Below are 45,619 nucleotides of genomic sequence, written 5' to 3' on the forward strand. Positions count from 1 at the left end.
CGAGCAGCGCCGCGAGCAGCAGCACCGGCACGCCGGTCAGCAGGAGCAGATCGCGCCATGCGCGCCGTACCCGGCCCGGCGGGGTTCCCGGCAGCCACGGAGCGTCCTCCCGCGGTGCGAGCGCGTCCAGCAGCAGCCAGCAGGCGCCCAACAGGTCTCCCGCGTCATGCGGTTTGTCATGCTGCTCCAGCAGAACCGTGAAGCCCAGGTCGGTCAGCCGCTGGCGCAGGTTGGGCGCCGGCATCATGTTCAGGTGCTGCGGCTGGAGCCACGGCAGCCACCAACGCCCCAGCAGGCGGGCGTAGCGGCACCGTGGATCGGGGACCTCGACGAGCAGCAGTCCCCCGGGGCGCAGCGCCTGGCGGGCGGCGAGCAGTTCCTTTTGCGGGTCGGCGGTGTGTTCCAGGTAGTGGAACATGCTCACCACGTCGTACCGCCCGGCGAGTTCGGGCGCCAGTTCCGGGAACGAGCCGCGGAAGCCGTGGGTCACCCGGCCCAGCCGCTCGGCGAGTTGGACGCCCTCGGTGAGGTCCAGTCCGTCGAACGACGCCTCGGGAAAGATCGCGTGCGCGGTCTCGCAGAAGTGTCCGTGCCCCGTGCCGACATCCAGCCAGGAGTGCGGCACGGCGGCGAACGGCACCACGGTCCGAGCGCGGTTGCGGTAGGTGGCGGTGCGCATCCCGAAGGCTGCGCCGAGCCGCTGCTCACCCAGGCCGTCGTAGAAGTCGCGGTAGTAGAAGTCCAGACCGGCGGTGGTGAGTCGGGGATTCTGGAAGACATGCCCGCAGCCGCGGCACTCGTTCAAGGTGAACGATCCTGGTTTGTGCTGCAGCAGGTCGGTGGTGCGCAGCCGGACCCGCAGCGAAGTGGATCCGCACCACGGACAGTCCGCGCGGCGCGGTTCGAAGAACCGGCCGGTGCCGTCGGCCAGTTCGCTCTGGTAGGAGGAGCGCAGGGTGGCGATCCGCTGGGCCCGGGCCGTCGCCTTCCGCGCAGGTCGTCCTGATTCCGTCGAGGTCATGGCATCCTTCCGTCCGTGCGCCGCGGGCTTGGTGGGAGCTGTTCCAGATATGTGGCCGCGCTGAGGGCGCCGCCCGCGGTCCGGAACGAAGCGGCGATGTGCCGCGCTGCGGCGCGGTGTGCGGGATCGTCCAGTACCGCGTCCAGCGCCTGGCCGATGCGGGCCGCGGTGATCCGGCCGAAGCGCACCCGTACGCCCGCGCCGGCCGCCACCACCTGGCCCGCCACCACCGGCTGGTCGTCGCGGATCGGGGCGACCACCACAGGCACGCCGTGCCACAGCGCCTCGCAGACGGTGTTGTGGCCCGCGTGGCACACCACAGCGGAAGCGCGCGCCAGCAGTTCCAACTGCGGTACCACGGGGAGCACCAGGACATCCCGGTCGGGCACGAGGTTCGGTAGCAGGCCACCCGGGTCGGCGATCACCGCCTGCAGTCTGTCGGAGCGCGCCAGCATCGCCTCCCGGCAGGCCAGCAGAAAGGGTGCGCCGGTATCGGCGTTGGCCGTCCCGAGGGTGACGAGCACGGTCGCGCGATCGCGGTCCAGCCACTCCCACGGAAAGGACGGGGCCGTGGGGCGCATCGCGATCGAAGGGCCGACGAAGCGGATCGGTCCCGGCGCTCTGGCCGCCGGACCGGCCAGTTCGGCGGTGGTGAAGGCAAGGATGAGGTGCGGGGAGAAACGCGGGTCCGCCGTCCCTTCCGGATCGCCGACGCGCTCCCGCAAGCCGCTGAGCAGGCCGGAAACCCAGGCGTCCACCAGTGGCATGCCGTCCAGCGCGCCGGTGAACTCCGCCGAGGTCGTCGCGGAGGTGGCCCACCGCAGGCCCAGGCGCTCGGCGACCAACGCGCCCGCGATCGCCTGCTGGTCCACCACGAGCACATCGGGGCGGAAGCGCTCCACCGCGGTGACCACGTCCGGAGCCATCGCCTCGGCCAGCGGGACCAGGAAGTCCTCCCACAGGAACTTCAGCGCCGCCGGTCCCCGCAACTGCGGCGACCGCCGTGGCTCGCCGTCGGTCCACGTCCTCGGGACACCGACGCACGCGAAAACCTCGGCCCGCGCACCGGCGAGCCGTGCGATCAGCTCCGGCTGCCCTGCCCAGGCCGTCGCGTGCCCACGGGCGGTCAGCTCCGCCGCGACGCCCACGAGTGGGTTCACATGCCCGATCAGCGGTGGAACCACGAAGAGGAACCGGGTCACCGCACGCTCCCCTCGGGCTCCGACCTGCCGTCGCGGATCCGCGTCGGGAGCCGTTCGGCGGCCACGCCGCGCGGCTCGCTTCCGTGCTGCCGCAGCCAGGACAAGGTGAGTCGGCGCACCGCCTCCGTTGCCCCGATCAGAACGGAGTGCTCCTGCCCGGAGACGAAGGTGCTCCGGCAGTCGGGCAGCAGCCCCTCCAGCCAGGCCGCCTGGGAGACCATGTCCGACTCCTTGCCGTAGACCGCCAGTACCGGGCAGCGGATCGCACGCAACTCGGCCTCGGTCGGGATCCGGCTGGCCGGGAGGTCCCGGGCCAGCGAGGTGGCGGCCAGTAGCCTGCCGGCCGAGCGGGCCAGCCGAGCGGTGTGCTCGCTGTACCGCGTCGCGATCCAGGCCAGTGCCTCCTCGCGGACCAACTGGGTTTTGGCGCGCCGTAGATTGGCGTCCATCTTGACGGACCAGGCCGAGGTGGCGGGCTCGGACTCGATGACGAGCAGGCCCGCGACCTGGTCGGGGCGCCGGGTCGCCAGGCCGAACGCGGCCGTGCCACCGAAGGAGTTGCCCAGCAGATGGACCGGGCCGGTCAACTCCAGCCGGTCCAGCAGGCATTCCAGATCGTCGACGAACCGCTCCAGTTGGTAGCCGGTCGGCGGCTGCCCGGTGCGACCGTGGCCGCGCTGGTCGTACAGCAGCACCTCCATCCCGGCGGCTACGAGCGTGGGTGCCAGGGTGAAGTAGTAGCTGGCGAGGCTGTCGGTGAGCAGCCCGTGCAGCAGGACGACGGTGGCGGCGGGTGGGCCCGCGTCCTGCGGGGCGAGCCGCTGCACATGGAAGCGCAGTCCGTTGAGCTTGAGGTAGGCCACGTCAGCTCCGCTCCGCGGTCCGCAGCCGGGTCACGACGTAGCCGACGAGCTGACCCACCGTCAGACAAATGATCTCGTCGAGCTCCATGTCCGCGATGAACTCGGCGAAGTTGACCTGTTCGCCCCAGCGCGCCTGGAGCTGCTCGGCCAGGGTCACCAGGTCGATGCTCTCCAGTTCGAGGTCGTCGGTGAATCGGCTCTGCATGGTGATCTCCGCGGGGGTGAGGTCGTACCCGTCGAGCAGCGCGGCCAGCATGCCGGTGATCTCGCCGAGGACCTCCTGCTCGGTGGGCAGGTGCGGTTCCATGGCCTGTTCGCTGGTGGTCACTTGGCTGCGGTCCCTTCGGGGTTCTCGGACTCGTCGGTTGTCCAGGCCACGACGTAGTCGCGTCCCGGCCCACCGGGCGGGCCGCCCACCTCGGCGCAGCGCACCCGGTGGGTGCGCGGGCCACCGGGCCCGGCGACCGTGACCAGCAGGGTGGACGGGGCGGCGGCGACCACCGCGAACTGGCGTGGCCGGCCGCGCAGTCCGGTGCCCTCGGCCTTGGCCACCGCCTCCTTAGCGGCCCAGAACCGGGTGAACCACAGCTCGTCGGTCCCGCCGTCCGCCGCTTGCCGAGCTGCCAACAACTCCCGTTCCGCCGGGCCGAACGCGACCCGCAGGGTCTGTGTCGGACGCTCGGCGACCTCCTCGACGTCGATGCCGATGCCCGGGCCACCGGACCGGGCGGGCCAGACGATGGCCACCGCCGCCCCACCCCGGTGCGCAAGCGAGACGTCGAGCCCCGGGAGCGTTCGGCCGTGCGCCCCGGACACCCGGGGGCGGCCGGTCGGATCGTTGAGCACCTCGATCTCGGCCGGGAACACCGGGCCTTCGCCCTGCTCCCAAAGCCAGCGCCGCACGGCGTCCTTCACCGCGATCCGGCCCAGCAGCCACGCCCTGCGGCCGCGCGGTGGCAGCCGCTCGTACCGGGCCCGCTCGGCGGAGCCCAGGTGCCTGCGCATGACCAGGTCGCGGGAGGCGAGATCCCGCCAGCGCTCGTACAGCAGCACCCAGCCGCCGGGCCGCGGCGTGGAGAGGGTGTTGAGCTCGATGCGGCGTTCGACGGGCCGGGTGTCCGCATAGCTGTCGAAGCGTCGGTCCTGCCAGCCGAGCACCTCGGCCCAGACGGCGTCGCCGCAGCGCAACTGCGCGTCGGCGCCCAGCACGGTGTCGGTGAGCTCGGTGACCCGGATGTGGCAGTGCAGTTCGGTGCCGGGCCGGGGCGACGGCCCGAAGAAGCGCAGCTGCCGCATGCCGACGGGGAACACGATGGTCCGCTCGGTGCGGGTGGCCGCGATCCAGTAGCCGAGCAACTGGCCGATGTTGTCCAGCAGGGCACCGGGGGCGGCAGGCGCGCGGATCACGCCGCGCACATGCGCGTCCCCGACAGCGGTCAGCTCGGTCAGCCCCTGGAACGCCGGGCCGTGGAACAGCCACCGCTCGGCGTACAGCCTGGCTGCTGTCAACTCCGGTGGGTGCTCCACCTCTTGGTCCACCGGCCAGGGGGTGGGCGGCGCCGGATACCGGTCCGCGAGCTCGACGGTGCCGTGCGCGGAATCGCCGAAGGCGGCGGCGAGGCGGTCGCATCGAGCGGCCCGCAAGGTGATCTCCACGTCCACCGGTGTGGCGGCCGGGACCCACTGGCCGAAGCGCAGGTCGCACACGCCGACGGCGACCCGCGCGGGCACGGCCCGCTCCGCGGCGTCCATCAGATGCCGCACGATCGTGGTGGCGGGAACGACGGGCCAGCGGTCCGCCAGGTCGGGCCAGCCGGGGCGCTGCCGGAAGAAGCAGTGGTCGAGGAGGTACGGCATGGCCTCGGTCGAGATGTGCAGACGAGTGGTGTGCGTTGTTGACGCATCGTCAGCTCTACGGCTTGGAGGCCGCACGGGCGGACTGGGCGTGCTGTCGGACGGCGGCGCCGGTGGGTCCGGGCGTGCGGCGCCCACACCGGTGCGGGCGCTGGCGGTGATCAGCTCGATGACCGCCCGTTCGGTGTCACGCAGCAGCGCGTCGAGTTCGGCGACCGGTGGGAAGCGGTCGGACAGCGCGGACAGGTCCCGGGTGCGACCGTCGGCCGCGGCGGCCGGTGACGCCTGTGGTTCAGGCGCGGCCGTACCCGGGGCGTGCGCCGTCCGCGGCCGGGCCGCGAGTTCCGCGCGGAGGGTGGCGAGGACGGTCGTGTCCAGGGAGATGAGCGCTCCGCCGAGGTCCAGCGGCACCGCCGGATGGGACCGCCCCGGCGGCACCGGGGCCGCGGCCGATGCCCCGCCACGCGCGGGCAGCAGGGCGGCATGGTCCGGCTCGGCGCCCTCCGCCCACATCGCCGCGGCGACCCGGCGGAGCTGGGGCAGCCCGTCGCGATGCGGGGAGTTGGCCGCGACCACCAGGTGCTCCCGGTCCTGCAGCGTGTCGCCCACCAGCGAACCCAGTTGCCCGGCGCCCATCTGGACGAACGCCCGGAAGCCCGCCGCGTACAAGGCCTCGACCAGCGGTCGGAACCGCACCGTCTCCAGCAGATGGCGGAGGAACAGCGTGCGCACCTCGGCCTCGTCCGACGGAAACGGCGCGGCCGTTGTCGCGGACCACACCGGCACGCTCGGCTCGTGCACCTCGAAGCGGTCGGCGACCTGCCGGATCGGTGCCAGGTACGGGGCCAGCATCGGGGTGTGGAAGCCGGATCGGAACGGCAGCAGGCGGCCCAGCACGCCGCGCGCGCGGAACCAGCCGACCAGGTCCGCGACGGGCTCCTCGGGACCGCAGACGATCGACTGCTGCGGCGCGTTGTCATGCGACAGCACGACGTCCGACATGCCGTCGACCACCGCCAGCGCATCGAGCACCCGCTCGGCGCCGGCGCCGAGCGCCGCGAAGGCGAGCCCGGGAACCCGCAGCGCGTCGGGGTCGAAGGACTCCAGGAAGGAGTCCACCGCGACGCCGCGGTACAGCCCGCCGACGCCCATGGCGGTCCACTCACCGACGCTGTGCCCGGCCACGGCGTCCGGCGCGACGCCGATCCGGCGAAGCGCCGCGTCAAGCAGCCGACCGACGACCACGACGGCGGCGCCGTGCCGCCCGACGTCGCCCACCGGTGCGGCCGACCCCGACGGGTCGTCGACCGGACCGGGCCGCGGCAGGCCGAAGTGCGTGGCGACATCGTCCACCCGGGGAGCGAACTCGCCCTCCAGCCCGGGGAAGAGGAACGCGACCCGCCCGCGCCCCGGACCGGCCGAGGCGGCGTTCAACAGTGGCCGCGGCGCGAACCACACGCCGCCCCGCCCGCGCAGGGCCCGCCCCCTGGACACCGCACGGCGAGCCAACTCCAGCCGCTTCGCCGTCGGATCGACGACCGCCACCCGGCAGCGCGGCGCGGGACCGCCTTGGTCCGGCAGGCCCGCGGCCAATACCGCGGAGTCATCGGCCCCCAGCAGAGCGGCCAGTTGGTCCGGCCCGTCGGCGCTCAGCCGCAGCACCCGCTCGGGTTCGGCGACCACCGCGGCGGCCCGGCCGGAGCCCACCGGCGCAGTCGCCGCGGGCAGTACGGGGGAGGGGCCGCCGCCCGAAGCCTGCTCCAACACCACATGGGCGTTGATCCCGCCGAAGCCGAAGGCGTTCACCCCGGCGCGACGCGGCTCCCAGCCACCGCCGGTCTCCCAGGGCTCCGCCGCGCCGACGGTGCGGAACCGGGTACGGCCCAGCGCCGGGTGCGGGTCGTCGCAGTGCAGCGTCGGCAGCAGCACCCCGTGGTGCACGGCCAGCGCCGCCTTGACCAGCGCGGCGACACCGGCGGCCGGCATGGCGTGGCCGATCATCGACTTCACCGAGCCGAGCACCGCCCGCTCGCCCCGGGCTGTCGCCGGGCCGAACACCTCGGCCAGCGTGGCCAGTTCGGCGGCGTCCCCGGCCGGGGTAGCGGTGCCGTGGGCCTCCAGCAGGCCGAGGGCGCCGGGCGCCGTCGGGTCGAGACCCGCCATCCGCCACGCCGCTCGCACCGCCCGGCTCTGGCCGCCTGGATCCGGACTTGCCAGCCCGGCCGCCCGGCCGTCGCCGGCCACACCGGTGCCGCGGATCACCGCGTAGATCCGGTCGTCGTCGCGCTCGGCGTCGGCGAGCCTCTTGAGTACGACCACGCCGGTGCCCTCACCGATCAGGATGCCGTCGGCGCCCCGATGGAACGGGCGGATCCGCTGGCTCGGGGAGAGCGCCCGCAACTGCGTGAAGACGCTCCACAGCGTGACGTCGTGGCAGTGGTGTACCCCGCCCGCCAGCACCGCGTCGCAGCGGCCCGTCATCAGCTCACCGACCGCATGGTCCACCGCGACCAGTGAGGAGGCGCAGGCGGCATCCACCGTGAACGCCGGGCCGCGCAGGTCGAGCCGGTTGGCCAGCCGTGAGGCGGCCAGGTTGGGCACCATCCCGATCGCCGACTCCGGACGGTCAGGGCCCAGCCGGTCGATGAAAGCCCGGCGCACCCGATCTAATTGACGTAGCGTCAGCTCCGGGAGCAGCTCGCCGAGGGTGCGCACCACCTGATGGGCATTGCGCACCCGCTGGTCGAGCCGGACCAGACCGGACGTCGCGTAGCCGCCCCGGCCCAGCACCACCCCGACGCGGTCACGATCCGGTAGCCGGTCGGGGCCGCCCGCGTCGGCTATGGCGGCGGAGGCGACCTGGAGTGCGATCAGCTGGTCCGGCTCGGTCCCGGCCACCGAGCTGGGCATGAGGCCGAACCGGGTCGGCTGCACCTCGGCCAACTCGTCCACGAAACCGCCGCGTCGGCAGTAGAACCGGTCCGGCACCGGGGGTCCGGACGCCGCGTCCGGGTCGTAGTACTCGGCGTCCCAGCGTCCTTCGGGGACGTCCGTGATCGCGTCGACCCCGCCGACCAGGTTCCGCCAGTACGTCGCCAGGTCCGGGGCGCCCGGTAGCAGCACCGCCATGCCCACCAGGGCCACCGCCGGCGGCTGACTTGTCGTCGCATTCGCGGTCATCGGTGTCGTCACCGGCCTGACGCCGTGTAGACCACCGACCGGGTCGACGGCTCGCCCCAGGCCAGTTCCCGCAGCAGCGCCAGCGAGCCCGCGCCTGGGTCGATCAGCTTGACGCCCCGCTGGAGGTAGTCCAGGGCCAACTCCGCCGAAACCATTCCGCCATGCGGGCCGGACGGCGCCCACGGCCCCCAGTGCACGGTCAGCACCCGGCGCCCCGTGCGTTCCGCCCAGCGGGCGCCGAGTTCCTCCAACGCGTCGTTGGCCGCCGCGTAGTCGGCCTGGCCACGGTTGCCCAGAGCGGCGGCGATGCTGCCGAAGAGCACCGTGAACTTTGGCTGAGTGGGCAACCCGGCCAGTACGTCCAGCAGCGCCCGGGCGCCGTCCGCCTTGACGCCGTAGACCCGCCGGAAGGACTCCGGATCCTTCTGCGCGAACATCTTGTCCTCGATCACGCCCGCCGCGAAGACGACGCCGTCCAGCCGTCCGTATTCGGCGTGGACCTCCTTGACCGCCTGCCGCAGCGCCGCCGCGTCGGTCACGTCCACCACGTGGTGGCGGGCCCGCGAACCCAGCGCGGACAACTCGTCGAGTGTCGCCGCGACTTCACGCCCGGCCAGCAGCCTGGACGCGGTCCGGTCGATGTCCGGCAGCGGCACGCCCTGCCGGGCGAGTGCGGACCGCAGCGCCGGACGGTCGTGGGCGGCCGCCGTCACCGGGTCCTCGGGGCCGTCCGGTGGCGCGGTGCGGCCCAGCAGTTCCAGGCGGCAGCGGGCGGCTGCCGCGAGCGCCGCCGCGAACCGCGCGGTGATGCCGCGCGCCCCGCCGACCAGCAGCACCACGGCGTCCCGGTCGAGTCCCAGCGCGGTGGCCTCCGCCGTACCGTCGTCGGCGGGCCCCGCCCCCGTGCTGCCCAGGATCCCGAGGCCGGATTCCACCAGCGCCAAACCCTGCCGCCCGGCCGGGCCGTACCGCACCACCGGCGCGTCGTCGTCCGCCAGCAGCTCGCCGACCAGCGTGTCCACCGCGTCCGCGGCGGCCGCGACCTCGACCAGCCGGACCGAGACTTCCGGATACTCGCGGGCCAGGGTGCGAAACAGGCCGCGTAGTCCAACCGTCCGGCCGCTGCCCGACGTTGCCGTTCTGGCGGCGAGCAGCCACCGGGGGGAGCGGCCCAGTGCAGCCTGCAACGCGGGCACACAGCCCGGCAGCACCGGCGCCCCCCGCGGGGAGAGCGGATCCAGCAGCAGCACACCGTCCACCGGTTCGTCCGCCGTGGAGGACGTGTGCGAGGCGGGCAAGGCCAGCACCCGCGCACCGAGCGAGGCCAGCCGGGATGTCACGGCCTCGGCGATCCCACCGTCGTCCCCGCCCAGCAGCGCGAAGCACCTGCCCGCGAGCGCCTTCGGGGCTCTGGTGGGTTCGGACAGCGGTACCGTCGTGAACCGCAGCCGCACCGGTTCGTGTCCCGCGACGGCCGACCGCTCCCGCGCCGCCGTCTCGGCCGGCGCAGTCAACTCAGCCGATCGCGCGGCCTGTTGGCTCGGCGCCGCATCGTCCGGCCGTGCCGTGCCGGTCTCCTGCGCGGCCTGGGGACTTGGCACGGTGTCGGCCGCCTCGGCTCCCGGACCCGTGAGCCGGGCGGTGAGCCAGGCCGCCAGGGCGGCGGCGGTACGGGCGCCGGAGAGCTCCTCCAACTCCTCGTCGCGCAGTGCGGCGAGCTCGGCGCCCGAGCCGTCTGCGAGTCGGCGGGCGAGCTGGCCGACGATCTCGGTGCGTTTGATGGAGTCGATGCTCAGGTCGGCCTCCAGATCGAGATCGGGCTCGATCATGTCGGCGGGGTAGCCGGTGCGTTCGCTGATCACCTCCACCACGGCGTGCAGCACGTCGTCCTGCCCGAGCACCGGCGCGGACGCGGTCGCCGACTGCTCCTGCGGTGACTCGGAGGGTGGTTCGGGCAGCGGCGGAAGCGCAGCCGCCCGAACCACCGGCGGCTGCGGAACGTCCGGGGCTGGATCCCCGCCGCCGAAGTAGCTCAGCAGCACGTCCCGCTGTGTCGCGATCAACTCCCTGCTGCTGCGCAGGAATTCCGACACCATGGCTTCCCTGGTCGGGCGATGGTCGTTGGCGCCCGGGCCCTGTTCCGCCGCCAGAGCCTCCGGTACGGGCCGGGCCGGTGCCAGCGCACCGGGCAGCAGTTCTCCGGAGGCGGTGCGCACCAGTTGCCCGTCCACTGTCCAGCCGGGCCGTCGTGGTCTGCCCGTCCGGCTCGCGTCCACCGCGTCACGACCACGGAACAGCTGCCCGGTCCGCACCGGCACTCCCGCGACGGCGAGTTCGGCCAAGGCGTCGAGGAAGCCGGGCACACCGCGCCGCCGCCGCTCGATCGGCACCGCACGGTGCGGCCTGTCGCCGAGCACCTCGCCCACCAGTGCGGTCAGCACCGACCCGGGACCCGCCTCGACGAACACCCGGGCGCCCGCCTCGTACATCGCCTCGATCTGTTCCAGGAAGCGCACCGGAGCGTCCATCTGCTCCGCGAGCCCGGCACACACCGCCGCCGGATCCGCCGGATAGCCGGCCGCCGTCCGGTTCGACCACACCGGGAACTGCGGTGCCCGCACCTCGCGGCCGGCCAGCGCCTTGGCGAAGCGCTCGCCCGCGCCCGCGACCAGCGGGCTGTGGAAGGCGCACGCCACCGGCAGCCGCTTCACGCCGTACCCGGCCTCGCGCAGCAGCCGCATCGCGGTCGACACCCCATCCGTCGCGCCCGAGACCACCGTCTGCCGTGGCGCGTTGCGGTTCGCCACCACCACTCGCCCCCGTAGCGCGGCAGCCGCCAACACGCCCTCGACCTCATCGGCCGAGGCCTCCACCGCGGCCATCGCCCCGCGGTCCGTCCCCTCGCCGACCGCGTCCAGGACCGCCCGGGCCCGCTCGGCGCTGAGCATCGGCAGATCCTCGACCGCCAGCGCCCCCGCCACGCACAACGCCACCAGCTCGCCGTAGCTGTGGCCCGCGGCCATGTCCGGACGCACCCCCGCCATCCCCAGCAGGTCGTGCGCAGCCAGACCGGTCATGCCCAGCACTGGCTGAGCCACCCTGGTGTCAGTCACCGCGTCGCGCTGCTCCTCCCGCGCCTGAGGCGTGAAGGCCGCCGGGGGGTAGAGCACGTCCGCGTACGCCCGCCCCAGCCGCAGATGCCGCTGGAGGACGGGGAACGCGGCGAACAACTCCGCGAACATCCCCGGGCGTTGGCTGCCCTGCCCGGGGAAGAGGAACGCCACCAAACCCGGGGTCGCGCCCTCCTCGGCCAGATACAGCCCCGCCGCCGGATCGTGCTCACCGGCCAGCGCCCGGCGCAGCAGCTCGGCCAACCCCGCGACATCACAGGCCACCACCGCGACCTGCGTGGGCCCGTGGCCCGCCTCCGCCCGTCGGGAGGCGGCCAGCGCCAGGTCCCGCAGCCGCCATGGCGTCCCGTCCGCCTCCACGAGCCGCAGCGACTCCGCCACCTTGCGCAGCGCCTTTTCCCGATCGGCCCCGCGGAAGGTGAACAGCTCGGCAGGCCACTCCTGGAGCCCGTGCTGCGGGGGCGGGCCGTCATGCCCCCGCAGCACGGCATGGAAGTTGGTACCGCCGAAGCCGAACGCGCTCACCCCGGCCACCCGTTCGCCCGGCGGCACCGGCCACGGCCTGACCCGCGTATGGAACACGAAGGGGCTGCCAGCGGAGCGCCACGCCGGGTTCGGCAGTGTCAGGTGCAGGGTCGGCGGCTTCACCCCGGTGTACAGCGCCAGCGCCGTCTTGATCAGGCCGGCCAGCCCCGCCGCGCACTTGGTGTGCCCGATCTGCGACTTCACCGACCCCAGCGAGCAACTTCCCGGCGGCGCCCCCGCCTCATCGAACACCTCGGTCAGCGCGGCGAGTTCGGTACGGTCGCCGACCACCGTCCCGGTGCCGTGCGCCTCCAGCAGCCCCACCTCGGCCGGACCGACGCCGGCTGCGCGATACGCGCGATCCAACGCCGCCCGCTGCCCCTCGCGCCGCGGCGCGGTCAGGCCCAGCGAACGGCCGTCACTGGCGCTGCCCACTCCCTTGACCACCGCGTAGACCCGGTCACCGTCCCGCTCCGCGTCCGCCAGCCGCTTCAGCACCAGGCAAGCCACCCCTTCGCCCAGGGCGATCCCGTCCGCCGACGCGTCGAACGGCCGGGACCGGCCGGACGGCGAGAGTGCGTGGGACGAGGCGAAGAGCAGATAGTCGTTGATCCCGTTGTGCAGGTCCGCGCTGCCGCACAGCGCCAGGTCGCTGCTTGCGGCGACCAGTTCCTTGCACGCCACGTCCAATGCCGCCAGCGAGGACGCGCACGCCGCGTCCACCGTGAAGTTGGCCCCGCCCAGGTCCAGCCGGTTGGCGATCCGCCCCGAGATGACATTGGCCAGCATGCCCGGGAACGAGTCCTCGGTGAGCTTCGGCAACTGCTCCGCGATCGCCTGCGGCACCTTCCCCAGAAAGGCCGGCAGCACGGCACCGAGCACCCCGGCGCTCGACAGGTCGCTGCCCGCCTCCGCCCCGAACACCACGCTGGTACGGGAACGGTCGAAGGCCCGGCCGCCGTCCTCGTACCCGGCGTCCGCCAGCGCCCGGCGCGCCGTCTCCAGCGCCAGCAACTGCACCGGCTCGATGCTGCCCAACGCGGACGGCGGAATGCCGTAGCCCAGCGGGTCGAACGGGATCCGGGGCAGGAAGCCACCCCATTTGGACGGAGTGGTGCCGGGCCCGCCGTCCGGCGAGTAGTACAGCGCCGGGTCCCAGCGCTCGGTGGGCACCTCGGTGATGGCATCCGTACCGGTCACCACGTTCGCCCAGAACGCGGGAGTGTCGGGAGCCTGCGGGAACATACACGCCATGCCGATCACCGCGATGTCCAGCGGCTTCGGCTCCGCGGGGGCGGCGGGGAGCAGGCCAAGCCGGTCGACCAGTTCCGTGGCCCTGTCGGCCAGGAACCCGGCTGCCCGGGTGCCGACCGCGGTATGCAACTCGGTCAGTGTGGTGGGGGCCGAGCGCAGCACGACCAGCTGCCCGGCCATGAACATGCCCCGCTCAAGCTGCTGTTGCTCGTCCACCTCGGCCAGCTCGCCGGCCACCCGGTCGATGCCCTTGCTGGCGATGCGCAGTCGGCCGAGGTTCAACCGCTCCAACCGCTCCCAGGCCTCCCGCTCCGGTGTCCCGTCCGCCCGCAGCCGCCTGCGGGCTTCGCGGAACTCCGCGGTGAAAGGGCTCGGGACACACCGCGTGACATGCCCGGGCGCCGTCTGCAGCAGATCGGTGCCGCGCGCCGCCAGCACCTGCCGTTGGAACTGCGGACGTACCGCCCCGCAGGCCACCGCCTCTTCGGTGAACAGGTACGCCGTGCCCATCAGCAAGCCCGCCGCGCACCCCCGGCCGGCCAGCGGACCCGTCATCGCCGCTACCATCGCGGCCGAACGTTCGTCGTGCACGCCCCCCGCGAACAGCAACTCCACCCCGGGACGGTCCGGCGCCGCGTCCAGGAACTCCTCAAGTACCCCCAACTGCGCCTCCCACAGCGGGAAGCTGTAGCGCGGTCCCACATGCCCGCCGCACTCCGCTCCCTCGAAGACGAACCTGCGAGCCCCGTCCTCCAGGAACTGCCGCAGAAGTCCCGGGGAGGGCACGTGCAGGAAGGTGCGGATCCCCCCCTCCTCCAACGCCCGTGCCTGCGACGGACGTCCGCCCGCGATCAGCGCGTGGCTGGGCCGCGCCGCCAGCACCTGTGCCAGCTGGGCGTTTCGCACATCCTCCGGCGCGAAGCCCAACATGCCGACTCCCCAGGGGAGTTCGCCGACCGCCTCACCCGTCCTGGCCAGCAGTGCCCGGGTCTGCGGGCGGTCGGCCAGCGCCAGCGCCACGAACGGCAGCGCACCCGCCGTGGCCACCGCCGCGGCGAATCCCGGCTGGTCGCTGACCCTGGTCATCGGTCCCTGCGCCACCGGCAGCCGGGTGCCAAGCGCGTCGCTCAGCGGGGTTCCCGGGCCGAGCGGTGCCGCCCCCCGCGCGGCCGCTCGCAGCCCGTCCAGTACGGCTTCCCGCACGGCGCGAACCGCTCGCCCGGCCGTCCCATAGCGGTCGGCGAACCTGGCCGCCAGGAAGCCGTCCTGGCCGACGGCGAGCTGCCCGTCCCGAGGAGCGTTCGGCCCGCCGCGGCGCAGCACCCGGCAGCCGTCCACCAAGCTCGTCTCGGAGCCGTCCATACCGCGTACGGCCGCCGCGGTCTCGTCCGGCACCGCCGATTCGGCCAGCAACGCGAGCTGACTGTCCAGCACCACTCCGGCAGCGCCGCCGATCACCGCCGCCACCGCGGTACGCGGCCCGATACCACCGCAGGCCCACACCGGTGCCTCGATCTCCGGTGCGCCCAGCAGCTGCTGCAACAGGACGAAGGTGCTCAACTCTCCAACGTGGCCACCGCTCTCGCCGCCGCGTGCGATCAGTCCATGGGCGCCCGCGCGAACGGCGGCTCGGGCCTGTTCCAGGTCGGTCACCTCGACCAGCAGGCGGTACTCGGTGGCGAGCGCGGCCGGGTCCCAGCCTGGGAGGTCCGCGGCCAGCACGACGGTGTGCGGGCCGGTGCCGTCGGCGCAGCGCAACTCCTCGGGTAAGGCCCGGCAGCCGGGGCCCGCCCGCACGCCGAACGGACCGGGAACCCAATCACGGAGTGCGGCCAGCTCCCTTCGCCACCGGTCGTCGCCGGATCCAAGGTCCAGAACGCCCAATGCGTTCGCACGGCACACGGCCGCGGCGAGCCCGGCGTCCGGTTCCTGGAACGGGGTGATTCCCATTACGATTTCGGCCAGTGGGGAGATCAGTCTCATGGGCTGTCCAGACTCGTTGCGGCGCGGTAAGAGGGACACGTACGACCGCGTGACCTCTCGGACATGGGGTGCGACGGGGCAGCACATGGCTTGTGCACAAGAAAGCAGGCGCCGGTGCGCAACTCGGATTTCCCGTTGAATGCCGACGCTACCGATCCGCAGTGCATGTACTGGCCGCCCCGCGTTTGGCGGGAGGTGAACTGGTGTGAACGCGCGGCATGGTGGCCTTTCCGGCGGTCGTCAGGTGCCGCCGCGGCGCCGTACCGCCTTCCACCAGGGCGTTGATCAGCCTCGGATGACCGTAAGCGCATGCCGTGTCCCGTCGACCACCTCCTCCATGACCTCGCCTTCCGATACATCCACAACAGGCGCTGCGCCACAGGCGCGGTGGCGGTCACCGCGAGTGCGGGGAGTCAGGCACCGGTTACATCGCTTGATTCAGAAGAGATTTGTGCGAGCCATGTGCCCGGCTCGATTGTTGAACGACGCTGAGGATGTCAGTAGCGCACGGTTCAACTCAGTGGGCCAGCAGCGCGTCCGGCAGTTCAGCAGATGGGCAGATGCTGTTCTGTCTCAACGAAGGTGGCTGCGGCCTACTGGTATGAAGCCCACCGAGTCAATTTTCCACCGCTGCCGCGCGCAATGGATAGTCGTCCATTGGGGTGAATTTCGTTCCGTTTCCTTCGGCCTATGACGGCGGCTCCCGAGCGCCAGGCGCACGGCTCCGCGAACCCGCCGAGGGCCTGCCCCTGTCCATGCCTGGACCCGCCGGACCGCCGCGCCCGTGTTGACGTCACTCGATCCAGTGAGTGTCTGGACGGCTCCCGCTGGCCGACCAAGTCCCATCGTGAGTGTCTTCGTGACTTCCCACGCCTGGCCCGCATCACCGCCCGACGAGCAGTGCAGGTCCAAGGCAAGGTCTCATGGCACATGCGGAGTGCGGGGAATCACGAGTACAGGGTACGCAACCCGGGCCTGGCCGGGAGTTCGCGCCCATAGTTCCAACCACCGTGTGAATGAGTCGCTGTGTTGGCCAAAGTGTGGCGCTGGCAAGAGAGTTGGTGGTGGTCAGCAGGAAGATTCCGCTATGAAGTGTGGTTAGCCGGTTGCGCGGAGTGTGGTTATTCGCCGTATGGTGTCCGCCAGTGCGTGCGCGCTGTGGTGGTGTCCGGGTGGGTGGGGCATCATCGGCGAGCGCACGCGAAGGGGGGCGCGGGTACCAGTCATTGACGCCGGAGACCTGCGTTGACAACCGCTACGAACGGATGAGGAACACAACGGTGGCAGCCACCTTCGACACGCACGACGGCATCGAATCCACTATCGAGTTGCTGGAAACCGAGCTCCCTCGGTTGGAAGAGCAGCAGCAGACGCTGGAGAAGAATCTGGCAGCAGTCACGGAACGGATGGCGGCGGTCCGCGCTGCGCTGCGCAGCCTGCAGGCACTGTCCTGCGCTTCGCCGCTTCCTGAGGCGTCGGCCGAGGAACGGGAGGTGGCTGCGGCCACCTCGTCCCTGCCGGTGGTGGACGAACAGCGCCGCGAGGTACCCGTACCGGCGCCTCGGCAGGCGGAGGAGGACGCGGGCGAGGCAACCGCGGTCGCCGCGCAGGACGACGTCTCGACCGACCCGGCGCAGGACAGCGGTCCTGAGGAGGCGCGGCGGTCCGCGGGCCGCGGCAGGAAGAAGTCCGCGAAGGCGACGAAGGCCGGCAAGAAGGCTTCGCCTGCGAAGCGGATGCGCGGCCTGAGCGAGAGCATCGTGGCGTGCCTGGAGCGCGCCGAGGGCCCGTTGCGGGCCGGTGAAGTCAACGAGGCCCTCGGCCGCGAGAACACCGCGGGCAGCGTGAACTCGGTGCGTACCGCGTTGGAGCGGCTGGCGGTGGCCGCCCGAGTGCAGCGAGTGGAGCGCGGCCTGTACCAGACCCCGCAGAGCTGACACCCGCCTTCGGTACGCGTATCGGCCCTGGCCAAATGGCCAGGGCCGATACGCGTACCGAAGGCTTCCCATCGCCGACCCGTCGCTGATTCGGGCCTCCGTAACTTGCGCAACAAGGCAAGCGTTAACCCGTTGTCGGCGTCGCAAGGTTGGTCCAACGGAGGGGAGCAGCGATGGTGGACGCGGGCCAGGCTGGAGTCGCTGAGCGGCTGGGAATCGAGCCCAAGCTGCTGGTCCAGGAACGGGGGTGGGATGAGGACGTCGACCATGACCTGGAGAGTGCGCTCGAGGAACGGTACGGGGCCCGCCTGTTGGCCGAAGGCTCTGGCGACGTCATGGACGTCATCCTTCTGTGGTGGCGCGAGGACGGGGGTGACCTCGTCGATGAGCTGCTCGACGCCGTGCTCTGGCTGGCTCAAGATGGTGTGGTCTGGATGTTCACTCCGAAGGCAGGACGTGTCGGCTATGTGGAGCCGTCCGTCATCGCGGACGCCGCACGGTCCGTCGGCCTGAGGGTCGCCGACGTGATCAACGTCGGTGCGGACTGGGCAGGTTCACGGCTGGACCCGGGGTGGGTCGGATCGCAGGAGTAGAGCCGGCTCCGGGGTCCGTCGGCACAGTGGAACACGGGCCCCGTCCGCGCGGCAGGATGAGCGCGTGCGCGACGCGGACGAGCGCGGACAAGTGCGTCGGGGCTACCCCCGTAATGGATCGGTGGCCGTCGATCTCCCGGCGGGTACCAGCGCGGTGGCGTTCACACACATGGTCCTTGCCGGGACACCCGAGTGGGTGCATGGGCTGCTGACACTGCGCGACAAGCTGATGGCACCCTTCGGACTCCAGCGGCAAGAACGCGTCGCCGTAAGGGACATCGGGGTCGAACCGGGCAGGAAGCTGGGCCCCATCCGCTTGTTGGCCGTGGCGGAGGACGAAGTCCTGGGAGGCGATGACGACAAGCACTTGGACTTTCGCACGTCCTTCGCCGTTCGCCCATCCGCTTCGGGCGCTGGACTGGAGGGCGTCTGCACCTCGGTCGTCAGGTTCCGCCGCCCTGCTGGACGGCTGTACTTCAAGGCCATCAAGCCGCTGCACAACCTGATCATGCCCCGCCTTGTCGCCGGAGCCGTCCGTTCCTGACCGCCCCTCAGGGGGCTGCCAGGCGCGTCACCAGCGGAGCCGGAGACAACACGGCGGCACCACTTCGTTCGTGGGGCGTCAGATGCCTTCAGCCGCCGAGGCGATCAGACAGTCGACGACGTCGTGGAGGCTGGCTCGGCGCCGATGGGCGGCACGTTGACGGTCGGCACCGGTGCCATGAGTGCGCAGTCGAGCCCAACTGGCGCGTACCAGTCCCAGATCGCCGTGGCGCTTCAGCGCGGCGCTCACATGCGTCAACAACCCGTCCGCCGACACCACCGCCGGAACGAGGCGGCCAGTGCGCAGATCGAGGCCCTGACCGCCGAGGCCGTCGCGAGCGGCACGCCAGCAGGCCGCTCGCAGCACCTCTGGTGAGGGGTTGGGAGCTGGCTCGCCGGCGTCGACAGCCCGTAGGGCCGTATCGACCAGCGCTCTGATCACCGCGGCGAGCAGAAGCGTGTCTCCCACGGTCATCGCCGCGTCCGCCACCCGCACCTCCAGCGTGGGCACGTGCTCCGAGGGCCGAATGTCCCAGTAGAGAGCGCTGCGATCCATGATCGCCCCGCTGATGGACAACTGGCCGACCATTTCCTCGAAGTGCGCTACCGACCGGAAGAACGGCGGTGGGCCCGCGACTGGCCAGCGCGCCCACGTCACCGCGCGCCAGCTGGCGTATCCGGTGTCCCGACCAGCCCAGAACGGGGAGTTCGCCCCCAGTGCCACCAACACCGGCAGCCACGGCCGCAGATGGTTGCTCACGGCCAGAGCACGCGACCGGTCCGCGAGTCCGATGTGCACATGGCAGGCGCAGATGCTCTGCTCGTCGTCAAGCGCCCGGAACCTGTCGAAGCTCCGGGCGTAACGCGGCCCCTCGGTGAGCGGCGGGGGAGTCACCGCGCCGAGCACCGGGCTGCCGGACGACACCACCCGCAGCCCGTGTAGCGCGGCGGCCCTGGCCACCACGGCCCGCATCGAACGGAGCTGCGCGCCGAGCCCGGCCAGTTCGGTATGGGGATCGGTTCTCGCCTCGATCTGGAAGCGGGTGATCTCCGCGCTCACGCCATCGCCCATTTCCTTGGCGGCATAAGCGATCAGGGAGTCGGCCTCCGGACGCACCGAGCGCGAGACCGGATCGACGACTAGGTACTCCTCCTCCACGCCCACCGTCAGCCGGTCGTCATCCTGCACGGCCCCGATGCTCCCAGATCCATGCTCGCCCAGGCCTCCGCACCGACCGGAATCGGCCTGATCCGGCGGCGGCAGCGTGGCCCGGCCCACGGAAGGGAACGGGGAGCGGCAACAGCGGCGGGAGTCTGGTGCGGACTGGCGGGGAAGTGGACGGAAGGGGAACGAAGGCGCAGGCAGCTCCAGACGGCCCCGCCGCCCGGGCGCGGTGTCGGTCGGCTGTCTGCGGTTGGCAGCGGTCTGTCGGTGGCGTGTCGGCGGCCGCTGCGATCTTGGAGCTTGATCGGGGGCGGCCGTGAACGCGCAAGGCCGCCCACCACCGCCGGATGCCCCACAGCGCAAGGAGCCTGCAATGCCCTCCCTGGTCCGAACCCGGCCGTGGGACGTTCACCGGCTGCCGCCTGCCGAGGGCAGGAACTTCCTGGTCACCGGCGGCAACGCGGGGATCGGGTACTTCGTCGCGGAGCAGCTCGCCAGCACCCGGGCCACGGTGGTCCTCGGCAGCCGGGACGCGACGAAGGCCGCGGCGGCGATGGCCTCGATCCGTTCGCGCGTCCCCGGTGCGCGGGTGCGTCACCTTCGGCTGGACCTCGCCGACCTGTCCTCGCTCAAGAGCTCCGTGGAAGCGCTGGAGCTGGAGCGTCTCGACGCGGTCGTCCACAATGCGGGAGTCCTGCTCGACGAGCCGCAGCGCAGGGAAACCAAGGACGGCAACGAGCTGACGTTCGGGACCAACCACCTGGGGCACTTCGCCCTGACCCACTGGCTGGCGCCCTTGCTTTCGGCAGCGCACGGGGGCCGCGTCGTCATCACCGGCAGCTTCGTGGGGAAGTCCGCGCGGCTGGACCTCGACGATCTCCAGACCACCCGTGACTACCGGCCGAAGCGTGCCTACGAGCGGTCGAAGCAGGCGCAGATGCTCTTCGGTTTCGAACTCGACCGCCGCCTGCGTGCCGTCGGCAGCACGACGCTGAGCGTGGTGACCCACCCTGGCGGCGCGCTTGACTCCCTCACCCCCTCACGCCCGTCCGTGCATGTCCGGACCACCGGCGAACGGCTGCGCGGCCTGCCCGCCGGCATCCTCGTCCAGGGCAAGGAAGCAGGCGCGTGGCCCGCCGTGCGGGCAGTCCTCGACCCGTCCGTGGTCGGCGGACAGCTGTGGGGACCCCGGGTGTTCGGCCTGCGGGGTGCACCGGGGCTGGAATCCGTCCGAGGCCACCTGGCCGACACCGTGCTCGGCGCGCGCCTATGGGCCGCCAGCCGCGACCTGACCGGCGTCGAACCGACCTTCGGCCCCGGGTGACCGGATTCATCCGCACGGCGCCCGTCCGAGAACCGTGGCAAGCGGATTGCCTCCGGTGAGGCGGGAGTTCGAGGAAGTCGTGCCGGACGATGGCATCGCGGGCGTCGCGGCTGGGCAGTCCTGTCCCATGGTCGAAATGCCGAAGGACGTACGCGCGAGGATCGAGGCGCCGAACATCTGGTACGTCGCCACGGTCAACGTTGACGGTTCGCCGCACGTGAGCCCGATGTGGGTAGGGCTCGACGGGGAACTGGTGTTGTTCAACACCGCCGTTGGGCGGATCAAGGAACGCAACCTCCGCCGTGATCCGCGAGTGTGCCTGTCGCACGCGGACTCGGCCGATCCCTATGACCGGGTGCAGATCCGCGGTCGGGTGGTCCGGTTCGTCGAGGGACCGGAGGCGGACCGGAACATGGACCGGTTGGCACACACCTACCTGGGAACCGAGCGATTCGAGTGGAGAGTCCCCGGCGAGCGGCGTGTGGTCGTGCTGATCGAGCCCTCGAGGGTACGTCACGTGGTCGGCGTCGAACCCTTCCCGCCCGGGGCGCCCGGGAGTACGGGGGCAGGGCGCATGTGACGGGGACGGAAGGGCCCGTCACTTCGGGCGCGGCGGCACCTGCGCGGTGTGTTGGTGCCGCCGCGTACGAAGACGACCGCTCACATCCGCTCGGGCGCCGAGACACCCAGCAGGTTCAGGCCGTTGCGCAGTACCACCCGGCTGGCGTCCGTCAGCCACAACCGGGCCCGGGTCAGGGAGTTCGGCTCCTCGCCGTCCCGCGGCAGGACTCGGCAGTCGTCATAGAACCGGTGGTAGGTACCTGCCAGTTGCTCCAGGTAACGCGCCACGCGGTGCGGCTCGCGCAGCGCGGCGGCGGTAGCGACGATCTGCGGGAACTCGCCCAGCACACTCAGGAGATCGGCCTCCCGCTCATGGCTGAGCAACGACGGCTCGAAGTCGTCAGGCCCGCCCCTGCGCGCACCGGTCTCCTGAGCCTTCCGCTGCACCGCGCACAGCCGCGCATGCGCGTACTGCACATAGAACACGGGGTTCTCGTTCGACTGCTTGGTGAGCAGATCGATGTCGAGATCGATCGTCGAGTCCACACACGCGCGCGCGAGCGCGTACCTCGCGGCGTCCACCCCCACCGCCTCGACCAGGTCTTCCAGCGTCACAACTGTGCCCGCCCGCTTGCTCATACGGACGGGCTGGCCGTCCCTGACCAGGTTGACCAACTGGCCGATCAGGATTTCGAGGTTGTGTTCCGGGTCATCACCGAGGCAGGCCGCCATGGCCTTCATACGGCCCACATAGCCCGCGTGGTCAGCGCCCAGCATGATGACGACCTTCTCGAAGCCGCGCGACCTCTTGTTGAGGTAATAGGCGCAGTCCGCGGTGAAGTACGTCCAGGAGCCGTCGCTCTTCAGCAGGACCCGGTCCTTGTCGTCACCGAAGTCCGTGGTACGCAGCCACACCGCGCCTTCGGCCTCGAAGACGTGGCCACCTTCCCGTAGGCGTGCGACGGTGGCGTGCAGATCCCCTCCTTCGTGGAGATCCTTCTCGTTGAAGTAGACATCGAAGTGGGTACCGAACTCGGCCAGGGAGGCCTTGATCTCGTCGAACATGAGGGACGTCCCCTCCACCCGGAAGACCTTGAGGGCTGCGGAGTCGGTCAGTCCCAGGGCCTCAGGCCGCCGCTTCAGCACCGCACCGGCGATCTCCTGGAGGTAAGCGCCGCGGTATCCGTCCTCAGGCACCGGAGCGTTCTTCGCCGAAGCGAGCAGTGACCGGGCGAAACGATCGATCTGCATACCGGCGTCATTGAAGTAGTACTCGCGTGTCACATCCGCACCCGCGGCTTCGAGAAGCCGTGCCAGTGCGTCTCCCACGACCGCCCACCGAGCGCCGCCGATGTGCACGGGCCCGGTGGGGTTGGCGGAGACGAACTCCAGATTGAGCCGCGGGCCGTCGATGTGGTTCGTACGGCCGTACTCGGTGTCGGCCAGGACGATTTCCCGTGCGACGGCCCCCTTGGCGGCACTCTCAAGCGTGATGTTCAGAAAGCCGGGACCCGCCACTTCGGCCTTCTGGACACCAGCCGCAGCACTCACGATCGGCGCCAGCAACTCCGCTACGGCACGGGCCGGGATACCCGCGGACTTGGCGATCTGCAGCGCGACGTTGCTGGAGTAGTCACCGTGACTGCGGTGGCGAGACCTCTCCACTTGGAGCGACTCGGGGGGAGTCGCCGCGATCGTTCCGGAGTTGACCGCTTCGTGAACGCTCTCGGCGACGATGGCGGCGAGATCTGCTGGATTCACGCGGCAACGCTACAGGCCCGGCGGCAGCAGAGAACTGCCTTTTCTTGCTGCGATGTCACCTCTCAGCCGTTCTATCCCGCCATGGCCGAGGTACGCCTGCGTCGGCGAGGACCACCGGCCCTCGCCGACCTCGGTACGCAGGAGCTAGAACTGCACGTCGGAGCAGGCGTAGAAGGCGTTGCCGGTGTCCGCGATGTTCCATACCGCGAGGATGGATCCGTGGCTGCTGGCACTGCCGGTGGCGAGGAGGGAGGCGCCGAGGACGCCGAGGCCGACGATCACCGCGCTGGGCTTTCGGCGCATGGCTCACTCCTGGATAACGCGGGGGGTTCAGGGGTGGTGTGAGCGCCCGGGCTTGGTCCGGACCAACATGCACGAGAGAGCCGACTTCCGGACGTGTTGGTCCAGACCAATCCAGCCGGGCCATCGGGCGCGCCCCCGTCTGGGTGGCGGTCTACCACGGCACGGCGGTTCCGTCCCACGAGAAGAACCCACCAGTGGGGCCGTCCTCCGGCAGCAGCGCCAGACGGACGGCGCCCGCCGCGCCCTCGGCCGGATCTCCGGCGCTGGCGGCGGCGCGTTCGTTGAGGTCGGTTGCCCGCAGACCGGGCGCGAGCGCGTTCACCTTGAAGCCGTCACCGGCGAGCGCCTGCGCGTAGAACACCGTCAGCGCGTTCAGCGCGGTCTTCGACGACCGGTAAGCGGCCCCCGAGCCCGCCGGGAACCGCGACTCCGGTCCCGTACTCCAGGCCAGCGATCCGGTTCCGCTGGAGACGTTCACGATGCGAGGCCTGGTGGATTGACGCAACGCTGGCAGGAACGCGTTGGTGACGGCGATGACGCCGAACAGATTCGTTTCATACGTACTGCGGAAGCTGTCGACGTCGGCGTCGACCGCTGACCTGCCATCGACCATGATGCCGGCGTTGTTGACCAGGACGTCCAGGGTCTCGACCTGCCGCGCCGCGTCGGCGATGCTCCTGTCATCGGTGACATCGAGCAGCAGCGGCCGGGCGTCGCCGCCGATCTCGTCGACGGCCCGCTGCCCCCGTCCGGCATCGCGCGAACCGACGTAGACGGTGAGCCCGGCGGCCACCAGCTGCCGAGCGATCTCCTTGCCGATGCCCTTGTTGGCACCGGTGACGAGTGCTGTGGAATTGTTCATGGTGTCGACGATGCCGCCGGCAGACCGGCCGATCCAGGGACAAGCGATCCCTGGGATTCAGGAGGTGGCGAATGGCAAGACAAGAGCTGGCCCGTTTCCTGCGCGACCGGCGCGAGGACCTGCGCCCCACCGACGTCGGCCTGCACACCGGCCCGCGCCGCCGCACACCCGGCCTGCGCCGCGAGGAGGTCGCCCAGCTGGCCAACATGTCCGTCGACTACTACGCCCGCCTCGAACAGGCGCGGGGCCCACGCCCGTCACCCCGGATCCTGGACGCCATCACCGCCGCGCTCCGGCTCACCCCGCCCGAGCGGACACACCTCTTCCGTCTGGCCGGCGCGAATCCGACACCACCCGCCGGGCCGGTGCGCCGGGTCCGCCCGTACGTGGCCGACCTGCTGCGACGGCTGCCTGAAACGGGAGCCATCGTCACCGACGCGACGTACGACGTGATCGCCTGGAACCCGCTCGCGGAAGCCCTGCTGGGCAACCTCAGGGAGGAGCCGAACCTGGCCCGTCGGCGCTTCCTGCGCCTCGGCCCCGTTGAGAGTTCCAGCACCGAGGAGTTCGCCCGCATCGCGGTGGCGCGGCTGCGTAGCGCCGCCGACCGCTATCCCCGTGACGAACCACTCGCCCGACTCCTGGCGGAACTACGCGCCGGAAGCGAGGAGTTCAGTGAGGTCTGGGACATCAACCCGGTGCACGCTCCCGGCCACCGCACGAAGACGGTGACCCATCCGGAGATCGGCCGGCTGCGCCTCAACTGCGACGTACTCGCCGTCCCCGACGACGACCAGCAGGTTGTCTTCATCACCGCGGACCCGGGCACTCCGTCCGCCCGGGCACTGCGCCACCTGACGCGGGCCAGCTGACGCGGGCCAGCTGACGCGGTCGAAAAGGTCCCTTCGGTCCCCGGCCTGGTCGAACGTCCGCGAAGACGGCCCGACGCCGCCCCCGCCACGTCCAACGCCTTTGTCAGGACCGCTTACCTTCGTCCCGAACGGCCATGCGGACGTGCGACGTTCGGGAACTGCTGACGCGTCACGTCGGTGGTACCCACGGCCCAGCTGGCCGCCAGGCCAACTGGGCCGTGAGGAGATGGCGTTGCCCGCACGGCGGACAGCCGTGGACGGCAGGTCAGGCGGCCAGCTTCGTACCTGCCCGGCGAGCCACTGAGGCCACCCGCGCCAGGGTCGGTTCGCGGAGTATCTCGGGCAGTGCGGCCATGAAGGCGGGCTCGCTGTCGGCGGCCAGCACATCGCGGCTGACTCCGGCGAGCATCGCCAGCAGTGTGACCGAGTCGCCGCCCAGCCGGTGAAAGTCGGCCCGGCCGTCCACCCGAGCGCGGTCCACCCCGAGGGCGTGCGCCCAGACCTGGGCCACCGCCTCCTCGACGGGGTCCACCACCACGGCATCCGTCCGGTCGGTGGCGGCACCGGGCTGAACGTCGAACGGGTCGGGTAGGGCCCGTACATCCGCCGGAGCCGGTGCCACCTCCGCCGGTTCCACCCGGTGACCGCGGGCCTTGACCTGGTCATCGACGCGTCCGACGAACTCCAACTCCCCCGACGGCAGCACACGGGCCAGGTCACCGGTGCGGTACAGGCGGGTGCCGTCGGCCAGGGTGGGGAAACGCTCACGGTTCAAGTCGGGGCGGCCCAGGTAGCCGCGGGCCAACTGCGCACCACCCAGATACATCTCACCCACCTGTCCGGGGGCGACGAACCGGCGGTCGGCATCCAACAGGAAGACCGTGGTGTTGTCCGCCGGGACGCCGATGGGCACCACCGGGCCCACCCCGTCGGCCTCCGCGTCGAAGGTGTGCGCCGTACAACCGATCGTCGCCTCCGTCGGCCCGTAGAGATTGATGATCCGGCACTTCGGTCCGAACATCTGCTGCGCCCGCGCGGCAACCTCAACCCGCAACTGCTCACCCACCACGACCACACTGCGGTAGCCGCTTGGCTTCAGATCGAACCTGCCGATCAGATCAAGATGGGACGGCGTCACGTTCAGCGTGTTGGCCCCCGAATGCCGCAACAGCCGCCGCAACGAAAGGTGATCCGGGTCGTCACGCATCAGCACCACCTGGCCGCCCGCGAGCAGCGGCAGGAACACCGAGGTCCCCGAAACATCGTGAGAAAGCGAGGTCAGCAGTGGCAGCTTGGTGTCAGCGTCCACATCGAACTCACTCGTCGCCCAGTGAACGTAGTTCACCAGGTTACGGTGTTCGATCTGGACCCCCTCGGGCCGCCCGGTCGTCCCCGCGGTGTAGCTGACGTACGCCAGATCACCAGGGCTGATGTCGGCGTCCGCGCCCCTGACCACCGGGCCGTGAGCGCCCGCCAGTTCATCGAGAGGCAGCGGTCGGCACCCCCCGGGAAGGCAGTGACGCTTGTCGAAGGGGCGCTCCACCAGGCACACGGTGCTGCCCGCATCGCCGAGGAACTCCGCCAACCGCCGGTCCGGATGCCGCACGTCCAATGGCAGACAGCACGCCCCCGACCGCAACACCCCCCACAGCCCGGCGATGGCGGCCACCGACCGCCCCGCCAACAGCCCCACCACCGTGCCCCGGCCGGCCCCGCTCCGGCGCAATCCTTCAGCCACCACGTCCGCACGCCGACTCAACTCGCCATAGGTGACCGCACCCTCCGGCCCGCTCAGCGCCACCCGTCCAGGCGCCCGCTCGACCTGCTCACGGAACAGCCGCACCACCGAATGCTGGCTGGGCAGCGGTCGCTTGGTGCGGTTCCCGGCCCACTGACGATGCTCCAGAGGGGAGAGCGCCTCCTCAAGGACATCGAGCAGTCCCTCCGCGAGTGCCGCGACTCCTGATCCGCCGTACCAGGCCACGGTGATCTCGGTACGCCCCGCAGTCTCGACCAGGTCGATCTTCGGCGGGCCACCGGGACTGGTGTTGTCCAACGTGTAGACAGCCGTCGCACGGAACGTGTCGCTGGACAACCCATCGAGGTCGACCGTGCCCAGATGGGATACGAAAGCCCGACCGGTGTAGGTGTCGGTCTCCGCCGCCTTCTTGTCCAGGTCCTCGGCTCCCGCGCGGAGCAGCGGCAGCGGCAGATTCATGATGGCCGGGTCCGGTCCGGTGGCGAGCTCCCGCCGTTCGGCCATCGCGGTCAGCATGTCACGCTGTACCTCCTCCCAGCCGTCTTCTGCCCGCACGACCAGTCGGAGTGGCTGCGCCAGCGTCGCGGTCGATCGGATGTCCGGGGTGTGGCGGCGCAGGTCCACCGGCACGAGAAATCGGCCGGGGCCGTATGCCGCCGCGAACGCCGCGATCACCTTCGCCGTAGCGCCGAGGTGGGTGCCATCGACCGTTCTACGCCGCCACAGCGGGCCTGACGAGTTGGTCGGGCGCGGACCGAGCGGCGAGGGGAATTCCATCGTCGGGGCGTCGGACACCGGTGGCGGCGCGTCGGGCGCGCAGATCGCCCTGATCAGGTCTTCGCTGTTGACGGTGGACGTCGCGCCCAGCGGGTCATGGCCGCGCAGCACTCTGAAGACGTCGGTCGCCCACATCAGCAGGCCACGTCCGTCCATCACGGCGTGGGCCGCGCGGAACACCACCGTGGACGAGGCACCCGGAAACAGCAGCACCTCGCAGGTTGGGCCGGAGTCGGCCAACTCGGCACGGAGTGCCGGTGAGTCGAGGCGCTCCCAATTGAACGGTTCCCCATCGAGGAGGCGTACTTCGGGCGCCCTTCCACTGTCCACCCAGTGCTTGTCCTCGCGGACCAGCCGAGCGCCCGGGTTGGCCGCCGAGGCGACGGCCACGGCACGGGCCAGTCTGGCGGCCCGCAGTACGCCCTCGCCTTCGACGAGAAGATTGATGGCGTTGCGGTTGGGCGGGACGCCCAAGAACGCCCATTCAAGGGCGGAAACGGATCTACCATACGGTTGCACCATGGATGGATCCCCGTTCGATTTGCGGGATCGGTCGCTGTCAGCCTTGTCAATCAACGTCGATCACGTTTCTTCTATTGCGGTCAAAGATATTTGCAGAAAGCGGTGTTGACCGATGTGGTGGCATCTTTCGGTCAACGTCCCCCAAATGCCGGGCAGTGCTCCCTCAGTTGAACGTATGCGGGGCACCATTTCGTTTCCGGCCCGATCCTTCCAGCAGAGCTGGGCGTACCTGGTCGAACCGATCTCCTTGGGGATAGCCCGAATCGACGCATGTGAAGTATCGAATCCTTCGGTACGCCACCGGTGGTCAACCAAATCCTCAACAGCCCCGACGCCGTCGAACGCCACCCCCCGGTAAGGCGGGGCTTCGACTCGCGGCCACCGGCCGGCGGCGGGTATGCGCAGCCCCATCCTGGCGCACTCGCCAACCCTCCGGCCGCTGCCCTCGTGCCCCCGTCGCCGCCACTTCGAGGCGTTGCGCCCTGCGGGTTGAGCCTGGACGACTCCGTGACGCCCGAGTGGATCCGGGCACCAATCAGGCACCTGGTACGGCGAAAAGGAATCGGCCCGGGCAGCCCCGAAGTTGCCACCTGCTGGACGAGAGTCAGTACTCGGGGGAATCCGGGCACGGTTTTCCCGGTTCCGGGCGACCGAGTGGCCGTTCCCCGACGGGGTGCCTCTCGGACGGGCGGAATCGGACGATCGGGTGCCCGACCAGGCACGGGCCCGCATCACCACGGAAATCCCCGAGATCCGGGCGAGACACTCGGCGGAAGGCGGTCGTACCGCTCGACACACTGTGCCGATGGCGGACTTCCGCAAGGAGTGGCCGTCCCGTCGGCCGGTGGCCCTGGTCGGGCGTGGGGTTGCCTACCGCTGGGGTTCGTTGGGTGTGGGGATGGTCGCGGTGATCCGGAACCCGCCGTCCGGGCGCGGGGCCGCGCTGACGGTGCCGCCCAGGGCGGTGACGCGCTCGTTCAGCCCGGACAGCCCGTGGCCGCCGCTGGGCAGCGGCGCGGGTGCGGGCCCGGTGGGTGGGTCGTTGTCGATGACGACCTTGAGCGTGCCGGGCAGGTGCCGCAGTGTGATGCGTACGGGCGCGTCGGCGGCGTGCTTACGGGCATTGGTCAGACCCTCCTGCACCAGCCGGTAGACCGCGGCCTGCGCCGCCGAGTCCACGCAGGCGGGATCGCCCGCGGTCTCGAAGGTGATGTGCGCACCCGCTGCCCGCGACTCCTCCACGAGTACGGCCACATCCTCCAGGGTCGGCTGCGGCGCCACGGGGGCGTGGTCGTGCCCGTCCGACTCCCTCAGCACACCCAGCACCTGGCGCAGCTCGTTAAGGGCTTGGCGGCCCATCTGGCCGATCAACTTTCCTGTTTCAGTGGCCACTTGGTTGTCACCGGCTGCTCCGGCTTCAAGGGCTCCAGCGTGCACGACCATCAGGCTGACCCGGTGCGAGACGATGTCGTGCATCTCTCTTGCGATGCGTGCGCGTTCCTGCATCCGCGCCTGCGCGGCGAGCAGGTGCTGTTCGCGCTCCAGACGTTCGGCTCGCTCCTTCAAATTGACCATCAGGCTGCGCTTGGCGCCGCGGTACATGCCCAGCAGCACCGGCACCACCACCGACGGCACGACCAGGAAGACCGATGCGGGGATGACCCGCGAGGCCACGAAGTGATTGGCGACCGCGCTCCAGGCGATCAGTGTGAGCACAGCCGCCGCGCAGGCCACGGCCAGATTGCGGCGCGATCGCCCGTACTTGGCCAGGGTGTACAGGCCCACCGGCAGCGCGGCGGGGGAGGGAAGGGTGAACGGCGTCACCGCGATACAGGCCGCGGCCAGCACAGTGGGGTAGCGGCGCCGCCAGATCAGCGCCAGGCCCTGCAGCACGACCAGGGCGAAGACCACCGGTGCCGGTAGCCAGAGCATGTGACCGCCGGAGGGGCTCCTGCTGATCACAAGCGCCGCCGGGTTGGTGAGTGGGTAGAGCAGTACGAGCAGGATGTCGAACAGCATCGCTCGCCGGTGCTCCCACCACCATGGGTGCCGCGGAACCCTCGGGTACAGACCCGCGAGCATGGGTAGCACCACAGCGGCCAGCGCGACGAAGGCCAGTACCAGCGCCATGCCGGCGCCCGCCACCCCGTGGTGCGGGGCGAAGCGCCGCACATGCAGGAACGCCGCGCCCAGAACGACAGCACCCCCGGCGGCCGCGGACAGGCATACGGTGCGCAGCGCACGTGTGTGCCGTGCCAGCGAGTAGTACGCGACCACCACGGTCAGCACCGACCCGGTACCCAGCAGCAGACCGCAGGAGACCAGCGCGGCGACCGCGACCGGCCACCGGCGCCTGCCCACCAGTAGCGCCGCCGAAGCCACCGCCAGCCACCCGTACGCCGACTGCGGCAGCGGGCTGTAGATCTCGCCCAGCGCGAAGGCGGAGCGGACACGGACATCGCAGGCCGCGCATCCGGCCGCAATCAGCAGGTCCAGCACCAGCCGTGCCCATGGGCGCCAACCAACGGCCCGAACCCGCCACCCGAGGCGCCGCCACCTCTGTGGCTGAGCCTCGTCCAGCGGCGAACCGGAGGCTATCGGAACGCCGTCGGCGACGTTGGACGGGTGCTCAGCAGACATGTGAAGGGCCCAACAGGTGAGTGCGGATGCGTACGGTGAGGGCGTGCCGCCCGGCACGCTCACAGCACAGGACGCTCAGTCACGCTGCGGCGTTCCCTGGTCGTTGTCATCCGTGCTCAGGACCTGATCGGCGCCACCCGGGCCATGCTCCTCGCCGACATCGACACACCCGCTCGACCGGCGACCTGGCCGAACGGCACCGACTGGCGAAGAGCACGGTCTCCCATCACCCGGGCATCCAGCACCGCGCCGGACCGGTCACCAGGACGCGGGTACGCCCGCACGCCCTGGACCAGCAGACCCGACCGTGCTTCCGCAGTCCTCCGAAAGGACGTCAGCGCCTCCGCAAGTGCGTCAGCACATCGGCCGCGCGTTGGTGGCGCACGCGGCAGGCGTTCAGTTGGCCTGCACGTCAGGGGTGAGGCGGTCGAAGGAAACCATCAGGTGCTCCGGGCCGCGCAGGATGGTGTTTTCCCGGTACGGCGGCGGATCGGCGACCAGGCGGGGCGAATCCAGTCGGCGGGCCAGGGCGGTCAGGGCGATCTGTGCTTCCGCACGGGCGAGGGTGGCACCGATGCAGTAGTGCAGTCCTCCGCCGAAGCCGAGGTGGGCATTGTCCGGGCGGTCCGGGACGAACCGGTCGGGGTCGGGGAAGCGCTTGGCGTCGCGGCTTCCCGCGGCGAGCACCAGGCGGACCCTGGCGCCCTTGGGGATGGTGGTGCCCGCGATGTCGATATCGGCCAGTGTGCTGCGCCCGGACATCTGCACGGGTGGGTCGTAGCGCAGTACTTCCTCCACGAGTGGGGTGGCGAGTGCGGGGTCGTTGCGTAGCCGGGCGAGCACTTCGGGGTTGCGCAGCAGCGCGAGTGTGCCGTTGGCGATCAGGTTGACGGTGGTTTCGTGACCGGCGATGAGGAGAAGACCGAGCGTGACGCGCAGGTCGACCGGTCCCATCCCACCTGAGGGGTCCTGGCTGAACATCAGGCCGGACAGCAGGTCGTCGCCGGGGGCGGTATGACGTTGCTGGATGAGGACTTCGAGGTACTGGACCAGCTCGGTCCGGGCTTGTTGGAGTTCGTGGATCTCCTCGTCGGTCTGGGTGTCGACGGGATCCAGTCCTCGGGTGAGTCGGCGGGCGAGACTGCCGAAGACGGGTTCGTCCTCGCGGGGCACGCCCAGCAGTTCGCAGATCACGGTGACCGGCAGGGGATAGGCCAGTTCCGCGACCACATCGAGCTGCCCTGGCTGCGGGGTGGTGTGCGCGTCGAGCAGTTGGGTGACCACTGCGTGGATGTGGTCGCGCATGCCCATGATCCGCGGGATGAATTCCTGGGTGACCAGGCGCCGGAGCTGGTCGTGGTTGGGCGGGTCCTGGACGAGCAGGCTCCTGGCGGCCGGCCTTGCGGCGTCCTGCGGATTGAGACGGTCGGCGCTGATGCGCGGGTCGTGCAGCAGCTGCGCGATCTCGTGGTAGCCGCTGACCAGCCAGGTCCCATCGTCCATGCGCGCGACCGGCTGCTGGCGCATCTGCGCGAAGTAGGGGTACGGGTCGGCACGGTTGCCGTGCCGGAGGACGTGTGTGAACAGATCGGTGGCCGAACACGGCGTAGTCGTGGTCATGGGGGTCTCCCTTACTGATGTGCGGTCAGGACCGGCCCGGCGGTTGCTGGGATGTGCGGGCTGCTGTCACGGGTGACGCTGTGTTCTGGGCTGGCCCGGTGAGGGAACTCGGCGTCGACGGGATCGAGTTGGGCCGGGCCGTCGGGAGCGTTGAGCACTGGTGGGAACGGCGCTCTGGCTTCGATGAGGGCGGCGTATCCGTTCAGCACCCGAGGAGAGTCCACCGCGACGGCGCCGACCAGTCGGCCTCGTTGCCCGTAGGCGGCGACGAACCGGTGCTGGTCGAACGATCCCTGGGTGACGACGACCTGGTCGGCGATGGTGGGCAGGCCCACGGACTTCAGGTTGACCCCGAACTGGTTGGACCAGAAGGCGGGCAGGGGTTGGTGGATGCGGTGGTCGAGGGGATCGTGGGTCATGTTGTGCGCGGCGGTGCGCGCCTGGGCGACGGCGTTGTCCCAGTGGTCCAAGCGCAGGGGGTGTCCGGGGAAGAGCGGGTGCGGCCAGCGGGCGACATCACCGGCGGCGAAGACGTCCTCGACGACGGTCCCGTCGGCGGCCAGCGCTCGGCAGGCGCCGTCACACCTCACCCCACGGTGATCGGCGGCCAGTATGGAATCCGCCAGCCACTCGGTGTTCGCCACCGCACCCGTCGCGACCACGGCCACCTCGGCGGGCAGCACGGTCCCGTCGGACAGTCGTGCCCGGCGCAACCGCCCGGCCGGATCACCCTCCAAGGCGTGCACGGTGGTGTTCAGTCGCAGGTCCACCCCGGCGTCACGGTGCAGATCGGCGGCGACCCGGCCGATCACACCGCCCAGCGCGCTCGCCAAGGGAGCCCCGCTGCGCTGGGTGACCGTCACGTTCAGCCCCAGATCCCGGCACGCCGAGGCGACCTCGCCACCGGTGAAGCCGCCACCGATCACCAGCACCCGGCGGGGACCGGACAGCAGCGCCGCGCGCAACCGGTCGGCGTCGTCCCGGCTGCGCAGCACATGCACTCCGTGCAGGCCACCCCCGGCCCGCTCGGGCCACGGGCGTGCGTGGGTGCCCGTGGCGATCAGCAGCCGGTCGAAGTCCACCCGCCGCCCATCGGCCAGCGCCACCTGGCGGCCGGGCACGTCCAGCCCCGTCGCGGCGCTGCCCAGCAGCCACCGCGCGTCGATGTTCCGCACCCGGGGCAGCACCGTGTGGTCCGTGGTCAGCCACCCGGACAGCACCGCCTTCGACAGCGGCGGCCGGTCGTAGGGCTCATGGGGCTCGTCGCCGATAAGGGTGAGATCCCCGGTGAATCCCTCGTCCCGCAACGCCTCGGCCGCGCGCAACCCGGCCAGCGAGGCGCCGACCACGACGATCCGACCGACGCTGCCTCGCCCTGCCGGGCCCATGGCGGTCACTGGTCCTGCCTTGAGGACAGGGGTGACGCCTCAGTGGCGCCGCTCAGCGTGATCGCCTGTACGGGGCACGCCGCAGCGGCCCGCTCGACCTCGTGGCGCGTGCTGGCGTCGGGCGCGTAGTCGTACTCCAGCGACTCCTCGCCGTGGAAGCGGAAGACCGTCGGCGCGGCATAGACGCACTGTCCGTAGCTCTGGCACCGGTTCAGGTCCACCACGAGCCGCAGCGTCTCCGGTGGGGACTGCCTGATCATTTCTTCCCTCTCATCGCTGGTCGGCGTGAGCCCGGCATCGGCAGGTCCGCCATCCGCGGGCTGACGGCGGCCACCCGGCCTGTCATCGCGAGTCCAACTCGAATAGTGATCGCTATTGGAACCGTACACGCTATCCGGACTTTGACATAGCGACTGCTATCTGAATAGTCTTTGCAACATGGATGCGGAGCGCGATGAACCAATACGGCAGCGGTTGACCCGAGGCGAAGCCAAGGCCCGCACCCGGGCGCTGCTGCTGGACGCGGCGGCCCGGGTCTTCGCCCGCAAGGGCTTCACCGGTGCCTCGGTGGAGGAGGTCGCCGAGGCAGCGGGCTTCTCCACCGGCGCCCTCTACTCCAACTTCGACAGCAAGGAAGCCCTGTTCCTGGAACTGCTGTCGCACCGCCAGACGGACCGCATCACCGAGGCCGCCCAGGCACTGAACAGCCATGAGGTGGGCACCGGGGAAGCCGCCGCCGAACTGGGGCGCCTGCTGATCGACGTCGCCGACAAGGACATCGACTTCGCGCCGCTACAGGCCGAGTTCTGGCTGTACGCGATCCGTAACCCTGAGGTACTGGACACCCTGGCGGCCAAGCTGCGTGAACCACGCAGGGCGCTGGAAGACGTGATCAGCACATCTCTCGCCCGGCAGGGTGCACCCGCCGGCGTCTCCCCGGAAGCGGTGGCCACGGTGGTGGCGGCGTTGTTCCAGGGCCTGGTGCGCCAGCGGCGCATCGACCCCTCCAGCGTTTCCGAAGCACTCTTCGGCCAGGCCCTGAAGTGGATCTTCGTCGGAATCAGCGCCAGCGACGTGCCCGCGCCCGACGACGGCGACTGACCGTCACGATCGCCCCGACGACCGTCACTGTGAACGGCCGCGCAGCAAGGCTGATCAGGCGTTGCGGCCTCCCACGAAGGAGTTGCCCTTCATGAACCCGACCCGACACCCCCGCCGTGCGGGCCGTCCGCGCCGCCCCGGCGCGGCCCGGATCCTTCGGATTCGCTACGCCGCCGTCGGTGTCGTCCTGGCCCTCACCTGGATGGGCGAGGGCAACGAGCCAGCCTGGGGACACGCCCTGCGCGCTGTGCTCATCCTGCTGATCGTGCCGCCCGCGCTCCTGCTGTCCGATCGCCGGCTCACCCGGGCGGTATACGAATCCGCGCACCCCCGGTGGCCCATCGCCCGACTGATCACCGTCAGGACGGCCATCATCTCGGCGGCGTTCGGGGCGGCCTACCTGCTCGGCTGCCTGGTAGACCCGCACGCCGCACATTCCGTCGTCTTCTTGGGCGTTCGACTGCTGCTCGTCCTGCTGACGATTCCCCTGCAGATCCGTGCGGCGCACCGTATGCGCGCGAGCGAGGTGCATCCGTCGACCGACCCCGTTGTGTCGGCACCCCGTCTGATCGGCGCCAAACTCGCCCTCATCGCCGCCGCACTCCTCGCCCAGACGCTGCTCGGCCACTACACGCCCAACGCCAGCGCGATGGTCGCGGCGGCGATCGCCCTCACGGCGGCCATCGTCGGCCCTCGCATCCACGACTGGCTGCTCATCACCCCGACCACTCCGAAGAACGCACCGTCACGGGCCGCGGCCTGACTCGAATCCGCCCCTGCCAACTCCGGCAGGGGATCGGCCCCTTCGGCAATCCCGAGAACGGCGAACCTCAAGCTCGGGCCCGACTCCGCCCCTTCACCTGGACAGGGCACGGCGCCGCATGGAGCTGGTTGCGGCAGCACGATCCCGAGGGGATGGCCCGGCTCATGCCGGCGTTCTTCGCCCTCGATCTGGACGATTCGCCGCACGCCAGGATCAAGTTCTACATGACGGTGGCCGAGCAATCCACGTCCGAACTCCAGGCGCGCGCGGACCATTTGTCCAGTGTTGCCGGACGTACCGCCGCCGACTTCATCGACAGCCTGTCGACCCACGGCTCGACCGCACTCGCCGGTCCTGGAGTTCGGCCGACGCTGTGTTGGAGCATGACGTCGCACGACCGCCTACGGCCCGACGACGCAACGCTGTACCTGCCCTTCAACCGCTACACGCCGGACGGGCAGGAGGCGTTGGGCCGTCTCCGGAAGATCCTTGAACCAGCGCACTTCCACCGGATCGAGCGCCTCGTCGCACAACGCACTGGCGACGGGGCCCCGTCGGAACCGGTGAACCCCTTCCTCTGGGCGGGGACGAAGCTGAACCGAGGAGGGAAGGTCCTCACCCTCTACGTCTCAGCGGACGTCGTGGACTCGGCCAGCCGCACCGCGCAGTGACGCACTCCGTCCGCCGTCTCAAGATGAGCCGGTGGTGCTCGGTGGTGCGGGGGCCGCGCTCGGGGTGGGCGCGGCCGCGGCCCGGTCACCCGATGTCGTCCGGCCAGCCGCTGACCGGATAGTCGACGAGGAGTTGCTGATCACGCCCGACGAGGCGGTCCACGGCGCCGCACTGCCGGTCTCGAAGCCCGGGTTGCCCAGCAGCGCCGGGGTGCACCCGCCGCCGCTGCCGGAGCCGACGGCCCAGGAGAACGTGGTACTGCCGGAGGCACCAGTGGTGTCGGTTGCGGTGACCGTCACCGACGAGGCGGAGGCCGGTACGCGGGTGCGCCGTTCTCCTACCCACAACGCGAGGTGCCTGCGGCCGAACCCATCGGCCGCAGGCACCTGTTGAACGTGGCGGATGCGAGGCGCCCGTCAGGCTGCCACGGAGAAGCTCCGCAGAACGCGCAGTTGGTCGGCGACATCCGCGAGGCTGGCGCAGAGCGCGCTCAGCTCGGGCGCCGCGGGCAGCGCGAGCGGGCGGGTGGGGCGCCGGGCTGAGGCGTCCGCGGCCAGCCGCGCCAGGGCGTCCGCGAGGTGGCGGGTCTCATCCGCGGGCAGGGGGCGCTGACCGTGCTCCAGCCGTACCGCGCAGGCGGTGGTGGCATCGACCAGCCGCTCGACGGCCAGCAGGGCGGGCGCCCACTGGGCGCCGGGCACCCCGGCGGGCGGCAGTTCCGCCGCGGCCTGCGCGACCGCCGTACGGGCTTCGCCAAGCGCGCGGTATGCGGCCCGCCGCAGCCGTACCCGCTCGTCGTGCCCCTCACCCGGGGCGCTCACGACCTGGGCGAAGTACGCCTCGGCGGCCCGCAGCGCGGCCGCCCAGTGTTCGGCGACCGCCACCCGCCGACCACCGAGCCATGGCAGATGCCCCACGATGAACGCGATCAGGCAGCCGAGCAGGGTGTCGACCATTCGCGCGTCGGGCGCGCCGTTGGTACCGCTGACGACGGCGAGGGCGAGCACGATGCTGGTCAGCGCTGCTGTCTGGAAGGCGAAGTGCCGTGCGGCGATGGGGATCAGGGCGCCACCCAGCGCCGCGGCGGCCACCGGCCCGGCGACTCCCGGCAAGGTCGCGTCCAGGGCGGCGAATACGGCGATGCCGAGGGCGGTCCCCAGCACCCGGCTGACCGCGCGGGAGAACAGCGGCCCCAGATCCGGCTTGGCGAGGAAAGCCGCGGTGACCGGCAGCCAGTACCACTGCGCGGGCCGCAGCACTTCGGCGACCGCCACGCACGCGCCCACGCACAGGGCCACCCTCAGTCCGTACTCACGGCCGAGCGGGCCGACGGCCCTCCGCAGGCCCGGATGGTTGCGCAGCCGATGCGTTCGCGGCGGCACGGGGGCAAGGGAGTGCGGCGCGTCGAACACCTCGGCGGCGCGCATGAGCGCCTCGTGGAGGGCACGTCGACCAGGGGTCTCGGGCGCGGGCGCGCCGAGCGGGCCGCAGGGTTCCGCGTCGCGCACGGCACGGGCCAGCCGCAGCGGAGCGTCCAGGGTCGTGCTGGGCAGCCGCCTGCCTTCCCACAGCAGGGTCACGGCCGCTTCGCTCACCGCGGTCGCCGCGGACAACTGCGCCCGCAGGCGCCGCTCGGCGGCCGAGGCGCGACTGAGACGGCGGATGCCCCGGTGATGATCCAGGGCGGCGTGGGCGTCGTCGAAGGCGGCGGTGAGCCTGCGGCGTTCGGCGTCGCCACGCTCGGTACCGGCCGCACCCAGCACGGTGCCGAGCGCGTCGAACACCGCCGCGACCGCCTCACGCTCCGCGGAATGCGGCTCAGGCAGCGCGACGGAGACCACCAGCAGCTGCCACGACGCTCCGACCAGGACCAGTACCGGACCGAGCCAGACGGGTCCGTGATGTGGCAGGCCGATGCCGATCAGCAGGTTGGCCAGGAACTGCAGCGCCGCGGCGGAAGCGATCGGCCCGATGGCGCTTGCCGCCCCCGAGACATAACCCGCCAGCGCCAGCGCCGGCACCAGCCACAGGGCCTCCGACGGGATCCCCGCCGGGATGGCCGCGGCGAGCAGAACGCCGAGCAGGATCCCTAGCGCCCCCGCACAGGCGGGCACGCCGATGCGCATCAGCCGGGTGCGGCGGGTACCAGGACGGTCATTGACCGTGGCGTACAGAGCACCCAGAGCGCCGAGCACGCCCCACGCGACGTGGTGCGTGGCGACTCCCACCGCCAGCAGCGGTCCGGTGGTGAGTGCACCGCGCAGAACAGCTCCGTACGGAACGGGTACACGTGGCACACGCAGTGGGTGGCGAAGCCATTCGGGGACGGTGGGACGGCGGTGCGAGACGGCGGCCACGTGGCTGGGGTTCCCCCTTGATTCAGTCGCTGCTGACCTGCTCAGCTGTCGCGCAGAGCGTCCGGCGGGGCATCGGCGTCCGCCTCTGACGTCCGCGGCTCGCGACGGCAAGATCAGTATATTTGCCGGTCTGTGACCGGCTGTTTCCGGTCTGCATATCCCGCCTGTCCTACACATGAACGATCGGGGCGGTGTCGATCATCCCCGGCGGCACTGTCGCTCGATTCGGTCAAGCGAAACGATTGCGTTTCGACGGGGTGCGGTCTACCTTCGAAGAGTACGAAACAGTTTCGATTCGATCAGAGAAGTCCGACCAGAGAAGAAGTCCGACCAGAGAAGAAGGTGGTGGGGATGTCGGCCGCCGCCAACGCCGAAGGTGCCCGCCGTACCCGCCTCACGCCGGAGCGCGAGGGCGAGCTCTACACGGCCGTTCGCGACCTGCTCCGCGAGGTCGGCTACGACGCACTGACTATGGACGCCGTCGCCGCTCGCTCCCGGTCGAGCAAGGCCACGCTCTACCGGCAGTGGCAGAGCAAGCCCCGGCTGGTCGCCGCGGCGCTGCGGCATCAGCGGCCCCCACTGAACCGGTTCGACACCGGCTCGCTCCGCGGAGACCTCCACGAGCTGGCCCGGAGAATGGGCGAGGCGAAGAAGGACGTCGCCGTGATGCAGGCCGTTGCCCCGGCCGCCCACAAGAACAAGGACCTTGCCGAGGCCCTTCACGAGGCCTTGATCCAGCCCGAGCTGGAGGTGCTCCAGTCGATGCTCGACCGGGCGGTGGCCCGGGGCGAGGCAGAGGCGGGCGCGCCAGCTCACGAGTTCTTCCCGCACATGGTGACCGGTGCCCTGATGGCCCGCCCGCTGATCGAGCGGTGCGAGGCGGACGCCACCTACCTCAAGCGCTATCTGGACGCCGTAGTCCTTCCGGTGCTGGTGCGGAACTGACAGCAGTACTGACCCGGAGTCACCCGGAGGACCTTTTCATGTCATCCACCTCTGTCGACGCGCGCGTCGCCACCACCGACCGGTCGGACACAAGGCCCCTGAAGGATGCGGGGCATCACGTTCCGCACCGCTGGTGGGTGCTGGCCGTCATCGGCCTCGCCCAGCTGATGGTGGTGCTGGACGCGACCATCGTGAACATCGCCCTGCCGTCCGCACAGCGGGACCTGGGCTTCTCCAACGACGGTCGGCAGTGGATCGTCACCGGGTACGCGCTCGCCTTCGGCAGCCTGCTACTGCTCGGCGGCCGCCTGGCCGACCTGCTCGGCCGCCGGACGACCTTCCTGATCGGCCTGGTCGGCTTCGGCGCGGCCTCCGCACTGGGCGGCGCGTCCAACGGTTTCGCCATGCTGGTGATCGCCCGTGCGCTGCAGGGCCTGTTCGGGGCGGTGCTGGCGCCGTCCGCGATGTCCCTGCTGACCACCACGTTCACCGACGTCAAGGAGCGGGCCAGGGCGTTCGGCATCTTCGGTGCGATCGCCGGTTCCGGCGGCGCCATAGGTCTGCTGCTCGGCGGTCTGCTCACCGAACACCTCAACTGGCGCTGGACCATGTACGTGAACGTCGTGATCGCCGTCTTCGCGGTGGTCGGCGCGATCGTCTTCGTCCGCCGTCAGTTGCCCGCCGAGCGGCCCAAGCTTGACATCCTGGGCGTCGCGCTGGTGGCCGCCGGGCTCTTCGGCCTGGTCTACGGCTTCTCCAACGCCGAGACACACAGCTGGGGCAACTGGATGTGCTGGGCGTTCCTGGCCGCCGGCGGGGTGCTGTTGGCGCTCTTCGTGCTCTGGGAGACCCGGGCCAGGCATCCCCTGCTGCCGCTACGCGTGTTGGGCGACCGGAACCGGGCGGGGGCCTATGTCAGCGTGTTCGTCTCCGGCGCGGGCATGTTCGGCGTGTTCCTCTTCCTCACCTACTACCTTGAGGTGACGCTCGCGTACTCGCCGGTCAAGACGGGCCTGGCATTTCTGCCGATGGTCGGGGCCCTGATGGTCACCGCGCAGCTCTCCATCAACGTGCTGGTCCCGCGGATCGGCCCCAAGGCGGTCGTGCCGGTCGGTATGGGACTGGCGGCGGGCGGCATGGCCTGGCTCACCGAACTCGGCCTGCACAGTGGGTATGCCGCCCACATCCTTCCGCCGCTGCTGATGTTGGGCGTCGGCCTCGGCCTGGTGATGCCGCCGGCCATGAGCCTCGCCACGCTCGGCGTCGCACCCGCCGACCAGGGCGTGGCATCGGCCATGGTCAACACCATGCAGCAAGTGGGTGGTTCGATCGGTACCGCGCTGTTCAACACCATCGCGGCCACCGCGGCGACCAACTACGCCAAGAGCCACCTGGGCATGGCGAACCTCGCCGCGCACGCCGGACTGCACAGCTACGCGGTCGCCTACTGGGCGGCGGCCGGGTTCTTCGCCGCCGGTCTGGTCATCTCGCTGCTGCTGTACCGGCGGGGCCGCCCGATGGCGCAGGTGGCGGCCCCCTCGGGGGCGGCGTCGGCGGCCAAGCCGGGAGCCGACCCCGTCCCCCCGCCGGTGACCGGGTCGGCCCTGTCCGACGAGTTGTCGGCGAGCCCCTTCACAGGCGTCCGGGGCCGGGTGCTCGGCGCCGGCGGTGTCCCGGTGCCGCGCACCGCGGTGACCCTGATCAGCCCGAGCGGTCGTCAGCTCGCACGTGCCATCGCCGCGGAGGACGGGCGCTACGCCGTGGACGCCCCGCAGAGCGGAAGCTATGTCCTGGTCGCCTCCGCCCCTGGCCACCAGCCGCAGGTCGCCACGATGGCCGTGGGATCCGCACCCGTCGACTTCGATCCCGTACTGGCCGGGATCGGGGGTCTGGCAGGGAGCGTCCGCGCCGCGGGCGCCCCGCTGCCCGGCGCGCTGGTCGTGGTCACCGACGAGCGCGGCGAGGTGGTCGGCTCAACCACCAGCGACGCCGACGGCGACTACCTACTGGCCGAACTGGTGCCAGGGGACTACACCCTGACGGTCAATGCCCCCGGCCACCGGCCCTCGTCCGGTCCGGTACTCGTCGCGGGCGACGCACCCACCCGGTACGACGCCGAGCTGAGCTCCGCCGTCGCGATCCACGGAACGGTGCGCAACCGCGCCGGGGACCCGGTCGAGGACGCCCGGGTGTCCCTGCTGGACGCGACGGGAAGCGTGGTCGGGACGCACACCACCGGTATCGACGGCGCCTACGCCTTCGCCGATCTGCCGGGCGAGCAGTACACACTGATCGCCACCGGCTACCCGCCGGTCACATCCCAGGTGACGGTCACCGGCAGCGGTCAGGAAGGCTTCGACCTCTCTCTGGGACACGGCGGCTGACCCGTCACGAGCCGTCCACCGCCGCCCGGTTCCCTATCAGCGACCCGTGAGGGTGGCCGTCAGCAGGCGGGCGGCCAGGGGAGAAGGGGCGCCGAAGTCGTAGCTCATGTTGGACACCGAGTAGACCCCGCGGATGGACAGGTCACGAGTGGCGAACATGCCGTTGGCGTAGCCGTCGTCGTGGCCGGTCTTGCCCCGCAACAGGGTGCCGTCGGGCAGGGGGTGGACGTCAGCCCGGCACCGAAGCAGGCCGTCCTGTTGCGGGAGGTCCCGCCGACGAACGGGACCGGCTTGCCCGCGGTGTCCTCGGGCAGCGTGAACATCTCGTTCAGCTGCCCGGCGGGCAGCAGGCGGCCCTGGAACAGATCGCTGATGAAGTGGTCGAGGTCGGCCGGGGGGTGGAGCCCTTCCACAGTTGGCCAGGCTCGCCGATCCGGGCGATCGCGCCGGACGCCCCGTCGGTGGGCCGGGTCTCGATGGCGGCCTGCAGGGCGGCCGGGTTCAGCGCCGGGAAGGCGGTCGCCTGGGCAGGCGTGGTGCTGCCGTTCTCCGCGGCGAAGGCCTGTGCGCCGGTCCCAGCGGTCAGGCTGACCAGGGCGGTACCGGCCAGGCCCAGCGTGGCGATCCGGCGGACGAGCGGGCTCTTCATCCAATGCTCCGTCGGGTCGGCAGAGATCAGGGCTTGGTTACGTGATCATCCTGTTCACCCGCAGCCCAGCCAGGTATCCGGATCGACCAGGAGCCTTCCCCCATGCACCCCTGACCCGCTATCAGGAAACACCTCGTTCGCAAGATGGAGGAGGTCGACCTCGCAGCGTTCCGCGGCGACGTGGAGGGGTGCTCCCCGGCGTCCGGTGCCGGGTACTCACCTGATCCAGTTCGGCGCGCGTGATCGGACCGGAGCTGGTCTGCTGGTGTCGGGGACCGTCGCGCCAGTACCCAGGAGAGCTTCAGATGAGCACCTACCGAGTCGCGCAGGTGGCCGCCGCCGGCGGTCCGTTCGAGATCGTCGAGCGTGAGGTACTGGAGCCGGGCCCCGGCCACGTACGGATCGCCGTGGACGCTTGCGGGGTCTGCCACAGTGACTCCGCTTTCGTGAACGCAGCGTTCCCCGGCGTACGGTTTCCGGTGGTTCCCGGCCACGAGATCGCCGGGCGCATCGAGGCGCTCGGCGAAGGGGTGCAAGACCGCGGCTGGCAGGTGGGCAACCGGGTGACGGTGGGCTGGTTCGGCGGCAGCTGCGGCTACTGCACACCCTGCCGACAGGGCGACTTCATCGTGTGCGAGAACCTGAAGGTCCCCGGATGGGCGTACGACGGGGGTTTCGCCGAGGAGGTGATCGCACCCGCGGATGCCCTGGCCAGGATCCCCGACGCGCTGTCGGCGACCGATGCGGGGCCCATGGCCTGCGCGGGGGTGACCACGTACAACGGGCTGCGGCGCAGCTCCGCCCGGCCGGGCGATCTGGTCGCCGTCCTCGGCATCGGCGGCCTGGGCCACCTGGGCGTGCAGTACGCGGCCGCGATGGGCTTCGAGACCGTGGCCATCGCCCGCGGCGCGAGCAAGGCCGACTTCGCCAAGCAACTCGGCGCACACCACTACGTCGACAGCACAGCGGCCACCCCCGTCGCGGAGGCGCTGCAGTCGCTCGGCGGCGCCAAGGTCGTCCTGGCCACCGCCGCCAATTCCGACGCCATCACGGCGACCGTGGACGGGCTCTCCCACCGCGGCGAGCTGGTGGTCATCGGTGCGGTTCCCGAGCCGCTGGCGATCAACCCGACCTCGCTGCTGATGCGCGGCAGCATCGTCCGCGGCCACCTGTCCGGCACGGCGCAGGACGTGCAGGACACCATGGCGTTCAGTGCCCTGCACGGGATCCGCCCGATGACCGAGGTCGTGCCGCTGGACCAGGCGGATGCGGCGTACCAGAGGATGATGGCCGGTGCCGCACGCTTCCGGATGGTGCTGACCACCCGCTGACGTCGCACGTGCTTCTCTCGTGTGCGCGGCGCCAGACGACGGCGTCGCCGGAGTGGGCGATCACCTACTCCGCGGCCGCCTCCGGAGAGGTGCTGTCCGCGGCCCGCGCCCCGCTGTCCGGCGCAGCCACGCCGCTGCGGCGAATGCGGACTGAGAGATCATGTGCGGCTTCGGGTCCTGGTCCTCGCATTAGGACAAGCCCATCGTGGTCATGTGGTCATGGATCGCATCGGCGTCAACCTGCTCCCCATCGACCGCTCGTCGGAGCCCTCGCACCGCCTCTGCGGTCGACAGTACGGGCCTGTCGTCGAACTCCCCGTCCGGCACACGTTCGAGCAGGGGGCGATGAGACCGTAAGGACCGCGAGCTGCCTGTCTGTTGGCAGAATCTCAGCCAACTCATCGACGGACCTGAGGAGGTCGGCGCACGTCGTATCCGTCATTGACCCTCGGCCTGACCCACTTCGAAGGACGAAGCTGGAACGGCTGGCACCACCACGTCACCCTCGTCTCGGCCGCCCACGCCTTCTGCACCCTGCAACGACTGACCCGAGCGCCCAAATACACGGCGTCAGCCTGAGCCTCTACCAAGTCCTCCGCGAGATACAGACGCTCCTCGCAATCTGAACCTGCGCCTGCCCACCCGCCATCAGGACATACCCACACCAAGGCCAACCTGGCCAAGCCCTACCAGTTGCCCCCACGAGTTGATTCGTCCTGGTCACCACCTGGCCATACCTCGGCAGGCGCATGCTCCCGCGAATTGGGCCAGCTACTCGGCGAGGCCCGACACTGCGACCACCTTGTCGATCCGTACCCGGACGAGGAGTTCGCCGGGGACTGCGTTGCGGGCGCCGATCTCCTCGGCCCGGGCAGCGCCCATGTAGCGGGCCGCGATCCGGGTGGCCCACTTCCGGACCTGTGGCAGGTCCTCGCTGAGCTCCGCGCGGCCCTGCAGTACCGCGAACCCGTACGGCGGCCGCTCATCATCCACGCACAGGGCGACCCGGCCGTCCCGGGCGAGGTTGCAGCCCTTGACCGTGTTCTGACCGGTGTTGAACACCAGCTCATCGCCGTCGAGCAGAAACCAGATGGGCGCGACGTGCGGGCCGCCGTCCGCGCGAACGGTGGAGAGCTTGCCGGTCCGAGTGCCGGACATGACGAATGCGCGCCACTCGGCGTCGCTCATCTTCTGTGCCATGGCCGCATGCTGCCTGATGGAAGGCCGGGTGACGGCAACTGACGCGCGGACTGACCAGCCCCATTCAGCAAGGTTGACGCAGGCGGCTCCAGCGCTCTGCAGGGGAGCGGCAAGCGCGCCGGGATGTCGGACGGTGCGACCGCGGGAGTGAGGCGGGAAGGCGGCTACTCGGAGGGCAGGGCCTCCAGGGCGCTGCCGAAGAGCAGACGCCCGGCCCAGCGCGTCGGCGCGTCGAACAGGGCAGGCAGGCACCGTACCCACAGGTCCTCGCGCCATACGATCCACGACCCCGGCCCGTGCGAACGCACCTCGATTGTGGCCCAGCTCGTGACGACAGAACCTCGCTGGCGCGCATCCGCCACCCGTGGGGCAGTGCTGCTGAGATCAACGCATCGAGCCCAATTCTTGGCCCCCAGCCATCGGCGTAGGCGTCGCAGTGCGGCCTCGACTTGGAGTTCCCCCACTGATCTGGACAGCCTGATACTGGGACGGATGAGTCCCGGAGGAAGCAGTCCAGGTAGTGAGTAGCAAGAGCAACATGAGCAAGCGGTACTCGGCGGAGTTCAAGCGTGATGCC

The 45,619-nt window shown here is 70.9% G+C and carries 32 protein-coding genes and 2 pseudogenes (1 of these 34 cut by a window edge); 14 read left to right on the forward strand and 20 right to left on the reverse strand.

All coding sequences use genetic code 11. From position 1 onward, the window contains the following. The 6 genes in view from P2L57_RS05490 to P2L57_RS05515 are tightly spaced (at most 17 nt apart) and all read right to left on the reverse strand, a layout consistent with a single transcriptional unit that may run on beyond the window. Window positions 1-1,021, reverse strand: the 5' portion of a protein-coding gene (locus P2L57_RS05490; protein WP_275809045.1) for a class I SAM-dependent methyltransferase. Its footprint begins 107 nt before the window's first position; 1,021 of the gene's 1,128 nt are visible here — the first part of the coding sequence; its start codon is at window positions 1,019-1,021; its stop codon lies beyond the left edge, outside the window. Then, window positions 1,018-2,223: a glycosyltransferase gene (locus P2L57_RS05495; protein WP_275809047.1), complete on the reverse strand. Its 1,206-nt coding sequence runs from the start codon at window positions 2,221-2,223 to the stop codon at window positions 1,018-1,020. Before P2L57_RS05495 ends, P2L57_RS05490 begins: the two co-directional genes overlap by 4 nt. After that, window positions 2,220-3,086 (reverse strand): alpha/beta fold hydrolase, encoded by an 867-nt coding sequence (locus P2L57_RS05500; RefSeq protein WP_275809049.1) that lies wholly within the window; start codon window positions 3,084-3,086, stop codon window positions 2,220-2,222. The genes P2L57_RS05495 and P2L57_RS05500 overlap by 4 nt, the downstream gene beginning before the upstream one ends. Before the next feature lies 1 nt (window position 3,087). Beyond that, window positions 3,088-3,393, reverse strand: coding sequence for an acyl carrier protein (locus P2L57_RS05505; RefSeq protein ID WP_275809217.1), 306 nt, complete (start codon window positions 3,391-3,393; stop codon window positions 3,088-3,090). Window positions 3,394-3,410: 17 nt separating this feature from the next. Beyond that, a complete protein-coding gene (locus P2L57_RS05510; protein ID WP_275809051.1) occupies window positions 3,411-8,120 on the reverse strand; it encodes a type I polyketide synthase in 4,710 nt (1,569 codons plus the stop codon). An 8-nt stretch (window positions 8,121-8,128) separates the two neighbouring features. Next, the gene (locus tag P2L57_RS05515; protein WP_275809055.1) at window positions 8,129-15,013 is read right to left on the reverse strand and encodes a type I polyketide synthase; all 6,885 of its coding nucleotides are present in this window, start codon (window positions 15,011-15,013) and stop codon (window positions 8,129-8,131) included. A gap of 1,280 nt (window positions 15,014-16,293) precedes the next feature. Here P2L57_RS05515 and P2L57_RS05520 point away from each other — a divergent pair. The 3 genes from P2L57_RS05520 to P2L57_RS05530 all read left to right on the forward strand — a co-directional run bounded on the left by P2L57_RS05520 (window position 16,294) and on the right by P2L57_RS05530 (window position 18,087). After that, window positions 16,294-16,950 carry a hypothetical protein gene (locus P2L57_RS05520; RefSeq protein WP_275809058.1) on the forward strand — a complete coding sequence of 219 codons (657 nt, stop codon included), beginning with the start codon at window positions 16,294-16,296 and terminating at the stop codon, window positions 16,948-16,950. 173 nt (window positions 16,951-17,123) lie between these two features. Continuing rightward, entirely contained in the window at window positions 17,124-17,543 is a 420-nt protein-coding gene (locus P2L57_RS05525; protein WP_275809061.1) for a DUF3052 domain-containing protein, read from the forward strand. A gap of 64 nt (window positions 17,544-17,607) precedes the next feature. Then, on the forward strand, window positions 17,608-18,087 hold the full coding sequence (locus P2L57_RS05530; protein ID WP_275809064.1) for a DUF2867 domain-containing protein: 480 nt from the start codon (window positions 17,608-17,610) through the stop codon (window positions 18,085-18,087). 78 nt (window positions 18,088-18,165) lie between these two features. Here the strand turns inward: P2L57_RS05530 and P2L57_RS05535 are convergent, their stop codons facing one another. After that, window positions 18,166-19,275: a carboxylate-amine ligase gene (locus tag P2L57_RS05535; protein WP_275809066.1), complete on the reverse strand. Its 1,110-nt coding sequence runs from the start codon at window positions 19,273-19,275 to the stop codon at window positions 18,166-18,168. A gap of 349 nt (window positions 19,276-19,624) precedes the next feature. On the opposite strand from P2L57_RS05535, the gene P2L57_RS05540 reads away from it, so the two are divergent. Together P2L57_RS05540 and P2L57_RS05545 are read left to right on the forward strand one after the other, a co-directional pair. Further along, window positions 19,625-20,575: an SDR family NAD(P)-dependent oxidoreductase gene (locus tag P2L57_RS05540; RefSeq protein ID WP_275809069.1), complete on the forward strand. Its 951-nt coding sequence runs from the start codon at window positions 19,625-19,627 to the stop codon at window positions 20,573-20,575. 127 nt (window positions 20,576-20,702) lie between these two features. Further along, window positions 20,703-21,155: a PPOX class F420-dependent oxidoreductase gene (locus P2L57_RS05545; protein ID WP_275809220.1), complete on the forward strand. Its 453-nt coding sequence runs from the start codon at window positions 20,703-20,705 to the stop codon at window positions 21,153-21,155. A gap of 80 nt (window positions 21,156-21,235) precedes the next feature. Here P2L57_RS05545 and argS read toward each other — a convergent pair whose 3' ends face one another. The 3 genes and pseudogenes from argS to P2L57_RS05560 all read right to left on the reverse strand — a co-directional run bounded on the left by argS (window position 21,236) and on the right by P2L57_RS05560 (window position 24,062). Continuing rightward, window positions 21,236-22,897: an arginine--tRNA ligase gene (argS, locus tag P2L57_RS05550; RefSeq protein ID WP_275809073.1), complete on the reverse strand. Its 1,662-nt coding sequence runs from the start codon at window positions 22,895-22,897 to the stop codon at window positions 21,236-21,238. Between the two features lie 144 nt (window positions 22,898-23,041). After that, window positions 23,042-23,119 (reverse strand): annotated as a pseudogene (locus P2L57_RS05555) (lytic polysaccharide monooxygenase); the annotation flags it as partial. Window positions 23,120-23,351: 232 nt separating this feature from the next. After that, window positions 23,352-24,062 carry an SDR family oxidoreductase gene (locus P2L57_RS05560; protein WP_275809077.1) on the reverse strand — a complete coding sequence of 237 codons (711 nt, stop codon included), beginning with the start codon at window positions 24,060-24,062 and terminating at the stop codon, window positions 23,352-23,354. Between the two features lie 71 nt (window positions 24,063-24,133). Here P2L57_RS05560 and P2L57_RS05565 point away from each other — a divergent pair, with 71 nt between their 5' ends. Continuing rightward, a complete protein-coding gene (locus P2L57_RS05565) occupies window positions 24,134-24,934 on the forward strand; it encodes a helix-turn-helix transcriptional regulator (RefSeq protein ID WP_275809080.1) in 801 nt (266 codons plus the stop codon). Between the two features lie 265 nt (window positions 24,935-25,199). On the opposite strand, the gene P2L57_RS05570 is transcribed toward P2L57_RS05565, so the two are convergent. The 5 genes from P2L57_RS05570 to P2L57_RS05590 all read right to left on the reverse strand — a co-directional run bounded on the left by P2L57_RS05570 (window position 25,200) and on the right by P2L57_RS05590 (window position 33,873). Continuing rightward, on the reverse strand, window positions 25,200-27,992 hold the full coding sequence (locus tag P2L57_RS05570) for a non-ribosomal peptide synthetase (RefSeq protein ID WP_275809082.1): 2,793 nt from the start codon (window positions 27,990-27,992) through the stop codon (window positions 25,200-25,202). Window positions 27,993-28,862: 870 nt separating this feature from the next. Continuing rightward, a complete protein-coding gene (locus P2L57_RS05575) occupies window positions 28,863-30,632 on the reverse strand; it encodes a sensor histidine kinase (protein ID WP_275809083.1) in 1,770 nt (589 codons plus the stop codon). 396 nt (window positions 30,633-31,028) lie between these two features. Beyond that, window positions 31,029-32,252 (reverse strand): cytochrome P450, encoded by a 1,224-nt coding sequence (locus tag P2L57_RS05580; protein ID WP_275809086.1) that lies wholly within the window; start codon window positions 32,250-32,252, stop codon window positions 31,029-31,031. A gap of 11 nt (window positions 32,253-32,263) precedes the next feature. Next, window positions 32,264-33,640, reverse strand: a complete 1,377-nt coding sequence (locus tag P2L57_RS05585) for an NAD(P)/FAD-dependent oxidoreductase (RefSeq protein ID WP_275809223.1) — start codon at window positions 33,638-33,640, stop codon at window positions 32,264-32,266. A gap of 5 nt (window positions 33,641-33,645) precedes the next feature. Beyond that, window positions 33,646-33,873: a ferredoxin gene (locus P2L57_RS05590; protein ID WP_275809227.1), complete on the reverse strand. Its 228-nt coding sequence runs from the start codon at window positions 33,871-33,873 to the stop codon at window positions 33,646-33,648. A gap of 205 nt (window positions 33,874-34,078) precedes the next feature. Between P2L57_RS05590 and P2L57_RS05595 the strand changes: the two genes are divergently transcribed. The 4 genes from P2L57_RS05595 (at window position 34,079) to P2L57_RS40570 (ending at window position 36,569) form a co-directional block, all read left to right on the forward strand. Further along, window positions 34,079-34,741, forward strand: coding sequence for a TetR/AcrR family transcriptional regulator (locus P2L57_RS05595; protein WP_275809089.1), 663 nt, complete (start codon window positions 34,079-34,081; stop codon window positions 34,739-34,741). A 91-nt stretch (window positions 34,742-34,832) separates the two neighbouring features. Next, window positions 34,833-35,504, forward strand: coding sequence for a hypothetical protein (locus P2L57_RS05600; RefSeq protein ID WP_275809092.1), 672 nt, complete (start codon window positions 34,833-34,835; stop codon window positions 35,502-35,504). Between the two features lie 128 nt (window positions 35,505-35,632). Beyond that, window positions 35,633-36,175, forward strand: coding sequence for a hypothetical protein (locus P2L57_RS05605; RefSeq protein WP_275809095.1), 543 nt, complete (start codon window positions 35,633-35,635; stop codon window positions 36,173-36,175). A gap of 31 nt (window positions 36,176-36,206) precedes the next feature. Continuing rightward, window positions 36,207-36,569, forward strand: coding sequence for a hypothetical protein (locus P2L57_RS40570; RefSeq protein WP_372515612.1), 363 nt, complete (start codon window positions 36,207-36,209; stop codon window positions 36,567-36,569). 23 nt (window positions 36,570-36,592) lie between these two features. Here P2L57_RS40570 and P2L57_RS05615 read toward each other — a convergent pair whose 3' ends face one another. Beyond that, window positions 36,593-38,473 (reverse strand): FUSC family protein, encoded by a 1,881-nt coding sequence (locus P2L57_RS05615; RefSeq protein ID WP_275809098.1) that lies wholly within the window; start codon window positions 38,471-38,473, stop codon window positions 36,593-36,595. A 411-nt stretch (window positions 38,474-38,884) separates the two neighbouring features. Between P2L57_RS05615 and P2L57_RS05620 the strand changes: the two genes are divergently transcribed. Next, window positions 38,885-39,478, forward strand: coding sequence for a TetR/AcrR family transcriptional regulator (locus P2L57_RS05620; protein WP_275809101.1), 594 nt, complete (start codon window positions 38,885-38,887; stop codon window positions 39,476-39,478). A 38-nt stretch (window positions 39,479-39,516) separates the two neighbouring features. Then, on the forward strand, window positions 39,517-41,862 hold the full coding sequence (locus P2L57_RS05625; RefSeq protein ID WP_275809103.1) for an MFS transporter: 2,346 nt from the start codon (window positions 39,517-39,519) through the stop codon (window positions 41,860-41,862). Between the two features lie 36 nt (window positions 41,863-41,898). Here P2L57_RS05625 and P2L57_RS05630 read toward each other — a convergent pair whose 3' ends face one another. Together P2L57_RS05630 and P2L57_RS05635 are read right to left on the reverse strand one after the other, a co-directional pair. Beyond that, window positions 41,899-42,063 (reverse strand): hypothetical protein, encoded by a 165-nt coding sequence (locus P2L57_RS05630; RefSeq protein ID WP_275809107.1) that lies wholly within the window; start codon window positions 42,061-42,063, stop codon window positions 41,899-41,901. Window positions 42,064-42,190: 127 nt separating this feature from the next. Further along, a complete protein-coding gene (locus tag P2L57_RS05635; RefSeq protein WP_275809110.1) occupies window positions 42,191-42,511 on the reverse strand; it encodes a hypothetical protein in 321 nt (106 codons plus the stop codon). Between the two features lie 305 nt (window positions 42,512-42,816). Between P2L57_RS05635 and P2L57_RS05640 the strand changes: the two genes are divergently transcribed. Then, window positions 42,817-43,842, forward strand: coding sequence for an alcohol dehydrogenase (locus P2L57_RS05640; protein WP_275809113.1), 1,026 nt, complete (start codon window positions 42,817-42,819; stop codon window positions 43,840-43,842). Window positions 43,843-44,289: 447 nt separating this feature from the next. Next, window positions 44,290-44,452, forward strand: a pseudogene (locus P2L57_RS05645) (IS701 family transposase); the annotation flags it as partial. A 161-nt stretch (window positions 44,453-44,613) separates the two neighbouring features. Here the strand turns inward: P2L57_RS05645 and P2L57_RS05650 are convergent. Beyond that, window positions 44,614-45,042 carry a PPOX class F420-dependent oxidoreductase gene (locus tag P2L57_RS05650; protein WP_275809116.1) on the reverse strand — a complete coding sequence of 143 codons (429 nt, stop codon included), beginning with the start codon at window positions 45,040-45,042 and terminating at the stop codon, window positions 44,614-44,616. Between the two features lie 164 nt (window positions 45,043-45,206). Continuing rightward, on the reverse strand, window positions 45,207-45,350 hold the full coding sequence (locus tag P2L57_RS05655; RefSeq protein ID WP_275809119.1) for a hypothetical protein: 144 nt from the start codon (window positions 45,348-45,350) through the stop codon (window positions 45,207-45,209). Window positions 45,351-45,619: the final 269 nt, after the last annotated feature.

The organism is Streptantibioticus ferralitis (assembly GCF_029223525.1).
Lineage (GTDB): Bacteria > Actinomycetota > Actinomycetes > Streptomycetales > Streptomycetaceae > Streptantibioticus_A > Streptantibioticus_A ferralitis.

What these genes read in the sequence shown, in the direction of transcription:
- P2L57_RS05640 (WP_275809113.1), top strand. Translation starts at nt 42,817, where the DNA reads ATGAGCACCTACCGAGTCGCGCAGGTGGCCGCCGCCGGCGGTCCGTTC.
- P2L57_RS05505 (WP_275809217.1), bottom strand. Translation starts at nt 3,393, where the DNA reads ATGGAACCGCACCTGCCCACCGAGCAGGAGGTCCTCGGCGAGATCACC.
- P2L57_RS05515 (WP_275809055.1), bottom strand. Translation starts at nt 15,013, where the DNA reads ATGAGACTGATCTCCCCACTGGCCGAAATCGTAATGGGAATCACCCCG.
- P2L57_RS05510 (WP_275809051.1), bottom strand. Translation starts at nt 8,120, where the DNA reads ATGACCGCGAATGCGACGACAAGTCAGCCGCCGGCGGTGGCCCTGGTG.
- P2L57_RS05565 (WP_275809080.1), top strand. Translation starts at nt 24,134, where the DNA reads ATGGCAAGACAAGAGCTGGCCCGTTTCCTGCGCGACCGGCGCGAGGAC.
- P2L57_RS05600 (WP_275809092.1), top strand. Translation starts at nt 34,833, where the DNA reads ATGAACCCGACCCGACACCCCCGCCGTGCGGGCCGTCCGCGCCGCCCC.
- P2L57_RS05650 (WP_275809116.1), bottom strand. Translation starts at nt 45,042, where the DNA reads ATGGCACAGAAGATGAGCGACGCCGAGTGGCGCGCATTCGTCATGTCC.
- P2L57_RS05625 (WP_275809103.1), top strand. Translation starts at nt 39,517, where the DNA reads ATGTCATCCACCTCTGTCGACGCGCGCGTCGCCACCACCGACCGGTCG.
- P2L57_RS05570 (WP_275809082.1), bottom strand. Translation starts at nt 27,992, where the DNA reads ATGGTGCAACCGTATGGTAGATCCGTTTCCGCCCTTGAATGGGCGTTC.
- P2L57_RS05620 (WP_275809101.1), top strand. Translation starts at nt 38,885, where the DNA reads ATGTCGGCCGCCGCCAACGCCGAAGGTGCCCGCCGTACCCGCCTCACG.
- P2L57_RS05540 (WP_275809069.1), top strand. Translation starts at nt 19,625, where the DNA reads ATGCCCTCCCTGGTCCGAACCCGGCCGTGGGACGTTCACCGGCTGCCG.
- P2L57_RS05595 (WP_275809089.1), top strand. Translation starts at nt 34,079, where the DNA reads ATGGATGCGGAGCGCGATGAACCAATACGGCAGCGGTTGACCCGAGGC.
- P2L57_RS05585 (WP_275809223.1), bottom strand. Translation starts at nt 33,640, where the DNA reads ATGGGCCCGGCAGGGCGAGGCAGCGTCGGTCGGATCGTCGTGGTCGGC.
- P2L57_RS05560 (WP_275809077.1), bottom strand. Translation starts at nt 24,062, where the DNA reads ATGAACAATTCCACAGCACTCGTCACCGGTGCCAACAAGGGCATCGGC.
- P2L57_RS05525 (WP_275809061.1), top strand. Translation starts at nt 17,124, where the DNA reads ATGGTGGACGCGGGCCAGGCTGGAGTCGCTGAGCGGCTGGGAATCGAG.
- P2L57_RS05575 (WP_275809083.1), bottom strand. Translation starts at nt 30,632, where the DNA reads ATGTCTGCTGAGCACCCGTCCAACGTCGCCGACGGCGTTCCGATAGCC.
- P2L57_RS05580 (WP_275809086.1), bottom strand. Translation starts at nt 32,252, where the DNA reads ATGACCACGACTACGCCGTGTTCGGCCACCGATCTGTTCACACACGTC.
- P2L57_RS05545 (WP_275809220.1), top strand. Translation starts at nt 20,703, where the DNA reads ATGGTCGAAATGCCGAAGGACGTACGCGCGAGGATCGAGGCGCCGAAC.
- P2L57_RS05635 (WP_275809110.1), bottom strand. Translation starts at nt 42,511, where the DNA reads ATGAAGAGCCCGCTCGTCCGCCGGATCGCCACGCTGGGCCTGGCCGGT.